This window comes from Neorhizobium descurainiae, assembly GCF_051400715.1.
Taxonomy (GTDB): Bacteria; Pseudomonadota; Alphaproteobacteria; order Rhizobiales; family Rhizobiaceae; genus Neorhizobium.
This window is the reverse complement of record NZ_JBLFFK010000002.1, coordinates 228452-286122: the sequence shown is the minus strand read 5'-3', so window position 1 is coordinate 286122 and position 57671 is coordinate 228452. Positions and strand designations below refer to the sequence as shown.

General features: G+C 62.8%; 50 protein-coding genes and 2 pseudogenes (2 of these 52 running past the window's edge). 39 read left to right on the top strand and 13 right to left on the bottom strand.

Translation table 11 applies throughout. The features are described 5' to 3' along the window. The 7 genes from ACMGE0_RS04925 to ACMGE0_RS04895 all read left to right on the top strand — a co-directional run. Positions 1–498: the final stretch of an ABC transporter substrate-binding protein gene (locus ACMGE0_RS04925; protein WP_436814750.1), read on the top strand. The gene continues 1452 nt to the left of window position 1, outside the view; the window shows 498 of its 1950 coding nt (coding positions 1453–1950); the start codon falls outside the window, past its left edge; the stop codon is at positions 496–498. A 119-nt stretch (positions 499–617) separates the two neighbouring features. Next, entirely contained in the window at positions 618–1604 is a 987-nt protein-coding gene (locus ACMGE0_RS04920) for an ABC transporter permease (protein ID WP_436814749.1), read from the top strand. A gap of 9 nt (positions 1605–1613) precedes the next feature. Further along, positions 1614–2735 carry an ABC transporter permease gene (locus tag ACMGE0_RS04915; protein ID WP_436814748.1) on the top strand — a complete coding sequence of 374 codons (1122 nt, stop codon included), beginning with the start codon at positions 1614–1616 and terminating at the stop codon, positions 2733–2735. Between the two features lie 7 nt (positions 2736–2742). Further along, positions 2743–4503 (top strand): ABC transporter ATP-binding protein, encoded by a 1761-nt coding sequence (locus ACMGE0_RS04910; RefSeq protein WP_436814747.1) that lies wholly within the window; start codon positions 2743–2745, stop codon positions 4501–4503. Beyond that, positions 4500–5717, top strand: a complete 1218-nt coding sequence (locus tag ACMGE0_RS04905) for a mandelate racemase/muconate lactonizing enzyme family protein (protein WP_436814746.1) — start codon at positions 4500–4502, stop codon at positions 5715–5717. The genes ACMGE0_RS04910 and ACMGE0_RS04905 overlap by 4 nt, the downstream gene beginning before the upstream one ends. A 14-nt stretch (positions 5718–5731) precedes the next feature. Beyond that, positions 5732–6919 (top strand): galactarate dehydratase, encoded by a 1188-nt coding sequence (locus ACMGE0_RS04900; RefSeq protein ID WP_436814745.1) that lies wholly within the window; start codon positions 5732–5734, stop codon positions 6917–6919. A 61-nt stretch (positions 6920–6980) separates the two neighbouring features. After that, positions 6981–7775, top strand: coding sequence for an aldose epimerase family protein (locus ACMGE0_RS04895; protein ID WP_436814744.1), 795 nt, complete (start codon positions 6981–6983; stop codon positions 7773–7775). On the opposite strand, the gene ACMGE0_RS04890 is transcribed toward ACMGE0_RS04895, so the two are convergent. From ACMGE0_RS04890 to ACMGE0_RS04880, 3 genes are all read right to left on the bottom strand, one after another. Further along, positions 7772–10150 carry a phosphoketolase family protein gene (locus ACMGE0_RS04890; protein WP_436814743.1) on the bottom strand — a complete coding sequence of 793 codons (2379 nt, stop codon included), beginning with the start codon at positions 10148–10150 and terminating at the stop codon, positions 7772–7774. The genes ACMGE0_RS04895 and ACMGE0_RS04890 overlap by 4 nt on opposite strands. Before the next feature lie 11 nt (positions 10151–10161). Next, entirely contained in the window at positions 10162–11349 is a 1188-nt protein-coding gene (locus ACMGE0_RS04885) for an acetate/propionate family kinase (protein ID WP_436814742.1), read from the bottom strand. Positions 11350–11458: 109 nt separating this feature from the next. Continuing rightward, positions 11459–11911: an MgtC/SapB family protein gene (locus ACMGE0_RS04880; RefSeq protein WP_436814741.1), complete on the bottom strand. Its 453-nt coding sequence runs from the start codon at positions 11909–11911 to the stop codon at positions 11459–11461. A gap of 147 nt (positions 11912–12058) precedes the next feature. Between ACMGE0_RS04880 and ACMGE0_RS04875 the strand changes: the two genes are divergently transcribed. The 5 genes and pseudogenes from ACMGE0_RS04875 to ACMGE0_RS04855 all read left to right on the top strand — a co-directional run bounded on the left by ACMGE0_RS04875 (position 12059) and on the right by ACMGE0_RS04855 (position 15111). Next, the gene (locus ACMGE0_RS04875; protein ID WP_436815060.1) at positions 12059–13120 is read left to right on the top strand and encodes an AI-2E family transporter; all 1062 of its coding nucleotides are present in this window, start codon (positions 12059–12061) and stop codon (positions 13118–13120) included. Between the two features lie 244 nt (positions 13121–13364). Beyond that, positions 13365–13848: pseudogene (locus ACMGE0_RS04870) on the top strand (YbhB/YbcL family Raf kinase inhibitor-like protein). 52 nt (positions 13849–13900) lie between these two features. Further along, complete coding sequence (locus ACMGE0_RS04865) at positions 13901–14326, top strand: CBS domain-containing protein (RefSeq protein ID WP_436814740.1); 426 nt, start codon at positions 13901–13903, stop codon at positions 14324–14326. A 226-nt stretch (positions 14327–14552) separates the two neighbouring features. Then, entirely contained in the window at positions 14553–14885 is a 333-nt protein-coding gene (locus ACMGE0_RS04860) for a hypothetical protein (RefSeq protein ID WP_436815080.1), read from the top strand. A gap of 31 nt (positions 14886–14916) precedes the next feature. Beyond that, entirely contained in the window at positions 14917–15111 is a 195-nt protein-coding gene (locus tag ACMGE0_RS04855) for a hypothetical protein (RefSeq protein ID WP_436814739.1), read from the top strand. A 152-nt stretch (positions 15112–15263) separates the two neighbouring features. Here ACMGE0_RS04855 and ACMGE0_RS04850 read toward each other — a convergent pair whose 3' ends face one another. Continuing rightward, a complete protein-coding gene (locus ACMGE0_RS04850) occupies positions 15264–17231 on the bottom strand; it encodes a protein-L-isoaspartate(D-aspartate) O-methyltransferase (RefSeq protein WP_436814738.1) in 1968 nt (655 codons plus the stop codon). Between the two features lie 277 nt (positions 17232–17508). Between ACMGE0_RS04850 and ACMGE0_RS04845 the strand changes: the two genes are divergently transcribed. Then, positions 17509–17883: a response regulator gene (locus ACMGE0_RS04845; RefSeq protein ID WP_436815059.1), complete on the top strand. Its 375-nt coding sequence runs from the start codon at positions 17509–17511 to the stop codon at positions 17881–17883. 8 nt (positions 17884–17891) lie between these two features. On the opposite strand, the gene ACMGE0_RS04840 is transcribed toward ACMGE0_RS04845, so the two are convergent. After that, on the bottom strand, positions 17892–18395 hold the full coding sequence (locus tag ACMGE0_RS04840) for a sigma-70 family RNA polymerase sigma factor (RefSeq protein ID WP_436814737.1): 504 nt from the start codon (positions 18393–18395) through the stop codon (positions 17892–17894). 182 nt (positions 18396–18577) lie between these two features. Between ACMGE0_RS04840 and ACMGE0_RS04835 the strand changes: the two genes are divergently transcribed. Continuing rightward, positions 18578–20491, top strand: a complete 1914-nt coding sequence (locus ACMGE0_RS04835; protein ID WP_436814736.1) for an APC family permease — start codon at positions 18578–18580, stop codon at positions 20489–20491. A 13-nt stretch (positions 20492–20504) separates the two neighbouring features. Here ACMGE0_RS04835 and ACMGE0_RS04830 read toward each other — a convergent pair whose 3' ends face one another. After that, a complete protein-coding gene (locus ACMGE0_RS04830; RefSeq protein ID WP_436814735.1) occupies positions 20505–21536 on the bottom strand; it encodes a Gfo/Idh/MocA family protein in 1032 nt (343 codons plus the stop codon). Further along, on the bottom strand, positions 21533–22522 hold the full coding sequence (locus ACMGE0_RS04825) for an MDR/zinc-dependent alcohol dehydrogenase-like family protein (RefSeq protein ID WP_436814734.1): 990 nt from the start codon (positions 22520–22522) through the stop codon (positions 21533–21535). The genes ACMGE0_RS04830 and ACMGE0_RS04825 overlap by 4 nt, the downstream gene beginning before the upstream one ends. Positions 22523–22836: 314 nt before the next feature. On the opposite strand from ACMGE0_RS04825, the gene ACMGE0_RS04820 reads away from it, so the two are divergent. The 9 genes and pseudogenes from ACMGE0_RS04820 to ACMGE0_RS04780 all read left to right on the top strand — a co-directional run bounded on the left by ACMGE0_RS04820 (position 22837) and on the right by ACMGE0_RS04780 (position 33684). Beyond that, positions 22837–23943, top strand: coding sequence for an NAD-dependent epimerase/dehydratase family protein (locus ACMGE0_RS04820; protein WP_436814733.1), 1107 nt, complete (start codon positions 22837–22839; stop codon positions 23941–23943). A gap of 11 nt (positions 23944–23954) precedes the next feature. Then, positions 23955–25046: pseudogene (locus ACMGE0_RS04815) on the top strand (SDR family NAD(P)-dependent oxidoreductase); the annotation flags it as partial. Continuing rightward, complete coding sequence (locus ACMGE0_RS04810; protein WP_436814732.1) at positions 25043–26155, top strand: glycosyltransferase family 4 protein; 1113 nt, start codon at positions 25043–25045, stop codon at positions 26153–26155. The pseudogene ACMGE0_RS04815 and the gene ACMGE0_RS04810, both read left to right, overlap by 4 nt. Before the next feature lie 2 nt (positions 26156–26157). Further along, positions 26158–27288 carry a CgeB family protein gene (locus tag ACMGE0_RS04805; RefSeq protein ID WP_436814731.1) on the top strand — a complete coding sequence of 377 codons (1131 nt, stop codon included), beginning with the start codon at positions 26158–26160 and terminating at the stop codon, positions 27286–27288. Further along, on the top strand, positions 27285–28376 hold the full coding sequence (locus tag ACMGE0_RS04800) for a CgeB family protein (RefSeq protein ID WP_436814730.1): 1092 nt from the start codon (positions 27285–27287) through the stop codon (positions 28374–28376). Before ACMGE0_RS04805 ends, ACMGE0_RS04800 begins: the two co-directional genes overlap by 4 nt. Next, positions 28373–29488 carry a CgeB family protein gene (locus tag ACMGE0_RS04795; RefSeq protein WP_436814729.1) on the top strand — a complete coding sequence of 372 codons (1116 nt, stop codon included), beginning with the start codon at positions 28373–28375 and terminating at the stop codon, positions 29486–29488. Before ACMGE0_RS04800 ends, ACMGE0_RS04795 begins: the two co-directional genes overlap by 4 nt. A gap of 10 nt (positions 29489–29498) precedes the next feature. After that, complete coding sequence (locus tag ACMGE0_RS04790; protein WP_436814728.1) at positions 29499–30539, top strand: UDP-glucuronic acid decarboxylase family protein; 1041 nt, start codon at positions 29499–29501, stop codon at positions 30537–30539. 4 nt (positions 30540–30543) lie between these two features. After that, positions 30544–31299: a TIGR04290 family methyltransferase gene (locus tag ACMGE0_RS04785; RefSeq protein WP_436814727.1), complete on the top strand. Its 756-nt coding sequence runs from the start codon at positions 30544–30546 to the stop codon at positions 31297–31299. A gap of 108 nt (positions 31300–31407) precedes the next feature. Next, complete coding sequence (locus tag ACMGE0_RS04780; protein ID WP_436814726.1) at positions 31408–33684, top strand: CDC48 family AAA ATPase; 2277 nt, start codon at positions 31408–31410, stop codon at positions 33682–33684. A 3-nt stretch (positions 33685–33687) separates the two neighbouring features. Here the strand turns inward: ACMGE0_RS04780 and ACMGE0_RS04775 are convergent, their stop codons facing one another. From ACMGE0_RS04775 to ACMGE0_RS04760, 4 genes are read right to left on the bottom strand one after another with little or no spacing between them, the layout of a single operon-like run. After that, a complete protein-coding gene (locus ACMGE0_RS04775) occupies positions 33688–35475 on the bottom strand; it encodes a thiamine pyrophosphate-requiring protein (protein ID WP_436814725.1) in 1788 nt (595 codons plus the stop codon). Between the two features lie 8 nt (positions 35476–35483). Beyond that, positions 35484–37763 carry a xanthine dehydrogenase family protein molybdopterin-binding subunit gene (locus tag ACMGE0_RS04770; RefSeq protein ID WP_436814724.1) on the bottom strand — a complete coding sequence of 760 codons (2280 nt, stop codon included), beginning with the start codon at positions 37761–37763 and terminating at the stop codon, positions 35484–35486. A 14-nt stretch (positions 37764–37777) separates the two neighbouring features. Then, positions 37778–38794, bottom strand: a complete 1017-nt coding sequence (locus tag ACMGE0_RS04765; RefSeq protein ID WP_436814723.1) for an FAD binding domain-containing protein — start codon at positions 38792–38794, stop codon at positions 37778–37780. Then, the gene (locus tag ACMGE0_RS04760; protein WP_436815058.1) at positions 38791–39273 is read right to left on the bottom strand and encodes a (2Fe-2S)-binding protein; all 483 of its coding nucleotides are present in this window, start codon (positions 39271–39273) and stop codon (positions 38791–38793) included. The genes ACMGE0_RS04765 and ACMGE0_RS04760 overlap by 4 nt, the downstream gene beginning before the upstream one ends. A 165-nt stretch (positions 39274–39438) precedes the next feature. Between ACMGE0_RS04760 and ACMGE0_RS04755 the strand changes: the two genes are divergently transcribed. After that, positions 39439–39888, top strand: coding sequence for a PPC domain-containing DNA-binding protein (locus tag ACMGE0_RS04755; RefSeq protein WP_436814722.1), 450 nt, complete (start codon positions 39439–39441; stop codon positions 39886–39888). A 16-nt stretch (positions 39889–39904) separates the two neighbouring features. Here the strand turns inward: ACMGE0_RS04755 and ACMGE0_RS04750 are convergent, their stop codons facing one another. Together ACMGE0_RS04750 and ACMGE0_RS04745 are read right to left on the bottom strand one after the other, a co-directional pair. Then, positions 39905–41515 carry a DHA2 family efflux MFS transporter permease subunit gene (locus ACMGE0_RS04750; protein WP_436814721.1) on the bottom strand — a complete coding sequence of 537 codons (1611 nt, stop codon included), beginning with the start codon at positions 41513–41515 and terminating at the stop codon, positions 39905–39907. Position 41516: 1 nt separating this feature from the next. Further along, positions 41517–42674: an HlyD family secretion protein gene (locus ACMGE0_RS04745; protein ID WP_436815057.1), complete on the bottom strand. Its 1158-nt coding sequence runs from the start codon at positions 42672–42674 to the stop codon at positions 41517–41519. A 160-nt stretch (positions 42675–42834) separates the two neighbouring features. Here ACMGE0_RS04745 and ACMGE0_RS04740 point away from each other — a divergent pair, with 160 nt between their 5' ends. The 15 genes from ACMGE0_RS04740 to ACMGE0_RS04670 all read left to right on the top strand — a co-directional run. Beyond that, positions 42835–43503, top strand: a complete 669-nt coding sequence (locus tag ACMGE0_RS04740) for a cytochrome c3 family protein (RefSeq protein ID WP_436814720.1) — start codon at positions 42835–42837, stop codon at positions 43501–43503. A 6-nt stretch (positions 43504–43509) separates the two neighbouring features. After that, positions 43510–46437: a TAT-variant-translocated molybdopterin oxidoreductase gene (locus tag ACMGE0_RS04735; RefSeq protein ID WP_436814719.1), complete on the top strand. Its 2928-nt coding sequence runs from the start codon at positions 43510–43512 to the stop codon at positions 46435–46437. After that, positions 46434–47765 carry an NrfD/PsrC family molybdoenzyme membrane anchor subunit gene (gene nrfD, locus ACMGE0_RS04730; protein ID WP_436814718.1) on the top strand — a complete coding sequence of 444 codons (1332 nt, stop codon included), beginning with the start codon at positions 46434–46436 and terminating at the stop codon, positions 47763–47765. The genes ACMGE0_RS04735 and nrfD overlap by 4 nt, the downstream gene beginning before the upstream one ends. Next, complete coding sequence (locus tag ACMGE0_RS04725; protein WP_436814717.1) at positions 47758–48318, top strand: DUF3341 domain-containing protein; 561 nt, start codon at positions 47758–47760, stop codon at positions 48316–48318. The genes nrfD and ACMGE0_RS04725 overlap by 8 nt, the downstream gene beginning before the upstream one ends. After that, positions 48315–48848: a c-type cytochrome gene (locus ACMGE0_RS04720; RefSeq protein WP_436814716.1), complete on the top strand. Its 534-nt coding sequence runs from the start codon at positions 48315–48317 to the stop codon at positions 48846–48848. Before ACMGE0_RS04725 ends, ACMGE0_RS04720 begins: the two co-directional genes overlap by 4 nt. Then, the gene (locus ACMGE0_RS04715) at positions 48845–49897 is read left to right on the top strand and encodes a hypothetical protein (protein ID WP_436814715.1); all 1053 of its coding nucleotides are present in this window, start codon (positions 48845–48847) and stop codon (positions 49895–49897) included. The genes ACMGE0_RS04720 and ACMGE0_RS04715 overlap by 4 nt, the downstream gene beginning before the upstream one ends. Continuing rightward, entirely contained in the window at positions 49894–50256 is a 363-nt protein-coding gene (locus ACMGE0_RS04710) for a hypothetical protein (protein ID WP_436814714.1), read from the top strand. The genes ACMGE0_RS04715 and ACMGE0_RS04710 overlap by 4 nt, the downstream gene beginning before the upstream one ends. Further along, entirely contained in the window at positions 50253–51038 is a 786-nt protein-coding gene (locus ACMGE0_RS04705) for an SCO family protein (protein WP_436814713.1), read from the top strand. Before ACMGE0_RS04710 ends, ACMGE0_RS04705 begins: the two co-directional genes overlap by 4 nt. Then, a complete protein-coding gene (gene coxB / locus ACMGE0_RS04700; protein WP_436814712.1) occupies positions 51035–51979 on the top strand; it encodes a cytochrome c oxidase subunit II in 945 nt (314 codons plus the stop codon). Before ACMGE0_RS04705 ends, coxB begins: the two co-directional genes overlap by 4 nt. After that, entirely contained in the window at positions 51976–53643 is a 1668-nt protein-coding gene (locus tag ACMGE0_RS04695) for a cytochrome c oxidase subunit I (protein ID WP_436814711.1), read from the top strand. Before coxB ends, ACMGE0_RS04695 begins: the two co-directional genes overlap by 4 nt. Beyond that, a complete protein-coding gene (locus tag ACMGE0_RS04690; protein WP_436814710.1) occupies positions 53636–54271 on the top strand; it encodes a cytochrome c oxidase subunit 3 in 636 nt (211 codons plus the stop codon). Before ACMGE0_RS04695 ends, ACMGE0_RS04690 begins: the two co-directional genes overlap by 8 nt. Positions 54272–54275: 4 nt before the next feature. Further along, on the top strand, positions 54276–54539 hold the full coding sequence (locus ACMGE0_RS04685; RefSeq protein WP_436814709.1) for a cytochrome C oxidase subunit IV family protein: 264 nt from the start codon (positions 54276–54278) through the stop codon (positions 54537–54539). Between the two features lie 179 nt (positions 54540–54718). Beyond that, positions 54719–56119: a CapA family protein gene (locus ACMGE0_RS04680; RefSeq protein ID WP_436814708.1), complete on the top strand. Its 1401-nt coding sequence runs from the start codon at positions 54719–54721 to the stop codon at positions 56117–56119. Between the two features lie 112 nt (positions 56120–56231). After that, positions 56232–57245 carry an ABC transporter ATP-binding protein gene (locus ACMGE0_RS04675; protein WP_436814707.1) on the top strand — a complete coding sequence of 338 codons (1014 nt, stop codon included), beginning with the start codon at positions 56232–56234 and terminating at the stop codon, positions 57243–57245. Continuing rightward, a protein-coding gene (locus tag ACMGE0_RS04670; RefSeq protein WP_436814706.1) for an ABC transporter ATP-binding protein crosses the window boundary here: on the top strand, positions 57242–57671 show its 5' end (the start). 518 nt of this gene lie beyond the right edge of the window; the window shows 430 of its 948 coding nt (coding positions 1–430); it begins with the start codon at positions 57242–57244; the stop codon falls past the right edge of the window. Before ACMGE0_RS04675 ends, ACMGE0_RS04670 begins: the two co-directional genes overlap by 4 nt.

Sequence of the window (57671 nt, the reverse complement as noted above, 5' to 3'; positions counted from 1 at the left end):
CTGGTGAAGGCTCATTGGGCGCAGATCGGCATCGACATGAAGGTCAACACGATCGAACGCGCGCTCTACTACACCCGCGGCGACGACAATGCGCATGACGCGCAGGTCTGGCCGGGACCGGGCGGGCTCGATCCCATGCTCGATCCGCGCGACTACTTCGCGTTCCATCCGCAGGGGTCGCGCTACGCCATCCCGTGGACGCTCTGGTACACCTCGAACGGGGAGAAGGGCGAGGAGCCGCCGGAAAGCCAGAAGCAGCGCTTCAAGCTCTACGACGAGGCCCGCTCGACCGCCGATCTCGACAAGCGCGGCGCGATCATGAAGCAGATCTTCGATCTTGCTGCGGAGGACTTCGAAGTCATGGGGATATGCCTCGCCGTCGGGGGCTTCGGGGTGATCCGCAACAACCTGCGCAACGTGCCGGAAAAGCAGCCTGACAGCTGGTCCTGGCCCAATCCCGGTCCCGCGTTGCCGCAGCAGTTCACCTTCACGAGCTGATTTGCCTCGCCGGTGCCGCCGCTTCACGGCGGCGGCACTTCTCCAGTCCCATTGCACGATCGACCAGGCGAGGCTTCCTTCGCATTGGAGCGCCGTGCGATCCGAATTGCGAGCGTTCCATGCTGAACTTCATCGTCAAGCGCCTCCTCTGGATGATCCCGTCGCTATTTGCCGTGAGCTTCCTCGCCTTCGTGCTGATCCAGCTCCCGCCGGGTGACTTCGTCACGACCTATATCGCCACGCTGGCATCCTCAAACGAGGTGATCGATCAGAATACCGCTGCCGCTCTGCGCGAGCGCTTCGGGCTCGATCAGCCGATGCTGGTGCAGTATCTCAAATGGATCTGGGGCATCGTCACCCGCGGTGATTTCGGCATTTCGTTCGAATGGCAGCAGCCGGTTTCGGGTCTCATCTGGGAGCGCATGGCCCTGACGCTCGTGCTGGCGCTCGCGAGCCTGATCGCCACCTGGGCCTTGGCGCTGCCGATCGGCGTCTATTCCGCCGTCAAGAAATATTCGATCGGCGACTACGCCTTTACGGCATTCACCTTCTTCGGCCTGTCCGTCCCCTCCTTCCTGCTGGCGCTGGTGCTGATGTATATCGCCGCCGTCGAGTTCGGCGCGGATGTCGGTGGCCTCTTCTCCTCGGAATACGAGACGGCGCCCTGGAGCATAGCCAAGATGTACGACCTTCTCACGCATCTGTGGCTGCCGGTCGCGATCCTTGCCGTCTCCTCGACGGCGAGCCTCATCCGCGTCATGCGCGCCAATATGCTGGACGAGTTGCCGAAGCCCTATGTGACGACGGCGCGTGCCAAGGGGCTCTCCGAATTCCGCCTGCTTGTCAAATATCCGCTGCGCATCGCGCTCAATCCGTTCATCTCGACGATCGCCTGGCTGTTGCCGAACCTCATATCCGGCTCCGTCGTGGTGGCGATCGTGCTCAACCTGCCGACCGCAGCGCCTCTGCTCCTCCAGTCGCTGATGGCGCAGGACATGTATCTCGCCGGCGCCTTCGTGCTGCTGATCTGCGCTCTGACGCTGATCGGTTCACTCATCAGTGACATCCTGCTTGCGCTGGTCGATCCGCGCATCCGGCTCGAATAGGAGGGCGACATGGTCGACATTGCCATCACCAATATCCGTCCGGATCGCGCCGCCGTCGCCTCTCAATGGCAGCTCATCTGGTGGGCCTTCAAGCGGCACAAGCTCGCCATGGCCGCGCTTTTCGTGACGATCGCCATGTATGTCGTCGCGATCGTGCCCGGTTTCTTCGCCATCAACGACCCGATCCAGCAGAATGCGCGCGCGACCTTCCACCCGCCGCAGCAGATCCATTTCTTCGATACGACGAACGGTTTCGAGTTCGGACCGCATTACTATCCGCTGAGGCTGACGCGCGACCCGAACACGCTGGCGGCGATCTATGTGGAAGACACGACGAGGAAGATCCCCATCACCTTCTTCGGGCGCGGCTACACCTATTCCGTGCTGGGTCTCTTTCAAACGGACATCCACCTTATTGCGAGCACCGACAAGACCCGTCCGCTTTTCCTGTTCGGCGCCGACCGGCTGGGGCGCGACGTCTACAGCCGTACGGTTCAGGGTGCGCAGGTGTCGCTTTCGATCGGCCTTGTCGGCGTCTTCCTCTCCCTGCTGCTCGGTATCATACTCGGCGGTATCTCCGGTTATTACGGTGGCCGCATCGATTTCGTCATGCAGCGGGTGATCGACTTCGTGCTGTCGCTGCCGACGATCCCGATCTGGCTCGCGCTGGCGGCCGCATTGCCGCAGGGCTGGCCGGCGACGCTGCAATACATGATGATCACCATCATCCTGTCGTTTACCGGATGGGCGCAGCTCGCCCGCGTCGTGCGCGGCCGGTTCCTGTCGCTCAGAACGGAGGAGTTCGTCGCCGCGGCGCGCCTCGACGGCGTGTCGGAGGGCCGCATCATCTTCCGGCACATGCTGCCGAGCTTTTCCAGCCACATCATCGCCTCGATGACGCTTGCCGTGCCGGCGATGATCCTTGCCGAAACGTCGCTCTCCTTCCTCGGCCTCGGGCTGCAGCCGCCGACGATCTCCTGGGGCGTGCTGCTGCGCGAGGCGCAGAACATCCGCTCCATCGCCACGGCACCCTGGCTCTTCATGCCGGGTCTCGCCGTCGTCGTCGCCGTCATGGCGCTCAACCTCTTCGGCGACGGCCTGCGCGATGCGGCCGATCCCTACAACAAGTGAGCCGCCGATGACCGATATTCTCTCCATCGCACCCCGCCCCTCGACCAGAACCGGCAAGCCGCTGCTCGATGTCCGCAACCTGGTGACCGAGTTTCCGCTTCGCACCGGCATCTTCCGGGCGGTCGACAGCCTGTCCTTCTCGATCGAACCGGGCAAGACGCTCTGCGTCGTCGGTGAGAGCGGCTCGGGCAAATCCGTCACGGCCCGCTCGATCCTGCAGATCATCGATACACCCGGCCGCATCGCCTCAGGGTCGATCCTGCTGAACCGGCCGGACGGCACGTCGCTCGACCTTGCGAAACTCGATCCGCGCAGCAAGGCGATCCGCTCCGTGCGCGGGCGCGACATCGCCATGATCTTCCAGGAGCCGATGTCGTCGCTTTCGCCGGTTCACACCGTCGGCGACCAGATCACCGAGGTGCTTCGGCTGCATCTCAGGATGAGCAAGGCGGAGGCCCGCAAAGAAGCGATCGAGCTGTTGCGCCAGGTGGAAATTCCGAACCCGGAAAAGGCGCTCGACCGCTACGCCTTCCAATATTCCGGCGGCATGCGACAGCGCGCCATGATCGCGATGGCGCTTGCCTGCAAGCCGCAGCTCCTGATCGCCGACGAGCCGACCACGGCGCTCGACGTCACCACCCAGGCCGAAATCCTCGACCTGATTGCACGGCTGCAAAAGGCGCATGGCATGGCCGTGCTGTTCATCACCCATGACATGGGCGTGGTCGCCCAGATCGCCGACGACGTGCTGGTCATGCACAACGGCGTGATGAAGGAATACGGCCCCGTCGAGCAGATTTTTCATGCGCCGAAGGATCCTTACACCCGCATGCTGATCGGCTCGGTGCTGAAGTTGGAGCAGAAGGCGGAAATCCGGCTTGCGCGGCCGCCTCTCGACACGACGGCGGCACCCATTCTCGACATCCGCAACCTCTCCATGCATTTCGGAGAGATGAAGGCGCTGGACGATGTGTCCATCTCGCTTCTGCCGGGCGAGACGCTCGGCATCGTCGGCGAAAGCGGGTCGGGCAAGACCACGATGGGCCGCTCGATCATGCGCCTCTATGATCCGACCGCCGGCGAGATGCGCTACCGGCAGGCGGACGGCTCCGTCGTCGACCTCGCCGAGATCGGCGGCGCTGCGTTGAAGGCGGCGCGGCGGGAATTGCGCATGGTCTTCCAGGACCCGTTTGGATCGCTCAATCCGCGCATGACCGTATCCCAGGTCATCGGGGAGCCGCTGCTCGTCAACGGCATCGCCAGGGGAAAGGAGATCGAGGAGCGCGTCTGCCATCTCATGGAGCAGGTGGGCCTCGACCCCAGCACCCGCGAACGCTATCCGCACGCCTTTTCCGGCGGCCAGCGCCAGCGCATCGGGATTGCCCGGGCGATCACGCTCAACCCGCGCATCATCGTTGCGGACGAGGCGACCTCGGCCCTCGACGTCTCGGTGCGTTTCCAGGTGCTTGACCTCCTGATGCGGCTGCAGGATGAGCTGGGCTTGGCCTATATCTTCATCAGCCACGATATCGGCGTCATCCGCTACATGTGCGACCGGGTCGGCGTCATGTATCGCGGCAAGCTGGTCGAGGTGGGCGAAGCCGACAAGGTCTGCAACAACCCCGATCATCCCTACACGCAGGCGCTCATCTCGGCCATTCCGCGACCGGATCCGCGCGATCGCGACCGCTCACGGCGGTTCCGTTACACCGAACCCAGCCCCCATACCGAACCCAGCAACGTCAAGAATGGAAGTTCTGTCCGATGAAGATCACGGGAATTCGCACTTTTCTCATGCATGCGGGCCAGCCCGACCGCGCGAAATGGGCGTCCGACGGCCATGCAAGCCATGTCACCCAGCACAAGCTCGAAGGCACGCGCAACTGGCTCTTCCTGAAGATCGAGACGGACGAAGGTATCACCGGCATCGGCGAGTGCTCCGGCTGGCCGCGGGTGATCGAGACGGCAATCAAGGACTTGGCGCCGCTGCTGATCGGAGAGGACCCGACGCATATCGAAAAGCTCTGGCAGAAGATGGCGATCGCCATGATGGGGCACGGCATGCTCGGCACGGTCGGCGGCGGCGCCATGACCGGCATCGACATGGCGCTCTGGGACATCAAGGGAAAGGCGCTCGGCGTGCCGGTCTGGAACCTGCTCGGCGGCAAGCTGCGCGACCGTATTCCGATCTATTCGCATGCCAACACGGTGGAGCAGGCGCTGGCCGTCAAGAACCGCGGCATCAAGGCGCTGAAATGCGGTGGCGTTTCCGATCCGGTCCGCAAGGTCGACATGCTGCGCGAGGCCGTCGGGGACGAGATGGATATCGCGATCGATCTGCACGGCCCGCCGTGGATGACGCCGGCCGACGCCTGCCGCCTGGTGCGCAAGCTGGAGCCCTATGAACTGCTCTGGGTGGAAGACCCGATCGCTCCGGACAATGTCGAGGGTTACCGCCGCATTCGTGACGCGGCGCATATTCCCCTCGCATCCGGCGAGCGCACCGCGACGATCTTCGGCGAGCGGCAGCTCATCGAGGAGGAACTGGTCGACGTGATCCAGCCGGACACCGGACGCGCCGGCGGCATCACCCAGATGAAGAAGATCGCCGCCATGGCTGAGGCGCATCACATCCAGTTGGCCCCGCATTCCGGCTCGCTCGGTCCTGTCGCGGAATATGCGGCACTGCATCTCCTCGCTTCGATCCCGAACGCGCTCATCCTGGAGCGCATCGACGACGACTGGGAAGGACGCCAGCATGTGATCGTGCCGCATCCGGTGCAGGAAGGCGGATCGATCGCGGTGCCGGATGCGCCAGGCCTCGGTTGCGATATCGACGAGGAATTCGTCGCCCGCTTCCCGAGCGAGGGCAACGTCTCGGTGCCGGTGCAGGAAAGCGGCAAATCTTACAATCCCGGCACCTATGGCGAGCGCCTTTACGTGCAAACGCGACTGTCGCGCCGTCATTATTTCAATACCTGAGAGGTGGGACAGAGATGAAAATCGATCGTATGCGGGTCTTCATGACCCGCGACAAGGACCGGCCTCGTGTCATCGTCGCGCTCGATACCGACGACGGCCTGACGGGCTGGGGCGAATGCTATAACCATGGCCCGGACAAGGCATTACCCCCGCTTCTGGACTATCTCTACGGCTTCATCGCGGGCCAAGATCCGACGCGGGTGGATTTTCTCGTCAACCTGATGATCCAGCAGAGCCGGTTTCCGCCCGGCGCGCTGGGGCTGGCGGCGATCTCCGGGCTCGACCATTGCCTTTGGGACCTCGCGGCCAAGGCTGCCGGCGTGCCGGTCTACAAACTGCTCGGGGGCGAGGTGCGCGACCGGATCAAGGTCTATGCGGGCGTCTATACGGCGCCCGATGCTCCGGCAGCCCGCGACGAGCTCGACCGCCTCAACGAAGGCTGGGGTTTCACGGCCTTCAAGCTCAGCCCGTGGCGGATCGACATGCATGCCAACCGGTGGGGCAATGTCGTGAAGGCGTCGGCCGACTACTTCCGCCAGCTCCGCGAAACGGTGCGGGACGATTACGAGATCGCCTTCGATGCGCATGCCAAGATCTACGAGCCGGCCGCCGCCCGCCAGCTCGGCAACGCGCTGGCGCCCTACGATCCGCTGTTCTTCGAGGAGCCGCTCCGGCCGGAAAACATCGAAGCCTGGGGCGACCTGAAACAGGGCCTCAACTGCACGCTGGCGACCGGCGAATCTCTCTACAGCCGTTACGAATTCCTGCGGTTGCTGCAGGTGAAGGGGGCCGACCTCATCCAGCCGGATATCTGCGTCGTCGGCGGCATTTCGGAAATGCGGCGGATCGCGACGCTCGCCGAAGCCTTCTATGTCGGCGTCGCGCCCCACAATCCGATGGGACCGCTCGCGACAGCGGTCAATGTCCATTTCTCGGCCGCACAACAGAACTTCAAGATTCTCGAATACCGGCTGCCGAAGGGCCAGGCCTATGTCTATGGCGGCACGGAAGTCGAGAAGCGCGAAGGGGAGACGCGTTATGTGGTCGATCCCTATCTGCCGAAGGACGGCTATCTGGAATTGAGGCCGGATCGTCCCGGCTGGGGCGTCGAGATGGACGAGAAGGTGATGCAGGAAGAAGGTTACATCCACTGGCAGCGGCGCGTGCCGAAACGGCCGGACGGGTCTTATGCCTTCGCCTGAATGGCCGAGCATACGGAGCGGGCCTTTGGAGGCCCGTTTCCTGCCGGGGAACGGCGGGCGGATGACGCATCTCGCTCACGACCTGCTCGGCGATATTCTCGTGCCGACCGCAGGACCGGAATTCGAGCCGCTGAACTGGCCGAAGGCCGGCGCCTATCCGCTGTTTCCCTATCATAACCGGCTGATCGGCGCGGCGTTCGAGCATGAGGGCAAGCGGCATGAAGTCCTGCCGCATCCGGCACTCGGCAAAGATGCCCAGCACGGCCCGGCTCACCGGCGGCCTTGGTACGTCGTGTCGCATGGCGCCGATCGGATCGAACTCGCGATCGACTATCGTGCGGATGCCGATTGGCCCTTCGATTTCCGTGCCGTGCAGCGATTCATGCTTGGCGACAACCGGCTCGACGTGGAGCTTTTCATGACCAATACCGGCGAAACCTCGATGCCGGGCGGTTTCGGTTGGCATCCTTATCTCGCAGCCGGCTTCGAAAATGCGGCATCCTGCGATGCCGGAAAAATCTGGCCGGTGGGCGAAGCCGGCATTCCGAGCGGCAGCCCGCCGGAAACCCGGGGGACCGAGAAGCCGTTCCCGGGCGAAAACTTCACGATCTTCCTGTCGGGATGGAAGAGCGCCGCCGCCACCTTGAACGGCGGCGCCAACGTCACGATCACAGCCGGTCTGGAACTGCCGCATCTCGTGGCGCATCGGACGCAGGCCTACGTCTGCCTCGAACCGGTATCGCATGTCGCCGGTGCTTTCGGCTTCCCACCGGATACACAAGCGGTTGCGGGACTTTTCGTATTGCAGCCGGGGGAAGGGCGGTCGGCCCGCCTTGCCCTGGAGATCGGCGATTAAGTTTTCCATCTCCAGTTCCGTACCTCCGGCATATCCTCGCCATGTTCGCGAACATAGCGATGATGCTCCTTGAGCCTGCCGCGCAGATTCTCGACGACATGCGCGGCCTTCTCCTTCAAACCCGGCACGCGCTCGATCGCCTCGATGGCGAGGTGGAAACGGTCGAGCTCGTTCAGCACCGTCATATCGAATGGAGTCGTCGTCGTGCCTTCCTCGATAAAGCCGCGGACATGGATGTTGCGGTGGTTGGTCCGCTTGTAGGTCAGCCGATGGATCAGATAAGGGTAGCCGTGATAGGCGAAGATCACCGGTCGATCCGTCGTGAACAGGCGGTCGAAGGCTTCGTCCGCCAGTCCATGCGGGTGATGTTCCTTCGACTGCAGCGCCATCAGGTCGACGACATTCACGACGCGGATCTTGAGGTCCGGGATTGCGTCGCGCAGCAGCGTGACGGCGGCGAGCGTTTCCATCGTGGGTACGTCGCCGGCGCAGGCCATGACGACATCCGGTTCCTTCGTTTTTTCTTCATTGCCGGCCCATTCCCAGATGCCGATGCCGGCCTCGCAATGCTTCACGGCCTCGTCCATCGTCAGCCATTGGGGCTCGGGCTGCTTGCCCGCAACGATGACGTTGATGCGGTCGTAGGTCCTCAGGCAATGGTCGCCGACCCAGAGCAGCGTGTTGGCATCCGGCGGCAGGTAGATACGGACGATATCGGCCTTCTTGTTCGCCACGAGATCGACGAAGCCGGGATCCTGATGGGAGAACCCGTTGTGATCCTGCCGCCAGACATGGGATGTCAGAAGATAGTTCAGCGACGATACGGGTTTGCGCCATTCCAGCTCGCGCGAGACCTTCAGCCATTTGGCGTGCTGGTTGAACATCGAGTCGACGATGTGGATGAAGGCCTCGTAGCAGGAGAAGAGGCCATGCCGGCCGGTCAGCAGATAGCCTTCGAGCCAGCCCTGGCAGAGGTGTTCGCTGAGGACTTCCATGACTCGGCCATCGCGGGACAGATGGACGTCGTAGGGTTCGATCTTTTCCATCCAGACGCGGTCGGTCGCTTCGAAGACGCTGCCGAGCCTATTGGACTCCGTCTCGTCAGGCCCGAAGATGCGGAAGTTCTTGTTCTGCGCATTCAGCTTCAGCACGTCCCGCAGATAGCGGCCGAATATCTCCGTCGACTGGACTTGATGGCCGCCGCGCTCGGCGATCTCGATCTCGTAGTCGCCGATCGAAGGAACAATCAGCTCCTTTCGCAGCCGGCCGCCGTTCGCGTTCGGATTGGCGCCCATCCGCCGTTCGCCCTCGGGCGCCAGCACCCTGAGTTCCGGCTTCAGGCGGCCGTTGGCGTCGAAGAGATCCCGCGGATCGTAGCTCCGCATCCATTCTTCGAGAATCTGCCGGTGGCTGTCGTCGTCGCGGCAATTGGAGACGGGAACCTGGTGCGAGCGCCAGAAGCCCTCGACCTTCTTTCCATCGACCTCCTTGGGGCCGGTCCAGCCCTTGGGGCTTCTGAGCACGATCATCGGCCATCGCGGCATACCGGTCGCCGGGACTCCGTTGCGCGCATCCTGCTGGATCGCCCGGATGAGGCCGAACGCCCGGTCGAAGGTCGCCGCCATCTTCCGGTGCATGTCCGCGGGTTCGTCGCCTTCGACGAACAAGGGTTCGTAGCCATAGCCCGTGAACAGGCTCCTGAGGTCGTCGTCGCTCGCACGTCCGAGGATGGTCGGGTTGGCGATCTTGTAGCCGTTGAGATGCAGGATCGGCAGGACCGCGCCGTCGCGGACGGGGTTCAGGAACTTGTTCGAATGCCAGCCGGCGGCGAGCGGACCGGTCTCCGCTTCGCCATCGCCGACGATGCAGGCGACGATCAGGTCAGGATTGTCGAAGGCCGCTCCGAAGGCATGCACCAGCGCATAACCGAGCTCGCCGCCTTCATGGATCGAACCCGGCGTTTCCGGTGCGGCATGACTCGGAATGCCGCCGGGAAAGGAGAACTGTTTGAAGAGCCTGCGCATGCCGTCCGCGGTTTCAGGCACGTCCGGATAGATCTCGCTGTAGGTGCCTTCGAGATAGGTGTTCGCCACCATGCCGGGTCCCCCATGACCCGGGCCGCAGATATAGATGACATCGAGGCCGTGGGCCCTGATCATCCGGTTGAGGTGCGCATAGATGAAATTCAGTCCCGGCGTCGTGCCCCAATGGCCGAGCAGGCGCGGCTTGATGTGCTCCGGCCTCAAGGGCTCCGACAGCAGCGGATTGTCGAGAAGATAAATCTGTCCGACGGATAGATAGTTCGCCGCGTGCCAATAACGGTCGATCAGTTGCAGTTCGGTATCGGCAAGAACGGTTTCTGCACTGTTATCCATCTCCGTCTCCTTCAACTGGGATTGCCGAGAAAGGGCAGGGCTTCGTTTGCAAGCACCTGTTCCTCGTCCGTGGGAATGATGAATGCCTTGATCCTGCTCAATGGAGTGCTGATCACCGTCTCGCCGGCCCCGTTGCGGGTCTCGTCCAGCTCCAGCCCCGTCCATTTGAGATGAGCGCAGACGCGCCGCCGCACCTCCGGCTGGTTTTCGCCGACGCCCGCCGTGAAGACCACGGCATCGAGGCCGCCGAGGGTCACCGCCATGCGGCCGATCTCGCCGGCGATGCGGAAGCAGAAGAGATCGATCGCCTCGGCAGCTTCAGGGGCCGCGCTTTGCAGAAGCTCGCGCGTATCGCCGCTGATGCCGGAAACGCCGAGAAGGCCGCATCGATGGTAGAGGAAGTTCTCGATGTCGCCGACCTCCGACCTCCGCTCGCGCAGAAGATAGAGGATGGCGCCGGGATCGAGCCAGCCGGGACGCGTCGCCATGGGAATGCCGTCGAGAGCCGAAAAACCCATGCTGCAATCGCGGCTGGCGCCGCCTTCCAGGGCGCAGAGGCTGGCGCCGCTTCCGAGATGTGCAGCAACCACTTTTGCCGCTGCGGTGTTCGGATAGATTTCCTGAAGCTTTCCGGCAATGAATTTGTAGGAGAGGCCGTGGAAGCCGTATCGGCGCAGGCCGGCATCGTGCAATTCCCGCGGGATGGCGAGACGGCGGACGATCTCCTGTTGCGTGGCGTGAAACGCCGTATCGAAGGAGGCCGTCTGCGGGAGATCGGGCCGAAGCTCTCTCAGGGCATGGATCACCTTCAGGGCCTGCGGCTGATGCAGCGGAGCCAGGGGCACCATGCCCTCGATTTGACGGATGACGCCGGCGTCCAGGCGCGCTGCCTCCCGGAAGCGCAGCCCGCCATGGACGACGCGATGGGCGGCGATTTCCAGCGTTTTGCCCGCAAGGTGGGGGAGCAGGCTGTCGAGCGTTTCTTCCACGACTTCGCCGAAGCCCGCTTCGTGATCGCCGGACAATTTGCGGTCGAATGTCTCGTTGCCGATCGCATAGCGAAACACGACGCCGGCTTTCCCGAAATCGATCTTGCCCTTGCCGATCGGCTCTGCCCGGTCGCCTCTAATATCGAAAATACCGATCTTGAGGGTTGACGATCCGGCGTTGAAGGTCAGGCAGACTTGGTCGGCAGGCATGTTCGCTCCACGATGCGTATCCGCGCTGGCGCCGATCTTCCGGCCTCTCGCCATTTAGGGCTGTTCGTTTCCGCGTAAACCCGGTTCGGCGGTGTCCGTGCTGGATACGTCATTCGTTGTCGGACTTCGTGCTTCCTGGGATGAAGTGTGCGACAAGGCGAACGACCGTCACGATAATTGCACCGAACGCGACCCCCACGATCAACAAGAAGGTCTGGCCGGCGCCCGCCGCAATCCCTATCGCTGCCGCGAGCCAGATATTCGCGGCGGATGTCAGGTTGTGAACGTTGCCCTTGGAAAAGAAGATCGCGCCAGCGGCTATGAAGCCGACCGCCTGCGCCAGGCCTTGAACAACCCGCAGCGGATCGACATTCGTCGCTCCCCGCAGGCTGAGGTCGTCATAGATCATCATCGCGGAGACGGTGATGACCGCCGCGCTGAGCGCCACGAGAGCATGGGTCCTTATACCCGCGGCGATCCCCCGCATTTCGCGGTCCAGCCCGAGCAGCGTTCCGGCAAGACTGGCAATACCCAGTCGAAAAACGATGTCCTCAGGTGACATTTCTCTCCCCTTTTCCAGTTATAGCGGTCATAGAGTCTGCCGTCATGCTTCCCTGATGCCAGGGGCCGCCGCCACTTTTGGCAATCACCATCGAACCTTGATCTGCTATTTTGGTTTCAGGAAATAGGATCCAGTTCGGTGGCCCGCATGATTATCCAGCGTATCAGCTTCTATGTGCTTCTGATTCTGGTGACCATCGCGTTCATCGCCGTCGTCCTGCCCTTCTATTCGGCGATATTCTGGGCCGTCGTTTTCGCGATCATCTTCTTTCCCCTTCATGCAAGGCTGGAAACGGGCCTGCACGGGCGCCGGAATACCGCCGCGGCGCTCTCCGTCCTGATCTGCCTTTGCCTCGTCATCATTCCGGGGCTGATCATCCTCAGCTCGCTCGTCCAACAGGGCAATCATCTCTATCAACGCATCGACAATGGTGAGATCGATGTCCGGCGGCTTCTCCAGCAGTTGCAGGCCGCCTTGCCGCTGTTCCTGCAAGAAAGGCTTCAGGCGCTGGAGACGAACGGCTTTCAGGAACTGCGGGACCGCATCTCGTCGTCGCTCGTGCAAGGCGGAGGCTTCTTCGCCGGACGCGCTCTGAGCTTCGGCCAGAACACGCTGCAGTTCTTCGTCACCTTCGGCGTCATGCTCTACCTGTTGTTTTTCCTGTTCCGGGACGGGCGCTTCCTGGCTCGGATCGTCCGCAACGCCCTGCCGCTGAGCGACGCCCACACGCTCCAATTCACGTCTAAATTCACCTCCGTCGTTCGGGCGACCGTCAGGGGCAATATCATCATCGCGATCCTGCAGGGATCGATCGGCGGCGTTGCCTTCTGGGCTCTCGGGGTGGAGCCCGCTCTGCTCTGGGGCGTTCTCATGAGCTTTCTCTCATTGCTGCCGGCGGTAGGGGCCGCGCTGATCTGGGTGCCCACCGCAATCTACCTCGCGCTCACCGGGTTCTGGATCAAGGCGCTCATTCTCGTGATGATCGGTGTTCTGGTCATCGGTCTTGTTGACAACCTGCTCAGGCCGCCCCTGGTGGGGAAGGAAACCAGATTGCCCGACTACGTCGTTCTCATCTCGACGATAGGCGGGATTTCGCTCATCGGAATCAACGGCTTCGTCATAGGGCCATTGATCGCGGCCCTTTTCATGGCGGCCTGGGGCATCTTTGTCGAAGAGCAGGGCGGCGGCGGGCCGACGGATGCCGGCTGAAATACCTCCGGCAACCGTGGAACCAAGATCCGACTGCTCAGTTCGAGAGGGACACGAACATGATCATGGAGGTGAAGCCATGAGTGCTTCGGGTCTTGCCGTCTTCGATAAGACGCTGGGTGCGGAAGGTCCGGGAGAGCCTGCCGAAGGAGATCCAGGAGCTTTGGCCGGATCCCAGCAAGCCGCATTGAGACCTGACCGGCGGCTTTCGGTTGCAGGCAGCCGAAAACAGAGGACCTGGACAATGGGCATGACGTTGATAAGTCCGGCATTTGCCGAAGGCGAGCCGATGCCGGAGAAATACACCCGCCTTGGAGAAAACCTGATGCCGCCGCTGAAATGGAGCGGCATTCCTCAGGAAGCGAAGAGCCTGGCATTGATCGTCGAGGATCCCGATGCTCCGAGCGGCACCTTCCGCCATTGCGGAGTGTTCAACATTCCCGCGGGCTGGAGCGAGCTTTCCGAGAGCGCCGACACGGCGCCGGGCGGCCCGCGTTTCTCCCGCAATGACTTCGGCAACGCCCGGCAATGACTTCGGCAACGCCCGGTATGACGGACCGCAACCCCCGAGGGGCCATGGAACCCATCACTACCATTTTCGGCTTGCAGCGCTCGACGTTCCGAAACTGACCGTGCCGGATTCGGCCGGCATCGAAACCATGTGGCAGGAGGCGCGCAAGCACGCGCTTTCGGAAACATCGCTGACCGGAACCTTCGAAGTGCATTGAAACATCCGGGAAACATCCGGGAAACATCCGGCACAGCAAAGGAGGATGAACCATGAAAGTATCGGAGATCATGTCGCGCGACGTGCAGATCGCCAACCCTCAGCAGACTATCGCTGAGATCGCCAGGAAAATGGCCGATCAGCAGATCGGTTTCATGCCGGTCGGCGACGGCGATCGCCTGGTCGGAGCCATCACCGATAGGGATATGGTGGTGCGGGGGCTGGCCGATGGCCTGGCAGGCGACGCCAAGGTTCGCGAGGTGATGACGCGCGACGTCAAATATTGCTTCGAGGACGACGATGTCGATGATGTCGCCCGCAATATGGGACAGGTCCAGGTTCGCCGGCTTCCCGTGGTCAATCGCGACAAGCGTCTGACGGGCGTGATATCGCTCGGTGATGCGGCGCTTACCGAAACCGCCGCGGCCGGCGCGGGGCTGAAGAAAATCGCACGCCCCGGCGGCGCTCACGCGCAATAAAAGCGAACACGGAAGCAGGAATGGAGCCGGCGGCCGCCGCCGGCTCCATTCTTCACGGGCATTCGGGCATCCTCTTTCGACTATCCGCACCTTTCCAACATCCCGACCGAACCGAACGGGCGATGGGCTTCGGCAGGTGCGACCTTTTGGACCGGGGCAGACCGGAAAGATATCGGAACTATCGCGCGGCTCCTCAGTTGACGTTTTGAAAGTGAGAAAAAAAGCAATGCAACAACCGCCTACCGAACCTGTTCCGAACCCGCAGCCGCCCGTGCCTCCGCCGGCAACCCCGATCCCGCCGATCGAGGAGCCGGAGCCGGACCGGCTGCCCGACGAGGAACCCAATCCCAATCCCGACGAAACCGACGAACCGGCCAAGTATACGTGCCATGAGCTCGCAGCGACCTACGGCATCAGCGAACAGGAAGCAGCGCGGCTGATCGAAAGGTTCGGCGCCTCCGCCGCCGAACTGGACCTTATCCTGGCGGCAAAGGGGCGAACGAAAAACCACCGCCGTCAGGATATTGCCCGTACGGCAGAGGAGATCGCGTTCGGGTAAGCCAGGTGCAATCGACATGACGAAGACATGCGTGAAGCCGGCTGGTGCATTGTTTGCGATGGCATCGCTGATGGCTGCATTCCTTCCTGTGAAGGATGTGGCGGTACAGACCCCTTTGCCGGAGAAATGCGCCGTCCCCACCGAACCGGAAAACCGTCAGCAGGAAGCACCCGAAACCGGCGAGCGGAACCTTTCCAAAAGCTCGACGATTGCAACGGCGTGCTGAAGCGCCGGGCGTCGGCGACAGCGAGATGGTCGAACCCGCTCCGGACACCGGCAAGTTGCGGGTGATCCGGCCGGACATGCTTCCGCCCGATGCCAATCCGCCAAACCAATCCGGCAACTGACCGAGATCTCGGTTTCGGGTGAAAGGTTCGGCTACAATCCGAAAGGATAGGTTTCCGGCGCGCCCTCCTGCACATGTTCCGGCAGCAGCGGCGCAACCGGGTTTGTCCTGTCGAACCAGACGAAGGCATCGAACTGGCGCGGCAGGGAAGCATACATGTAATGGCTGAGGCGCTCCGTCTCCGGGCGGTATATCACACCGATGAAGCGTTCAAGCCGCGGCTCCAATAGGCGCTGTTCCACCAGCGGATGTCTCGGCATGTCGAGGAGGAAACGTTCCGGCCCCGCCTCATGCATGAGCTGCTCGTAACTACCGTCCAATGCCGGGCGCACGGTCTTCACCTGCATCTCCCCATCCCAATCGTCTGCGGCGGCGACCTCTCCCTCATGGGTGCCGAAACCGATCAATGCAGCCTCGTTGCCGAAGCGCTGGCGGCAGAGCTGGCCGATGTTGATCTCGTCGCGTGCGGTGCCCATGTCCGTCTGACGGGCGTCGCCGATGTGGGAATTATGGGCCCAGACGACCGCCTTGGAACCCCGGCCGCGAGCCTTCAGAAGTTGCTCCAGCGTTTCGAACATATGGGTATCGCGGAGATTCCAGGATTGAGAACCTCCGTAATACATGATGCGATAGTAGCGCTCGGCCGATGCGATCAGCCGTGCATTCTGGGCGGCATCGAACAGCTCCTCGCCGTCCCGAAGCGAACGGTCAAGCTGGCGCGCCAGCAGATCCCGGCATTGGGCGACGACTGCCTTTTCGCATTCTCCGTGGCCCTCCGTCAGCACGGCGCGTCCATAGGTGGAAGGTTCGTTCTGCCAGGGCGTCAGGCAGCCGTACCGTTGCCGCGCGACCTCCGCGGCCTGCGGATCGGCCTCGTCGAGATAGGCGAGTACCGCGGCGATCGAGCCGCTCATGTTGTAGATATCGAGCCCATAAAAGCCGGCCCTTTTTCCGGCGTCGAAAATGTTCTGGTTGTGCTCCCGCAGCCAGCCGATGAAGTCGGAAACCTCCTTGTTGCGCCACATCCAGGTCGGAAATCGCCGGAAGGGGGCTTCGAGCAACTTTCCCGGCCGGTCGCGGACATAACGGTCGACGGCGGCTGCATCGGGCCAGTCGGCCTCCACTGCGACGATGTTGAAACCGTGCCGCTCGATAAGGCGCCGGGTGATCGCCGCGCGGGCCTGGTAGAATTCCGACGTGCCGTGGCTTGCTTCGCCGAGCAGCACGGCCCGTCGGCTTGCGAACCGGTCGAAGAGCCGTCCGAAGTCCAGATCGTCGAGGGCGGGAAGCGGTTCCGCCGCTTCGGCGATCAGTTCGGGCAAGCTTCGCTCTCGCGGTCTCGCCACGTGACCCGGCTCATGCCAGCCTTGCTCGCCGATCAACGGCACGAAGCGAACGCCGCCGAGGTCTTCTTCCTCGAATGTCGTGGCGCTCGTGCGCGTGACGCGGATGAGCCGCTGCTCGCCTTCCGATCCGACCGGAATGATGAGGTGCCCTCCGAGATCGAGCTGTTCCTTGAGCGCCCGCGGAACGGAAGGCCCTCCGGCCGCAACGAGGATCGCATCGAACGGAGCGGCCTCGGGCCAGCCTTTCGTGCCATCGCCGATCCGGACGGCGATGTTGTCGAAACCCAGCCGCTTGAAACGGTGCCGGGCCTGCTCGCCGAGGCTGCGATACCGTTCGACCGTATAGACATGTTCGGCAAGCCGGCTCATCACGGCGGCCGCATATCCGGAACCGGTGCCTATTTCCAGGACGGCATCGCCAGGTTCGATTTCCGCCTTGTCGATCATCAGGGCGACGATATAGGGCTGAGAAATGGTCTGCCCTTCGCCGATCGTCAGCGGCGAATCCTCGTAGGCAAACTCTTCAAAGCCCGGTTCCACGAAAGCCTCCCGCGGCACTTCGCGCAGTGCCTGGAGAAGCTCTGGATCCCTGATCCCTCGGCGAGCCACATGGGCTTCAATCATCCGGTCGCGTGCATAAGCGAAATCGTGCATGGCGGTCGCTCCGGAAGCGCGTTCGATGATCAGCCCAACTCGGCCCCGGCTGAAAAGTTTCATCGGGAAATAGATGGATATTGCTGTCCAAACCGCGTTTTCGAGCGGTCGCGCGCCGCATGATGAAACTTTAAAGGCTTCCCAAGGTTACCGTCATCCGATCAACGGCAGGTGGTGGAAGCACACCGAGGCCGGCCGCGGATTTCTCGCTTTGGCCAGGGATAGGGCTGTTATGGCAGCGGACAGATCAGGACATTCCTCAAACCGGACTTCCCACATGCATATGTTTGCGGGTAAGCGCATCCTGATTGTGGAAGACGAGTACTTTCTCGCCGACGAGACGCGTCGCAGACTGGATCAATTCGGGGCGACCGTCATCGGCCCGGCAGCCCATGTGGAGGAGGCCCTCGCGCTCATCAAACAGGTGGAAATCGACGCCGCGATACTCGATGTGCATCTTGGCGACCAATTCGTCTTTCCGGTCGCCGAGGAACTGGACAGGCTCGATATCCCCTTCGTTTTCGCCACCGGATACGACCCCGCATTCATTCCGAAGAAGTTCACCGGTTTCGCATTTTGCGAAAAGCCGGCCGAGCTGGAGAACATAGCGCTGGCGCTTTTCGGGAAAGATGCCCCCAAGAAGTTGCAATAGGGAAAATCTCAACTCACGTCTTCGCCGAGTTCACGCGCGAGATGGAGGCGCGCCCGGTTGACCCTGCTTTTCATCGTGCCGAGCGGGCAGTGGCACCGTTCGGCTGCATTCTCGTAGCTCACGCCCTGAATGAACACCAGTTCGATGGCGCTGCGGTAATGATCCGGCAAGCGGACAAGCGCCTCTTCCAGTTCCCGGCCGCGTAGCGACCATTCCTGCAGGGGCTGAACGGACGGGCGATTGGCGAGGCTATCTTCTATTCCGACATGTTCCCGTTTCGAAAGGCTGAACCTTGTGCAAAAGGAATTGCGCATGATGGTGAAGAGCCAGGACTTCAGATGCGTTCCCTCCTGGAACTTGTCGAGATTTGCGATCGCCTTCAAAAGCGTTTCCTGGACGAGATCGTCGGCGTCGCTCGGTGCGCGGTAAAAACGGGCGGCAAATCGTCGAAGTGCGGGGATCAACTCCACCAACTCGATTTCCAGCCGGCGGCGTGAGCGGGCTTCTGACATGCGATTCCTCCGCGCAGTTAAGAAGGAGTTTTGACGAGCTTCTTCATGGGCCGAACAAGCGGTTGCGCGTTTCGTTCCCGGAGGCGACGGCGGCAGCGGTGGCTGTTCTTCTCTTGTGACGGAACCCTGCGTACCCTCCGCAGTTCGATGCTGGCGAATGTTCCGTGCGCAAGGAGCTCCCCTTGAACCTCAGCACCTTTCTGTTCGGCCGCCGTCTTTCCAACCGGGAGCAGGAGGACAAGAAGATAGGCTGGGTAGAGGCCGTTCCCGCCATGGGGCTGGACGGGCTCGGTTCTTCTTCCTATGGACCGGAAGCGGCGCTCACCGTGCTTATCCCCTTGGGCGCGGCGGGGCTTTTTTTCATAGGCCCGGTGATCGCCTGCATCGTCCTGTTGCTGGCGATCCTCTATTTTTCCTACCGCCAGACGCTGGCGGCCTATCCCACCAGCGGCGGTGCCTATGTCGTCGCAAGAGAAAATCTCGGCGAATATCCGAGTCTTCTGGCCGCTGCCGCCCTGATGATCGACTACGTGCTGAATGTCGCCGTAGGGGTTTCGGCAGGCGTCGGTGCGCTCGTCTCCGCGCTTCCGGTTCTCCATCCCTACATATTGCCGCTCTGCATCGGGATCGTCGCAATCGTTACGCTCGCCAATCTACGAGGGACGGGGGAGGCGGGCTGGCTCTTCGCCTTGCCGACCTATCTTTTCATCTGCTGCTTTCTCGGCGTGATAGGCTACGGCGTGATCCGGATCGTGCTGGAGGGCGATCCCGCCCCGGTGGTCGCTCCACCGCCGCTGCTCCCGGTTTCAGGAGAGGCGACCGTCTGGCTGCTGATGCATGCCTTTGCGAGCGGCTGCACAGCGATGACAGGGGTCGAGGCGGTCTCCAACGGCGTTGGGTCCTTCCGCGAGCCGGTCCTTCGCAATGCCTATGTCACGCTGACAGTTATCGTCGCCGTTCTGGGAATGCTTCTCGCCGGCATCGCGACCATTGCGAGCGTCTTCGAGATCGGCGCAATGCATCAGACCGAAGCGGGTTACCAGAGCGTTCTTTCCCAGCTGATCGGCGCGGTATCCGGTTACAACGCCTTCTACTATGTTGCGATGGCGAGCCTGCTTTCCATCCTCTGCCTTTCCGCCAATACGAGTTTCGTGGGATTTCCCCGTCTTTGCCGGATGGTCGCGGGAGACGGGTATCTTCCAAAGGTTTTCGCCCAACCGGGGCGACGGCTGGTCTTCACGGCGGGCATCCTGTTCCTTTGCGGCTTTGCTGCCCTCCTGCTTGTCTCGTTCGGCGGCATCACGGAAAGGCTGATACCGTTGTTTGCGATAGGCGCTTTCCTGACCTTCACAATTTCGCAGGCCGGCATGGTCATGCACTGGCGCAGGCAGCCAGAACGCCATCCCGGAAAGTTCGCTATGAATGCGGTGGGCGCTTGTTCAACCGGTGCCGCGCTGCTCGTCATTCTTGTCGCGAAGTTCACCGAAGGCGCCTGGATCACGCTGATCGCGGTGCCGCTGACCATCCTGCTTCTCAAAGCGATCAAGGATTACTACGTTTCGCTCGAGGCGGAGTTGCGGAAGCCGGGTCAGATCGTGATCGAAGATACCGAGCCGCCGACCGTCCTTGTCGTGATCGAGGGGTGGAACCGCCTGAGCGAACGGGCGATCAAGTTCGCCCTGACGATCTCGCCCGATGTCGTCGCCGTGCATGTCGTGCGCCTGGGAGGACCGGACTCCGACGAGAACGAGAAGGTACTGCATGACCAGTGGAAAGCCGAAGTCGAGGAGCCGGTCGCCGCACGCGGGCTGAACCCTCCGCGCTTGATCCTCGTTCCGTCGCCCTACCGGCAACTTCATGAATCACTGCTGCGCTTGATCGAGAAATTGGATGCCGACGCGCCCGAGCGGGCAGTCACCGTGCTCATTCCGGAAACCGTCAAGGAGAGATGGTGGCAGAGGCTGCTCCACATGAACAGGGCCGAGCGGCTTCGGTCACGGCTTCTGAGGTCCGGCAATCCGCGGCTGACCGTCGCCACCGTGCCTTGGCGGCTGTCAGGGAATGGGCGGAACGGCGAAGGACGAAAGGCCGGGTGAACAGGCCCTCCACCTAATCCTGCCTGCCATAGATCCGGTCGATGACGTCAGCGGTGTCGATAAGCCTCTCGCAGGCCGGGTCATAGGCCGCGCTGCGCGCAAGCTGTGCTGCCCAGGCGGTGGCGGCGCGGCCGCCCCATGCGTCCGGCGGCTCGGCCAGGAGCTCGCGCGAGGTGCCCCGGAAACGCTCTGCGGTGAAATCATAGAAGGACCCGCTCACGTTGCGCATCGATGCGCTGCCACCGGTGCCGAAGAAGTTCGCTTCGATCACCGCATCGCAGCCGGCCTGCAGCCGCCAGGAGCAGGCGAGGCGGATCACCGCACCGTTGTCGAGGGTCAAGGTCGCGACGCCGTAATCTTCAACCTGGTCGGTTCCGGCGGCAACCGTGCTGCCGCCACTCATGAGATGGCTTGTGACCTCGACGACTTTCGGGAAATCGAGAGTCCACAGCGCAAGATCGATAAGGTGCACGCCAAGGTCCATCACGCATCCGCCGCCGGAGAGTGCCTTGTCGTAGAACCAGGGCTTGTCGGGACCGTAGGCATTGTGGAAGGTGAGGTCGGCGGCAAATACCTTTCCCAGCTCTCCCGAGCGGATGATCTGTCTGATCCGCTGCATGGCCTCAGTTTGACGATAGGAAAGATCGACGCCGAGCAATCGGTTCGCGGCCCTCGCCGCTTCCACCACCGCCGTGACTTCTTCGGCAGTGCGACCCAGCGGCTTCTGGCAGAATACCGCGACACCGGCCTTCAAAGCCTTCATCGATTGTTCGGCATGTTGAGCGCTCGGCGTTGCGATCACCATGCCGTCTGGGTTCTCGGCGAGCAGTTCGTCCAGGTTCTCCATCAGTCGGGCTTCGGGGGCAAGCTTGCTGGCTTCCTCCGCCATGGCCGGTGAGGGATCGGCGATCGCCGACGCCTGCGCCAGTCCGCTGTCCAGGATCGCGTTCATGCGATGGCGTCCGATCCAGCCGACGCCCAGAAATCCAAGTTTTACGGGTCTGGCAGCCGTGCGAAGCTTCTGTTCGGAAATTACTTCGCTCATGGATACGTCACCAGGGCCTTGAGGAAGTTTCCGGGGCGATCGCGCGTATCGTTCAGCGCCTTGTCGAGCCGATCGAGCGGATAGCTGTGCGTATATAGTGGCGACGGATCGAGGCGGCCGTTGGCAACCGCTTCGATCGCCTCGCGAATGCCCCGGATATAGATGGCCGGGTCCCGTTCATGGGCGTTGATGACATCGAGCCCGCGCCAGTTCCACAATTGCATGTTAACCTGCCGCGGACCGTCCTGATGATACCCGGCGATGACGAGCCGGCCGCGCTCCCTTGTGAGCTCACCAGCCAGATCGAGCGGCCACTGCTTGCCGACGGCCTCGATCACCCGGTCGCAGAGGCGGCCTTCGGTCAGTTTTCCGACCTCTTCGATGATGCGCCAGTGATCGTCGAGGGGAATGGTTTCGGCAGCGCCCATCCCTCTTGCGATTTCGAGCGAAACGGGCCGCCGCGAGATCGCGATGACCCTGGCTCCGGATCGGGCGGCAAGCTGCGTCAGCAGCGCGCCCAGGAAACCGATGCCGATGATCGCCACGGTCTGGCCGGCGCTGACATCGGCACGTTTGAAGATGTTCATGGCGCAACCTAGCGGTTCGCCCGGAAACGGTTGACCGTCCAGGGCTTCCGGCAAGCGGACCACCATGCCGGAATCCGCGAGGTCGTGTGTCGCATAGGCATGGTAGCTCAGAGCGGCGACACGATCGCCGATCGCGACGTTATCGACGTCGGGGCCGACTGCATCGATACGGCCCCAGCCTTCATGGCCAAGTCCACCCGGTTCGGTCGGGAATTTCATCCATTCCGGCCCGGCCCAGGGCACGAGATTGGAGGCGCAGACGCCGCAGCCTTCCAATCGGATCCGTACCTGACCGGGGCCCGGTTCGGGCAGGGGCAAGGATTCCAGCCTGAGCCGACCGGGGCCGGTAATGACAGCAGCCTTCATCAAGCCCGTCCGGGCCTTTGCCATGATATTCATGCTCCGCCTCTCTGCTGGGTGTCGGCTTGCACGACCGACGCGGATTGGAACTACAAACCACGCCGAGAGTTCCGGAAGACGATGATGATGCCGGAATTCGACCGGCCCTTTGCCTCTCTATCTCTTCCCGGCCAGTCCGATGGGCGATCTTCCGCAGAGCGAAACAGGAGCCAGCATCGGAGAGTCCATCCCGCGGAGGAGGGGGTCATTGATGAAGTCATAGAAGACAAAGATGTCATTGATGCAGGAACTTTTGTTCCCGAGCCCTGTTCGGCGGCCATGGTCACCTTCATTCCTCTAGTCCGAGGCAGTCAATGGCAACAATTCTTGTTACTGGTGGTTGCGGCTTTATCGGCCGTCACGTGGTGGAAGAACTTCTCGAACAAGGCAACAGCGTACGCATTCTCGACGCTCTTATCGACCAGGTTCATGGCGATGCGGACGCCATGGTCCCGGAAGCGGCGGAGGTCGTCCGCGGCGACGTGCGGGACAAGGCGGCCGTCGAAGAGGCGTTGGACGGCATCGACGGGGTCATTCATCTCGCTGCCGAAGTCGGCGTCGGCCAGTCGATGTACGAGATCGCCCGCTACGTGGGCGGCAACGATCTCGGAACGGCCGTCCTTCTCGAAACCATGATCGGCCGGCCCGTCAAGCGGATCGTCGTCGCCTCGTCAATGAGCGTCTACGGTGAGGGGCGCTACCTGACGTCCGAAGGGGAGCAGCTCGGTTTCGTCCGCCGCAGGAGCGAGCGCCTCAAGGCAGGCCAATGGGACCCGCTGGGGCCGGACGGCGAAGCTCTCACCCCGGTTGCGACGGACGAGGAAAAACCGGTCGACCTCGCTTCGATCTATGCTCTGACGAAGTATGCTCAGGAAAAGCAGGTGCTGATCTTCGGCGAAGCCTATGGCGTCGAAGCAGTGGCGCTGCGGCTCTTCAACGTGTTCGGCGCCGGCCAGGCGCTCTCCAATCCCTATACCGGCGTGCTTGCCAATTTCGCTTCCCGGCTCGCGAACGGCCAGCCGCCGATGATCTTCGAGGACGGCAAGCAGCGGCGCGACTTCGTGCATGTCCGGGACGTCGCCCGCGCCTTCCGTCTGGCGCTCGAAAAGCCGGATGCGGCCGGACACGTGATCAATATCGGCAGCGGGCAGGCCTATACGATCGCCGAGGTGGCGACCCTGCTCGCCGAGGCAATGGGTGTCCCGCATATCTCGCCGGACATCCTGAACAAGACCCGTTCGGGCGATATCCGCAATTGCTTCGCCGATATTTCCAAAGCGCGCGAGCTTCTCGGCTTCGAGCCGAGATACCGGCTCGAGAATGCGCTGGAGCCTTTTGCCGAATGGGTAAGAAGCACCGGCGCCATCGATCGGGGCGCGGAAATGAAGCGGCAGCTTGAAGAACGGGGGCTGGTGTCATGAGTGCGGCGACAAAGCTGGCGGCGCCGAATGTCGCGAAGGACGCCTCGCCCGTGGTGGTGACAGGCGGCAGCGGCTTCATCGGCTCCAATCTCGCGGACAGCTTTCTGCGGGAGGGGGAGGATGTCGTCATCCTCGACAATCTCGCCCGGCCGGGGGTGGACCAGAACCTTGCATGGCTCATGGAGCGACATGGTGCACGCGTGCATCCGGTTCTCGCGGACGTCCGGGATTGGCGCGGGATCGAAGCTGTCTTTGCCGATGCCAAGGCGGTCTTCCATCTCGCCGCGCAAACGGCGGTGACGACCAGTCTCATTCATCCGATCGACGATTTCGAGGCGAATGCGCGCGGCACCATCAACGTGCTCGAAGCCGTTCGCAAGACCGGGAAAAAGGCGCCGGTGATCTTCGCCAGCACCAACAAGGTCTATGGCGCTCTCGAAGACATCGGGATGCTCGAACTCGACGACCGCTATATGCCCGCCGACGAAAACATGCGGGCAAACGGTATCGGCGAGGATCGGCCCCTGGATTTCTGCACGCCCTACGGCTGCTCCAAGGGCGTCGCCGATCAATATGTCCTCGACTATGCGAAGTCCTACGGCATTCCTACCGCCGTCCTGCGCATGAGCTGCATCTATGGACCGCGCCAGTTCGGGACCGAGGATCAGGGATGGGTGGCGCATTTCCTGATCCGCGCGCTCGGCGGAGAGCCGATCTCCATCTATGGCGACGGAAAACAGGTGCGCGACATCCTTCACGTCGACGATGCCGTTTCCGCCTATCGAGCGGTGCTCGCCAATGTCGCCGCCATCAATGGCAGGGCGTTCAACCTCGGGGGAGGGCCGCGCAATGCGGTCAGCATCCTGGCGGTGCTGGGCGAGATCGAAGCGCTTGTCGGTCACCCAGTGGAGACATCATTCGGGGAATGGCGAGCCGGCGACCAGTATTTCTTCGTCGCCGACACCCGAAGGCTGGAAGAGGAACTCGGCTGGCAGGCGCGCGTGCGCTGGCGCAGCGGCCTCAGGCACCTGGCGGAGTGGCTGGTGCACAACCGCTTCGGAGGAGGTCCGCTGCTGCAGGAAAAGCGGAAGGTACGGGCATGATACGGCAGGCACAGACGCGATCCCCGCGAGTGCTGATGACCGTCGATGCGGTCGGCGGCGTCTGGCGCTATGCGATGGATCTGGCCGGGGGGCTGAAGCATCACGGTGTGCGGACCTGCTTTGCCGGTTTTGGTCCAAAGCCGTCGCGGGAGCAGATAAGCGAAGCCGAGGCTCTCGGCGAACTCGTCTGGTTTGATGCGCCGCTCGACTGGATGGTCGATGGCGAAGCCGCGCTGAAAGAAGTGCCGTACCTTCTGTCCAGCCTTGCGCGGCAGAGGAAGGTCGATCTCCTGCATCTCAATCTGCCGTCGCAGGCGGCAGGGCTCGACGTGCCGATGCCGGTCGTGGTCGTCTCCCATTCCTGCGTCGTCACGTGGTTTGCCGGCGCAAAAGGCTCCGCGGTTCCGGAGGGCTGGCGCTGGCAGCAGCGCCTGAACCGCGAGGGTTTCGAACGGGCGGACGTGGTGCTTGCCCCGAGCCACAGCCATGCCGCCATGATGGAGGCGGCTTACGGGCCTATCTCGAACCTGAAAGTCATCTACAACGCCAGCCGTCTCGAAAACGTGGCCGGACCCAAACAGGAATTCGTCTTCGCCGCCGCCCGCTGGTGGGACGACGGCAAGAATGGCGCGATGCTCGATGCGGCCGCGGCAAGGGCTCGATGGCCGGTTGTCATGGCCGGCGCGAACCGGGGTCCGAACGGACAATATCTGGCGCTTCGAAGCGCGGACTATCGCGGGGAGCTTTCCCATCGCCGCGCAATGGTGCTGATGCGGCAGGCGGCCGTCGTCGCGTCTCCTTCCGTCTACGAGCCTTTCGGGCTTGCGCCGCTGGAAGCCGCCAGAGCCGGCGCGGCCTTGGCATTGTCCGATATCCCGACCTATCGGGAGCTCTGGGAGGGCGCGGCTCTCTTTGCCGATCCTCATGATCCGGAGGCTTTTGCGGACGCTCTCAATCTTCTCGCGGACGATGACGGCCAACGGGCCGTGCTGGCCGTCAAAGCCTACGAGCGATCGAAGATGTTTGGCGTCGAGGTCCAGGCCGCGGCGGTCAATCATATCTATTCCGGCCTTCTTCATCAGGGTCACACCCTGACAGCAGCGGAGTGATTATGAGATTTGTCTTCTATACGCATTCATTGATTTCCGACTGGAACCACGGCAACGCGCATTTCCTGCGCGGCGTCATGCGCGACCTGATCCGCCGTGGCCATGAGGCGCTGGCGCTGGAGCCGGAGGGTTCCTGGAGCCGCGCAAACCTTTTGAAGGATCAGGGAGCGGTCGCCATCCAGAAGTTCCGCGAGACGTTTCCGGAACTGCGATCGCATATCTACGGCAAAGGGTTCGATCACGAGGCCGCCGTTGCCGACGCCGATGTCGTGGTGGTGCATGAATGGACCGAGCCGAAGCTTGTGGAACGGATCGGCCGGGCGCGGGCCGCCGGCGGCAGGTTCACGCTGCTCTTTCACGACACGCATCACCGGGCCGCATCGGCGGAAAGCGATATCGCAGGGTTGAAACTGGACGACTATGACGGCGTTCTCGCCTTCGGCGAAACGCTGCGCGAACGCTATCTTCGCGCCGGCTGGGGCAGGGCCGTCTTTACCTGGCATGAGGCGGCCGACGATCGGCTTTTCCGGCTGAGGCCTCAGATAGCAAAGACCGGCGATATCATCTGGATCGGCAATTGGGGCGACGACGAGCGCTCCAGCGAAATCATGGAATTTCTGGTGCGGCCGGTGAGGAAGCTCGGCCTCGATGCGACGGTTCGCGGGGTGCGCTATCCCGACCATGCGCTGGAGGCCCTTCGGGGGGCCGGCATCGCCTACGGTGGTTGGATCGCCAACGCGGAGGCGCCGCTTGCCTTCGCCCGTCACAAGGTGACGGTGCACATACCGAGGCGGCCTTATGTCGAAAACCTTCCTGGCATTCCGACCATCCGCGTTTTCGAGGCACTGGCCTGCGGCATACCGCTGATCTCCGCTCCCTGGGACGACAGCGAAAATCTCTTCAGGGCGGGGGAGGATTATCTCGTTGCCCGCAACGGCGAGGAGATGGAGCGCCTGCTGCGGCAGGTTCTTTCCGACGAAGGCCTGGCTGCGCATCTTATCGAATCCGGCTTCGAAACCATCCGCACCCGGCATACGTGCCGCCATCGGGGCGATGAACTGCTTTCCATTCTCGCGGCCTGCGGCACAGCCCGCGTCACCGGAAAACTCGCCGTCAGGGAGGCCGCCGAATGAAGATCGCGTTTTATGGCTCAAGCCTCGTGTCCGCCTATTGGAACGGCGCTGCTACCTACTATCGCGGTCTCCTGCGCGCTTTGGCGGCCAAGGGATATGACATCACCTTCTACGAACCGGATGTCTATGACCGCCAGAAGAACCGCGACATCGATCCGCCGGACTGGTGCAAGGTGGTCGTCTACGAGGGCACGATCGAGGCCTTGAAGGCTGTGACCGCTGATGCCGGGCAGGCGGACATCATCGTGAAGGCAAGCGGAGTGGGCTTCGAGGACGATCTTCTCCTTGAAGAGGTTCTGCGCGCGGCAAAGCCGAACGCACTCAAGATATTCTGGGATGTGGATGCTCCAGCAACGCTTGCCGAACTGCGCGCCGCGCCCGATCATCCGCTGCGCAAGGCCCTTGCGGATATCGATATGGTGCTGACATACGGCGGCGGCGATCCTGTCGTGAACGCCTACCGGTCCATCGGCGCGGCCGATTGCATCCCGATCTACAACGCCCTCGACCCCGAGACCCATCATCCGGTCGCCAAGGATCTTCGCTTTGCCGCCGACCTCGGTTTCCTCGGCAACCGGCTGCCGGACCGGGAGGCACGCGTCGAACACTTCTTCCTGGAACCGGCCTCGCGGCTGCGGGAGCAGACATTCCTGCTTGGCGGTTCCGGCTGGCAGGACAAACCCATGTCGCCGAACGTGAACTATATCGGCCATGTCTCCACCCGCGACCACAACGCCTTCAACGTGACGCCGAAAGCGGTGCTCAATATCTCCCGGGCCAGCATGGCGGAGAACGGTTTCTCGCCCGCGACCCGCGTCTTCGAGGCAGTGGGCGCAGGCGCCTGCCTGATCACCGACTACTGGGAGGGCATAGAGCTTTTCCTGCAGCCGGACGAGGAGGTTCTGGTCGCGCGCGATGGGCAGGACGTTGTCGACCTCCTCGCCGAGCTGACGCCCCAGAACGCGAAGACGATAGGCGAGAAGGCGCTTGCCCGCGTCCTTGCGGAGCACACCTACGCGCATCGCGCCGAAAAGGTCGATGCGATCTTTCGGGCGCATTTGGGCTCCCGGATGGAGGCTGCCGAATGAAAAAGCGCCTCGATATCGCCATCCTCGGTCTTTCGCTTTCCTCCTCCTGGGGAAATGGCCATGCGACGACCTTCCGCGCTCTCTTCCGGGGGCTGAAGGCGGACGGGCACAACGTCTTGTTCCTGGAACGGGACGTTCCCTGGTATGCAAGCAAGCGCGATCTTCCCGATCCGGACTTCTGCGAACTCGACTACTATTCCGATCTCGAAGAACTAATCAGGACCTATGCAGATCGTCTTCTAAAGGCCGATGCCGTGATCGTCGGCTCCTATGTGCCCGAGGGCGCGGCAGTGATCGACAAGGTCGCAGCTCTTCATCCCAAACGGCTCTGCTTTTACGATATCGATACGCCGGTGACGCTCGCGAAGCTTGACCGGGGAGACGAGGAATATCTGACGCGCAGCCAAGTCCCGCTCTTCGATGCCTATTTCTCCTTCTCCGGGGGAGAGGTGCTGGAGAGGCTCGAGAAGCGTTATGGCGCGCGCAAGGCCCTGGCGCTGTATTGCTCGGTCGATGCGGATCGCTACCGCAGTACCGGAGAGGCCCTCCGCTGGGACCTCGGTTATCTCGGAACCTACAGCCCCGACCGTCAGCCGACGCTCGAAAGGCTTCTTTTTGAGCCGGCTCGCCGGCTGCCGGACCTGCGTTTCGTGGTGGCGGGTCCTCAATATCCGCCGGAGATCGATTGGCCCGCCAATGTGGAGCGGATCGAGCATCTGCCGCCTTCGGAACACCCGAGCTTCTACAGCCGCCAGCGCTTCACGCTGAACGTCACCCGGGCCGACATGATCGCAGCCGGCTGGTCTCCAAGCGTGCGCCTGTTCGAGGCGGCTGCCTGCGGAGCGCCGATCATCAGCGATTTCTGGCGTGGGCTCGACGAGCTGCTGCCCGAAGGCGAAGCGCTGATCATAGCGCGGCAAACCGGGGATGTGATCACGGCTCTCACGGAGGTGACCGAGAAGGATCGCAGGTCGATTGCGCTGGCCGCGAGGGAGAGGGTGCTGCGAGGCCATACGGGTCTTGCGCGTGCCCGCGAACTGACGGCCGCCCTGGAAGAACTGCCGGTGCGCGAGCAACGGAAGACATCAACGCTTGTGTGTGTTTCAGCCTAAGGAGATCGTAATGCTGCAAAGGACCCGAAACGGAAAAGGCAAGACTATCCTCGTCGCTGGCGGTGCCGGTTTCGTCGGCTCGCATCTCTGTGACGCGCTTCTTGCCCGAGGCGATCGGGTGATCTGCGTCGACAGCTATATCACCGGATCGAAAGACAACATCCGGCCTCTGAAGAACCATCCGCGCTTTCGCCTGATCGAAGAGGATATCTGCGACCTGAGGGACATCGATGAAACCCTGGACCAGATCTACAATCTCGCATGCGCCGCTTCACCACCGCAGTATCAGGCCGATCCGGTTCACACGATGATGACCTGCGTCGCCGGCACGGGAAACCTGCTTTCGCTCGCCGAGCGGCACGGAGCCTCATTCCTGCAAGCCTCGACGAGCGAGGTCTATGGCGACCCGGTCGAACATCCCCAGCGCGAGGATTATCGCGGCAACGTCAACTGCATAGGGCCGCGCGCCTGCTACGACGAAGGCAAACGTGCGGCCGAGACACTCTGCTTCGACATGCTTCGCAGGGACAAGGTCGATGCCCGCGTCGCCCGCATTTTCAACACCTACGGTCCCCGCATGCAGCCGAACGACGGACGCATCATTTCCAACCTCCTGGTGCAGGCGATCGGAGGCAAGCCGCTCACCATCTACGGAACGGGCGAGCAGACCCGTTCGTTCTGCTTCGTGAGCGATCTCGTCGCCGGCCTGATCGCGCTGATGGATGTGGATCCCAATCCGGAAGCGCCCGTCAATCTCGGCAATCCGGGGGAGTTCACGATCAATGAGCTTGCCGAAATGGTTCTCGCCATGGTCCCGACCGCATCGAAGGCCGTCCATAAGCCTTTGCCGCAGGATGATCCGCAGCGCCGGCGGCCGGATATATCGCGTGCCAAGACGCTCCTGAAATGGGAACCGAAAGTGCCTCTTTCGGAGGGATTGCGCCATACGGCGGACTGGTTCACGGCGGCCCTCGGCGATGGCAGGATGCCCCGGCGGCGGTCCCGCGTCCGCCGCCCGATTAGTTCTCCTGAAATATCCGTCGGAGCCTGATGGCATGGATGCACGAAGGAACAGCACGAAAGAGGACTTGAAAGAGAGGATCGCCGAGCTGGGTCCATGGTTCCAGAACATGGACATCGAGGGGATCAAGACCGCTCCTGATCATTTCTTAGGCGACTATCCGACCTTCAAGTGGAAAGGTTTCCGCCATGTCGTGCCGGAAGATCTCGAAGGCCGCAGCGTTCTCGATGTGGGCTGCAATGCCGGCTTCTATTCTTTCGAGATGAAGCGCCGCAATGCCGGGCGGGTGCTCGGCATCGATTCCGATCCGCACTATCTCCGCCAGGCCCGCTTTGTGGCGGAACAGTGCAGGCTGGACGTCGAATTCCAGGAAATGTCGGTCTACGAGGTCGGCCGGTTGAAGGAGAAGTTCGACCTCGTGATCTTCATGGGTGTGCTCTACCATTTGCGCCATCCGCTGCTGGCGCTCGATCTTCTCCGTGATCATGTGGTGGGCGAGCGGATGCTCTTTCAGTGTCTCCAGAGGGGAGAAGAGCGCATTCGCGAGCTGAAGGATGATTATGATTTTTCCGAATGGGATATCTTCGAACGTCCGGGCTATCCCAGGCTCTACTTCGTCGAAGAGCGGTATGCTTCCGATCCGACCAACTGGTTCATCCCCAACAAGGCGGCGGTGGAAGCGATGCTGCGAAGCTCGGGTTTCGTGATCGAGGCCAATCCGGAAAGAGAAGTCTATCTCTGCCGGTGCGGCGAACGGCACTATGCCGCCGAGCCGCCTCCGCATCCCTGAACGGCTCCCGGTCCAGCTGCTTCGCCAAAGCCTGGTTTCATGGTACCGTGGAACCAACGATCGATCTGCCAGTTCACCGGACACCCATCTTGAACGCAGGAGGATCCCATGCCCGAAGGCGAGGAACAGGGCGTCAAGCTCCAGGTTGCCAATACCAGACCTCAGGATGCGGGGCATGGCGTGGCGCGCTTCAGTTCACAGGCTTTGACCGCCCTCAACATCCAGGAAGGGCAGATTATCGAAATCCTGGGCAAGCGGCACACGGCGGCGGTCGCCGTACGCGCCTATCCGGAAGACGAAGGGCTGAACCTCGTGCGGCTCGATGGCCTGCAGCGTGTCAATGCGGGTGTGACGAGCGGCGATTTCGTCGAGATCCGCAAGGCCGATGCGCGGCCGGCCACCCGGATCGTCCTGGCGCCGGCGCAGAAGAATCTGCGCCTTGAGGGTTCCGGAGATGCGCTTCGCCGCACCTTCCTCCATCGGCCGATGGCGGCCGGCGACGTGATTTCCACATCCGTGCATCAGCGCGTTCGTTCCAGCCCCCGGGAAGAGATGCTGCGCGGCGTGCTGGACCTCCCGGCCTACGGCCTGCAGGAGATCAGGCTCGTCGTCGTCTCCACCCAGCCGCGCGGCATCGTGCAGGTCGGAGAAGGAACGGCGATCGAACTGCGCCCGCAATTCGAAGAGCCGAAGGAGGCCCGGCGGGCGGATGTCACCTACGACGATATCGGCGGCCTCGGCTCCTCGGTGGATCAGGTCCGGGAAATGGTGGAACTGCCGCTGCGTCATCCCGAACTCTTCCAGCGGCTGGGGATTGAACCGCCGAAGGGCGTTCTGCTGCACGGCCCGCCCGGCACCGGCAAGACGCTGCTGGCGCGAGCCGTCGCGAACGAGACGGAGGCGAATTTCTTCCATATCGCCGGGCCGGAAATCATGGGCAGCCGTTACGGCGAGTCCGAAGAGCGGCTGAGGCAGGTGTTCCAGGAGGCGTCGCAGAGCGCGCCCGCGATCATCTTCATCGACGAGATCGATTCCATCGCACCGAAGCGGGAGCAGGTCACCGGCGAGGTCGAGCGGAGGATCGTCGCCCAGCTCCTGACGCTCATGGACGGTCTGGAGCCGCGCCAGAACATCGTCGTCATCGGCGCGACCAATAGGCGGGATGCGATCGACGAGGCGTTGCGGCGGCCGGGACGCTTCGACCGGGAAATCATCATCGGCGTGCCGGACCAGGAGGGGCGCCGCGAGATCCTGGCAATCCATACCCGGGGCATGCCGCTTGCCGAGGACGTCAATCTCGACGAGATCGCCCGCACCACCTACGGCTTCGTGGGGGCCGACCTCGGAGCCCTGTCGCGCGAGGCCGCGATGGACTCTCTGCGGCGGCTCCTGCCCGGTCTCAACCTGCGCGAAGGCATTCCGGCGGAAGTCCTTGAGAATCTGAGCGTGAAGCAGGACGATTTCCTGAGCGCGATGAAGCGCATTCAGCCGAGCGCCCTGCGCGAGATCATGATCCAGGTTCCGGATGTCGGCTGGGACGATATCGGCGGATTGGACGAGGCCCAGATGCGCCTTCGCGAAGGGGTGGAGCTTCCGCTCAAGTCGCCGCAGTCGTTCCGCCGGATCGGCATCCGGCCGGCGAAAGGTTTTCTTCTCTTCGGACCGCCGGGCACCGGCAAAACCTTGCTTGCCAAGGCGGTCGCCCGGGAGGCGGAGGCGAATTTCGTCGCCACTAAGTCCTCCGACCTGCTCTCCAAATGGTATGGCGAATCCGAACAGCAGGTTTCCCGGCTGTTCGAACGCGCCCGGCAGGTGGCGCCCACCGTCATATTCATCGACGAGATCGATTCCCTCGCTCCGGCCCGGGGCGGCGGGTTGGGAGAGCCGGCGGTGACGGAGCGCGTCGTCAATACGATCCTTGCGGAAATGGACGGACTGGAGGAGCTTCAGGGCGTGGTGGTGATGGCCGCGACGAACCGGCCGAACCTCCTCGATCCCGCCTTGCTTCGGCCGGGCCGTTTCGACGAACTCGTCTACGTCCCCGTGCCGGATGCAAAGGGGCGGCGGAAGATACTGGCGATCCACACGAAGAACATGCCGCTCGCCGAGGATGTCAATCTCGATCAGCTCGCCGAGCGGACGGAGCGATATACCGGCGCGGACCTGGAGGACCTGACCCGCCGGGCCGGGCTTCTGGCGCTCCGCGAGGCGCTGAACGCCGACACGATAAATTCGGGACATTTCGAGCGTGCCCTGGCCGAGACGAGGCCGTCCGTCACGCCTGAAATGGAGCGTGAATACGAGGAAATGCTTCGCACCCTCAAGCAGCAGGGGCCGAGCCACCAGGCGATCGGTTTCGTGCCGCTCCGGCAGGCCGCGGAGTGACGTTCAATCCTTACCGTTCGGCAGGACCGCGCTGAGGACCTGCCGAACGGTGCCGCGGATGACACCGGCTTCATTGGGGTCGCCCTTGGCCAGCGATGCCGTCATGTTCTTGATCTGCTTGAACGTGAAATGGGGCGGCAGCGGAGGCACTTCCGGGTCTGTCTTCACCTCCAGCACGACAGGACGGTCGGCGGCCAGGGCCTCATCCCATGCGGCGCCGAGATCCTCGGGTTTGTCTACGAACAGCCCCTTGAGACCGACGAGCTCTGCAAAGCGATGATAAGGCACGTCGGGGATGCGCTGGGATGCCTCGAATTTCGGATCACCTTCCATCACCCGCTGTTCCCAGGTCACCTGGTTGAGATCCCCGTTGTTGAAGACGCAGACGACGAAGCGGTTATCGGTCCAATTCTTCCAGTATTTCGCAACCGTGATGAGCTCGGCCATGTTGTTCATCTGCATCGCGCCATCTCCGACAAGACCGATGACCGGCCGGTCCGGGTGCGCGAACTTTGCGGCGATCGCATAAGGAACGGCCGCGCCCATGGATGCAAGCCCTCCCGAGAGCGAAGCCATCATGCCGCGTTGAATCCTGATGTCGCGAGCGTACCAATTGGCGCAGGAGCCGGAATCGCTGGTGAGGATCGCATTGCCGGGCAATCTCGGCGAAAGCTCCCAGGCCACGAGCTGCGGATTGACGGGATCGGCTTTGGCATGCGCTCTCTTCTCCAGCAGCCGCCACCAGTCCGCGACGCTCTTCTCGATATATTTGCGCCACTTATCGCCCTTCTGGTCGAGGAGCGGCAGAAGCGCCTTCAGCGTCTCGGCTGCGTCGCCGACGAGATTGACATCCATCGGATACCGGAGCGAGAGCATGCCGGGCTTGAGATCGATCTGCACGCCCTTGGCCCCTCCTTCCTTCGGCAGGAATTCCGAGTAGGGGAAGCCCGATCCGACCATCAGAAGCGTGTCGCAGTCGCGCATCAAATCCCAGGACGGCTCCGTTCCGAGAAGGCCGATCGAGCCGGTGACCCAGGGCAACTCATCCGGCAGCGCCGCCTTGCCGAGTAGCGCCTTGGCTGCGCCCGCACCAAGCCGGTCGGCGACCGCTATGACTTCGTCCGTCGCCTGGAGCGCCCCGGCTCCGACGAGAATGGCCACACGCTTGCCGGCGTTCAGAATGTCCGCCGCGGCCTGAAGGTCGTCGTGATGCGGTACGACCTTCGGTGCGCGATAGCCGATGCCGGAATGAACCGTGCCATGGACGGGCGGCGGTTCCTCATAGGGCATTTCCTGAAGATCGTTCGGCAGGATAAGCGCGGTGACCGTCCGGTTGGCCAGCGCGATGCGAACCGCGCGGTCGACGAGGTGGCGAACCTGGGCCGGTGTCGCCGCCTGATGGACGAAATCGCCGGCGACATCCTTGAAGAGCGAGGCGAGATCGACTTCCTGCTGGTAGTGTCCGCCGATCGCGGCGCGGGCCTGCTGTCCGACGATCGCGAGCACCGGCTGATGATCCAGGCGGGCGTCGTAAAGCCCGGTGACGAGGTGGGTCGCACCGGGGCCGGAGGTAGCGATGCAGACCCCGAGTTCCCCGGAGAATTTCGCGTAGGCCGAAGCCATGAAGGCCGCCATTTCCTCATGCCGGGCCTGGATGAATTCGATCTGGCCGTCCGCCCGGTTGAGGGCGCCGAAGACGCCGTTGATGCCGTCGCCGGGATAGCCGAACATTCTGCGTACGCCCCAGGCATGCAGGCGGGATATGATGAAATCGCCGACGGTCTTGGACATGCGCGCTCCTAGTGCCAATTTCGCTGAGACGTCCCGAGGCCTGCTGTCTCGAACTGGAGAATCTTGTCGATGGTGATCGGGAAGCTGCGGATGCGCTTGTCGGTCGCGTGGAAGATCGCGTTTGCAACTGCGGCGGCGACCCCGACGATGCCGATTTCGCCAAGCCCCTTGACGCCGATCGGGCTCACCTTTTCGTCTTCTTCTTCCACGAAAATGACATCGATGCTGTCGATGTCGGCATGGGTCGGCACATGGTATTCTGCGAGATTGTGGTTCATGATCCGGCCCGTGCGGTGGTCGATCATGCCTTCCTCGTGCAATGCCATGCCGATCCCCATGACGACACCGCCGAGAATCTGGCTGCGGGCGGTCTTGGGATTGAGGATGCGGCCGGCGCCGACGGCGCTGACGACACGGGTGACGCGCGGAATGGCGAGCTCCTCGTCGACCTTCACCTCCACGAAGACGGCCGAATGGGTGTAGCTGACGAATTTCTTCGCTTGCGCCTCATCGGGCGCGACCTGCGCATGCTCCTCGATCGAGGTGATCTGCCGCGAGCTCATGATGTCGCCGATCGCGATGCCGATCTGGTGGTTCGTCTCGAGCACCAGCCGGCCGTCGGCGATGGAAACCTGATCGGGAGCCGCTTCGGCAAGCGGCGAGTTCGGCATGGTCTGGGCGTATTTCAATAGCGTTTTCCTGACCGCTATCGCGCCGGCGTGAACGGCGGAGCCGGACGATGCAGCGGTCCATGAGCCGCCCTCCACGCCGGTCTTCGGCAGCGTGGAGTCGCCGATCCTCACGGCGACCTTCTCGATAGGAATATCGAAGGCGTCTGCGGCGATCTGGCCGAGGATCGTGTAAGTGCCGGTGCCGATATCGGAGGCGGCCGCAGAGACGATCACTTTCCCGTCCGCAAAGAGGCAGACCTTCGCCTCCGCCGGCATGATCGATGCCTCCCAGACGCCGGTCGCCATGCCCCAACCGATGAGCTCTTTGCCGTCGCGCATGGAACGTGGCTCGAACGAGCGCTTCGGCCAGCCGAAGCGGGCCGCACCTTCGCGATAGCAGACATGCAGCGCCTTGGAGGTGATTTCCTTGTCCCGGTTCTGGTCGCGATGGGCAAAATTGCGAAGCCTGAGTTCGAGCGGATCGATGCCAATCTCATAGGCGAGCTCATCCATTGCCGCTTCGAGAGCCGTCACGCCGGTCGCCGCACCCGGTGCCCGCATGTCGCCGGGAGTCGAAGCATCAAGCTTTGCGAGTTCATAGGAGAGTTTGGCGTTGTCGCACTTGTAGGCGAGGCCGGACCAGTTGACGACGTTCTCCTGGTAGTCCTCATAGCGCGACGTGGCCTGCACGGCACGGTGCATGACCGAAAGAAGCTTGCCGTCCCGATCGGCGGCAAGCGACACCGTCTGTACGGTTGCCGGCCGCCAGGTGAGATAGAACATCTCGCGCCGGCTCATCTCGACCTTCACCGAGCGCTTCAGATCAAGCGCCGCCATGACGGCAAGGAAAAGCTGGTGTTTCGGCCGAAGCCCCGCGCCGAAGGCGCCGCCGACAAAACTGTTCTTCACCGCGACTTTCTGCGGATCGAGGCCGAAGACGTTGCAGACGTAATCGCGCGAGTTCTGCGAGCCTTGCGTCTTGTCGTGGATAGTGAGTTCGCCGTCCTTCCCCCACAGCACCGTAGAGCCGAAGAGCTCCATCGGATTGTGGTGCTCGCCCTCCAGGACATAGTCTGCGGAAATCTTGAAAGGGGCATCCGCAAAGGCCTTTTCCGCGTTTCCTCGCGGCTCCGGCGGCGCGAGCTCCGCTCTGCGCGGTTCCGGCGGCACGTAGCTGTTGATCTCCTCGCGACGCAAGTCCGTATGCGGCTCAACCGCGACGTAGTCGACGCGGATCAGTGCTGCCGCATCGCGGGCGGCCTCGAACGTTTCGGCGACGACGAGAGCGATCGGCTGGCCGTCGAACAGAATGTTGTCGTTTTCCAGTGGGCGGAAGGGATGGCCGGGCACGGCGACCGAATCCTTCCATTTCTTGTCGCTTCCGGCGGACTTCGGGCGGTTCTTGTGGGTATAAACCTTGATCACGCCGGGAAAGCGTTCGGCTTCCGCAGTCCGGATTCCGGCGATGCGACCCGCGGCGACGGTGGCGACCGCCACGAAGCCGTAAAGCATGCCCTGCTCATGATGCTCGGCTGCGTATTTCGCCTGCCCGGTCACCTTCAGTGGCCCGTCGATGCGGGGCAGGGGAATTCCGACGATCTTAGATGCGTTCAACATGTCCTCGGTCCTCCTCACTGCACGGCCTTGACGGTCTGATCCTGCGGGTTGCCGGAAGCGGCCTGCTTCAGCGCCCGGACGATCGTCTTCTCGGCAAGCGGTATCTTGAAGTCGTTGCCGCCCTGGCCTTCAGCGCCTGAGAGCAGGCGTTTGGCGACACGTGCGAACGTGGTTTCGTCTGCGGCTTCGCCGGCGAATTCCGCTTCCGCCAACGTGTCGCGCCAGGGTTTATGGGCAACGCCGCCGAGCGCGACACGCAAATCGATGATCTTGCCATCGGCGATGTCGAGCGCTGCCGCGACGGAGACCAGGGCAAAGGCAAAGGAAAGCCGATCGCGGATCTTCAGGTACGTATAGTGATGCGCGAAATGATTTCCTTCGAGGCGGATGCCGGTCACCATCTCGCCCCGCGCCAGAGCATTGTCCCGCTCGGGATGGTCGCCGGGCAGGCGGTGGAAGTCCGTGAAAGGTATCTCGCGCGTACCCTCCGCGCCCTGGACCTCTACGGTCGCACCAAGAGCCGCCAGCGCCACGCACATGTCCGACGGATGCACGGCGATGCATGTGTCGCTGGCACCGAGGACGGCATGAATGCGGTTGACGCCTCCGATCGCCGAGCATCCGGAGCCCGGATCGCGTTTATTGCAGGGCGTGGAAGGGTCATAGAAATAATAGCAGCGGGTGCGTTGCAGAAGATTGCCGCCAGTCGTGGCGGCGTTCCGGAGCTGCGGCGAGGCGCCGGCCAGAATGGCGCTGGAAAGAAGAGGATAGCGCTCCCTGATCCGCGGATCATAGGCGACCGCCGAATTGCTGACGAGGGCACCAATTCTGAAGCCACCATCATCGAGCTCCTCGATCTCCCTCAAGGGCAGCCGGTTGATGTCGACGATGGCTCCCGGGCGGGCGACGTCGTATTTCATCAGATCGACGAGATTGGTGCCGCCGGCGAGAAGCTGGGCTTCGGGATTTGCCGCGAGCGCGGCCACAGCGTCATGGACGGTTTCGGCTCGGGTATAGGAGAACTGTTTCATTCGGCAGCCTCCCTGAACCCGCGTGCCGCTTCGGCACCCAGGACCTCTTCGATCGCATCGGCGATATTGGTGTAAGCGCCGCAGCGACAGAGATTGCCGCTCATCAACTCGCGGATTTCGGCACGGCTATGGGCATGGCCTTCTCTGACGAGGCCGACGGCGGAACATATCTGGCCGGGCGTGCAGTAGCCGCACTGATAGGCGTCGTGTTCGACGAATGCCTTCTGCATCGGGTGCATGTGGGCCGGCGTGCCGAGCCCCTCGATCGTGGTGATGTCGCAACCGTCGAGCGATACGGCAAGCTTCAGACAGGAATTCACCCGCTCTCCATCAATCAGCACCGTGCAGGCGCCGCATTGGCCATGATCACAACCCTTCTTGGTGCCGGTGAGCTCCATGGAGGTGCGCAACAGGTCGAGGAGAGTGATCCACGGATGGATTTCGAGCGAATGGGTCTCGCCATTGATCGTCAGCGAAATCGCACATGATGGGGGAAGGAGCGAGAGGGTGCCGTGTCCATGGGAGCAGTCTTTCTGAAGTTGGATGCCGGCCTAACGACAGCCCGTCCCGATTGTTCCTCCTCTCATGGAACTCCGGTGCGGGCTTAGCGCTTTCGACTTCATCGGAAACAGAAAGGTGAAGCGGTGAGACACAAACTTCTGGCGAGCGACGCGGGCGAGCGGACCTTCATCCTGGTTCTGGACGAGGGAGACGAGGCCTTTTCAGGCATTTCGACTTTCGCGGAAAAGAACGGCATCACCGCAGCGTCGGTGACGGCGATCGGCGCCTTCAGCCGCGCCACGATCGCCTTCTTCGAGTTCGAGAAGAAGAGCTACAAGAAGCTTCCGGTGCCGGAGCAATCGGAAGTCTTGAGTGCGATCGGCGATATCGCGGTAGACGACGAGGGCAAGGCGAGCCTGCATCTCCACGCGGTGCTCGGCCTTTCCGACGGCAGCACCAAGGGTGGTCATTTCATGGAAGGTCATGTGCGGCCGACGCTTGAGGTCATCGTGCGCGAGACGCCTGCGCATCTCAGGCGCAGGAAGCAGCCGGGCCTCGGAATTGCGTTGATCGACCTGGGAAGCCCGAATTGATGGGTGGCCGGCCATCTTAGTGCATCCCACCTCCGCCTCCGGATTTCAGATCGATATTGCGCAGGATGAGCGCCAGCGGGATTGCGCATGCGGAGATGATCGCAAGGACATGGAAAACGTCGATATAGGCGAGATAGCTTGCCTGCATGCGCACCTGTTCGCCGATGAAGCCTATCGCCTGGTTCTGCGCCTCCGCCATCGTCGAGCCGCGTTCCGCAAAGAAATGCTGCAGGTTTCGTATCGTCTCCACATAAGTGGGATCGGAGGGCACTATATGCTCGACAAGACGGCTCTGGTGCCATTGTTCGCGATCGGCCAGGACATTGGAGGCGATCGAGACGCCGATCGAGCCGCCAGTATTGCGCGCCGCGTTGATGAGCGCGGAAGCCTGGTCTATCTGGTCGGGGCGAAGGCCGTCATAGGAGGCGGCGATGATCGGGATGAAGATCAGCGGCAGACCGAGGCCGAGATAGAGCCGCGACCAGACGAAGAAGCCGAAGTTCAGGTCGGGGTTCACGCGGGTCATGTCGTACATGGAGAAGGCGATGATCCCGGCGCCGATGGCGATCAGGTATTTAGGCTGAATCCTCGACGTGAGCCGGCCTGCGACGAACATCATCACCATGGTCACGAGCCCTCCGGGCGAGAGCGCCAGTCCCGCCCAGGTGGCGGTGTAGCCATAGTTCTCCTGCAGCACCTGCGGCACGAATTGCGTCGTGGCGATCAGGATCGCGCCGATCGCCAGCATGACGACGAAGCAGGAGCCGAATTGGCGGGTCGCGAGCAGCCGTATGTCGACGGCGGGGTTCCTGGCTCTCAGCAGCCAGGGGATCGAGGCGAGCATCGCGACGACGCAGATCGTGGTCGTCACGATGATGAATGTGGAGTCGAACCAGTCTTCCACCTGGCCGCGATCGAGCACCAGTTCCAAGGCGCCGAGGAAGGTCGCGACGAGAAGAAATCCGGTCACGTCGAAGCGGATGCCTTTCCGCCGCATCTCCTCGCGCTTCCTGCGGAGCGTTTCCGGTTCCTGCACCAGGAAATAGACGAGCGCGAAGGCGAAGACGCCGACCGGCCCGTTGATCAGGAAACACCAGTGCCAGGAGAAATTGTCGGAGATGTAGCCGCCGAGCGTCGGGCCGACCACCGGAGCGACGACCACGGCGATGCCGAAGACCGCAAAAGCCTGGCCGCGTTTTTCCGGTGGAAAGGAATCGGTCAGGATCGATTGGGAGACGGGCACCATGCCACCGCCGGCAAAGCCCTGGATCATCCGGAAGATCAGGAGCGAGGGCAGGTTCCAGGCGAGACCGCACAGAACGGACGCGATGGTGAAGAGCGCCAGGCAGACGAGATAGAAGCGCTTGCGGCCATAGCGCTGGGCGATGAAGCTCGAGGCGATCAGCGCCACGGCATTGGAAACGAGGTAGGTCGTGACGACCCAGGAGGCTTCGTCGGAACTGATCGCGAGGCCGCCGGAAATATAGCGCAGCGCCACATTGGCGATCGTGGTGTCCAGCACTTCCATGAAGACAGCCAGCGCCACGACCACCGCCACCAGCCACGGATTGGTGCTCCGGCCGCTGTCGACCGGCTCGGCGCCGCTTGTCGCTCCTGCGGTTGCCACGTCAGCTCCTCGGTCTCACCGTAACCGTCGGCACGACCGACATGCCGGGGCCGATCGCCACGTCCGCCGGCCATTGGTCGACCACGATCTTCACCGGCACGCGCTGGGTCACCTTCACGTAGTTGCCGGTCGCGTTTTCCGCCGGCAGCAGCGAAAACGCAGTGCCCGAACCCGGCTGAACCGAATCGACCCTGCCGTGCAGGACATGGTCCGGATAAGCGTCGATCGTCAGGTCGACCGGCTGGCCGGGCCGCATGTCGGCGAGTTGCGTCTCCTTGAAATTTGCAATCACCCAAACCTCGTCCGGAACGAACATGGCGATCGCCTGGCCGGCTTCGACGAACTGGCCCTTCGAGCCGCTCAGCCTCACGACCCGGCCGGGCTGGGCCGCGGCCAGCGTCGTGTAGCTCAGGTTCTGTTCGGCGCTTTCCCGTTGGGCTTCCGCCAGCTTGAGGCTTGCCGCCGCGCTGTTGCGCTGGGCTTCGGCAGCCGTCTTGTTCTTCATCGCCGACGTGACGCTCGCCTGCGCCTGGTTATAGGCGGCCTGGGCCTGCCTGAGGTTCGATTCCGCCTGCTGCGAAGTCTGCAGGCTGCCGGCCCCGCCCCGGAGGAGTTGCCGTTGGCGGGCCGCCTCGTCTTTGGCGAACTGCAGCGCTGCGAGAGTGGAGGCTTCCTGCGCGCGGGCCTCGTCCACGGCGGCGGTTGCGACCTCGATCTGGGCGGCTGCATTGGCGATCGCCGCGTTTGCCGATTCAACCTGGGCCTCGGCCTGGCTGACGGCGATCTCGTAGTCGCGCGGGGCGATCTTCGCGATCACCGCGCCCGCTGCGACATGCTGGTTGTCGGTGACGGCAACCTCGTCGATATAACCAGAAACCTTGGCTGCCAGAGAGAAGCTGCGGGCGTCGACGAAGGCGTCGTCGGTCGTCTCATAAGGGTGGAAATAGATCGACCAGACGAAATAGGCCGCAACCGCCAGGGCGATCAGGACGATGGCGACAAGGGCGGTCCAGACGGGATGTCGCCGGACCAGTGACCGCTTCTCTTCGTCTTCCTTCTGATCGGATGCCTGAGGTTCCTTTATCCGGTCCTTGTCTTCGGGATCGGCCGGGCGGTTCGCCTCGTCATCGGGAACGGTGCGTTGAACTTGAGCCACGATATGCCTCTGAGGATTGGCTGTGGAAGCATTCGAAACGCCGGAAGCCGGCTTAGGTTCCTGAAGGGAACAGCAACGTTACTGCGGCGCAGCAAGCTTCTGTTCCGCTGGAACCTTCGGCTGCGAACCGTGTTCTGTACCTTCGTGTGGAGGGGTTCGTACGTTGGCACAGATCTTCACGGCGTCCGCTGATACGCGTCTTCGTGCGATCCTGCTGGGGATCCTCATCCTTCTCGTCTGTCTTGCGGCCTTCATCGGCGGTTATGCGGAGTCGAGCTACGGCACGCTGGTCGGCTGGGTGCAGGACCAGCCGGTGCCCTTCAGCCACGAGCATCACGTGGCGGGTCTCGGCATGGACTGCCGCTACTGTCATACGTCCGTGGAGACGAGTGCAAAGGCCGGCCTGCCGGCCACCCATATCTGCATGAGCTGCCATTCGCAGATATGGACAGGCGCCGCAATGCTTGCCCCGGTGCGGCAGAGCCTCGCCGAGAACAAGCCGCTCGAATGGAACCGGGTCGCCCGGCTGCCGGACTATGTCTATTTCAACCATTCCGTCCACGTGACCAAGGGAATTCCCTGCGCGAGCTGTCATGGCCGCGTTGACCAGATGCCGCTGATGTCGCGCGCAAAACCCTTCCAGATGCAGTTCTGCCTCGATTGCCACCGCGATCCGGCCCCGAATCTCAGGCCGCCGGACGAGATGACCCGGATGGACTGGACAGGCTGGGACCGCGATCCCGGCGCGCATAAGGAATATGGCGCGCTGATGGTGAAGACCTACGGCATCGAGCCCGCCAAGCTCACCCAATGCAACATATGTCACCGGTGAGGGATCATGTCGGCCGTTTCCTCCAATGCCATCGAGACGATGCAAGCGAAGCTCAAGGGCAGGAGCGGCCGGCAATTCTGGCGCAGCCTGGAGGAGCTTACGGGGACAGCCGAGTTCCGGAATTTCATGGAAGAGCGCTTCCCGGCCCTGACCGCAAGGGAGATCGACCGGCGCGCGCTCCTGAAGATCATGGGCGCCTCGCTTGCCTTGGCGGGACTTTCCGCATGCAAGGGAGAGGCCGATGAAAAGGCCTATCCCTACGTCAAGATGCCGGAAGGCATGACGCTGGGTGAGGCGCGTTGGTACGCCACCGCGGTCGCTTTCGCGGGTTACGCCCAGCCCGTGCTCGGCAAGACTTTTGAGGGGCGGCCGGTGAAGCTCGAAGGCAATCCGGACCATCCGGCCTGCCGCGGCGCGACGGATGCCTTCACGCAGGCGGCGCTTCTCGGGCTCTATGATCCCGGCCGATCGCAGGCGCCGCGTCATTTCGGCAAGCCCACGAACTGGAATGCCTTCGACGCGGCCATGGCGCAGCAGGCCGGAAGTCTCGACGCGGTGCAGGGCGATGGATTTCGGCTGCTGACCGGCCCCACGAGTTCTCCGACCCTTTTGCGCCAGATCGCCCTGCTGATGGAGCGATGGCCGAAAGCGCGCTGGCATATCTGCGATCCGGTTTCGACCGACGGCAGGAAGGCGGCAACGGAGAAGATATTCGGCCGGCCGATGGAAATGCATGCCGCATTCGACAGGGCCGAGGTGATCGTCAGCTTCGACGACGATTTTCTGGGACCGCGTCCGGCTCAGGCGAGGAATGCCGGGCTTTTTGCCGATCGGCGGCGGATGCGTCAGCAGGGGCAGGGACCATCTCAGTTGATGGTGGCGGAGCCGGTCTTGTCGATTACCGGCTCAAGCGCCGACCAGCGCTTGGCTGCTTCGGTCGATGAGATTTCGGCGTTGATTCAGGCGCTCGGAGCGGAGTTCGGCATCGGCAATCCACCGGAAAGCCTTTCGGTTCGGCATCGGAACTGGTTGAGCCAGGTCATAACCGCGTTGCGCGGCGCCGGTGGACGATCGCTGGTGCTGGCCGGCTCCTACTATTCTCCGGAGCTGCAGGCGCTGGCTCTGCTGATCAACGAGAGGCTCGGCAACCTCGGCAGCACGTTACTCTTTTCCGATCCGATCCTGGCCTCGGCGCCGGACGGGGCGCGATCGCTGCAAGTGCTCGCCGAAGACATGCGGGCGGGCCGTGTGACGGTGCTTGCGGTGCTCGGCACCAATCCGGTCCATGCCGCGCCGGGCGATCTCGATTTTGCGAAGGCGATGGAGAGAGTGGGGCTGCGCATTCATGCCGGTCTTTACGACGACGAGACCGCAGCGCTCTGCCACTGGCATGTGCCGCTGCAGCACGATCTGGAAAGCTGGAGCGACGCCCGTGCCGCGGACGGATCGGTCGTGCTGAGCCAGCCGCTGGTGCGGCCGTTCTTCGACGTGCGCTCGCCGCATGCGGTGCTGGAAAACCTGCTTGGCCGGCAGGCGATCGATCGCGAACTCGTCCAAGCGACGTGGCGGCAAGCATGGGGTGCCGATTTCGACGGTCGCTGGCGCGCCAGCCTCGACAAGGGGTTTGTCGAAGGCAGTGCCTTGCCGCTCTTCGTGCCGCCGATCGTCACTCGCGACTCCGTCCTGCCGAACACGCTTTCGAACGGAATGGTGCTCCACATCCGTCCCGATGCCGGTGTGTGGGACGGGTCCTTGGCCGACAATGCCTGGGTGCAGGAGACGCCGCGGCCGATCAGCAAGATCACATGGGGTAATGTCGTCGGCGTGAATCCGGAATTTGCCAGGAACCGCGGGCTCGTCAATGGCGACGAGGTGAAGGTGTCGGTCGCAGGCCAATCGATTATCGGCGCCGTCTGGACCATGCCGGGACAGGCGTCGGAGACCGTCTCCCTGACGCTCGGCTATGGCCGGTCGCATCGGGATTCGATCGCGGCGGGGCTCGGCTACAATGCCAATATCCTCCGGGGCACACGCGCTCTCTGGCACATCGCCGGCGCCGAAATCGAAAAGACCGGTGAAAGGCAGCTCGTCGCGACGACGCAGGCGCATCAGGCCATGGACGGCTTCGATTTCGTGCGGACGGTGGAAGCCGGCGATATGCAGGTTGTCTCCGCCGAAGAGCCGCCATCCTTCTATCCCGCGCGACCGAGGGATGATCCCTCGTGGGGCATGTCGATCGACCTAGATCTCTGCATCGGCTGCAATGCCTGCGTCACCGCCTGTCAGGCGGAGAATAACATCCCCGTCGTCGGAAAAGAGCTCGTCGCCCAGGGCCGCGAAATGCACTGGCTGCGCATCGACCACTATTTCGAGGGCGAGGCCGACGCGCCGAAATCCTATCACCAGCCGGTGACCTGCATGCATTGCGAACAGGCGCCCTGCGAGATGGGCTGCCCCGTCAACGCCGCGGTTCATTCGATCGATGGGCTGAACCTGCAGGTCTACAACCGCTGCATCGGCACACGCACCTGTTCTTCCTACTGCCCCTACAAGGTGCGGCGTTTCAACTGGTTCGATTTCACCGGCGACGATCCGCCTTCCATTCAGGCGATGCGCAATCCGGATGTCACAGTGCGCAGCCGCGGCGTCATGGAGAAATGCACCTACTGCGTCCAGCGGATCGCTCAAGCCAAAATCGCGGCCGACAAGGAGAGCCGGCCGATCCGCGATGGTGAAATCGTCACGGCCTGCCAGCAGGTTTGCCCAGCCCAGGCGATCACCTTCGGCAATGTCGCCGATCCCAATTCCGCCGTCAGCCGCCGCAAGGCCGAGGCGCGGGATTATGCCCTGCTGGAGGAGGTCAATACCCGCCCGCGCACGACCTATCTGGCGCGGATAGAGGCGGGCGGGACATCCGGGGAGGATGCCGGATGAGCGACATCGTGGCCGACGCGCGCATCACCGACGAGATTACCCGCATTCCGCTGCGCTATCCCCATCCGCGCATCTGGTGGGCTTTCTTCGCCGTTTCGCTTCTTCTGCTGCTCTGCTTTGCAGTCTCCGCCGCGGTGCTCCTCATCTACGGTGTCGGCATGTGGGGCAACAACATCCCCGTCAACTGGGGGCTGGCGATCTCCAACTATATCTGGTTCCTCGGGATCGGCCATGCGGGCACGCTGATCTCGGCCCTGCTCCTGCTGCTCGGCGCCCATTGGCGCGATTCGCTCAACCGTTTCGCCGAGGCGATGACGCTCTTTGCCGTGGTCTGCGCCGGTCTCTATCCGATCCTGCATCTCGGCAGGCCCTGGTATTTCTACTGGATGGCGCCGTATCCGAACACGATGACGATCTCGCCGCAGTTCAAGAGCCCGCTTTCCTGGGATTTCTTCGCGGTGCTGACCTATCTCACGGTTTCGGTGCTGTTCTGGTATATCGGCATCATTCCCGACCTGGCCTCGGTGCGCGACCGGGCGAAGAAGCGCGGCCAGCAGGTCTTCTACGGATTGCTGTCGCTCGGCTGGCGCGGCTCCGCGCGGCATTGGGCCCGCTGGAACCAGGCCTACCGGATGACGGCTGCGATCGCCGTGCCCCTCGTCGTCTCCGTGCATTCCGAGATTTCACTGCTTTTTGCCGCCGGGCCGATCCCCGGCTGGAACTCGACGGTCTTTCCGCCCTATTTCGTGCTGGGTGCCGCCTTTTCGGGCTTTGCAGTCGTGCTGATGATCGCCGTGACACTGCGGCATGCTCTTGGGCTTGCCGACCTCGTGACCGAGCGGCATCTCGATCTTCTCGGCCGCTTCCTGCTCGCGACCGGGCTGATGACCGCCTACGGCTACTGGGCCGAGATCTATGATGCGCTCTATAGCGGTGAGCAGCAGGATTTGGCGACGCTGACGGACCGGCTCGCGGGCACCTATGCCTACAGCTATTGGAGCGCGGTGATCCTCAACTTCCTGCCGCTGCAACTGCTGTGGTTCGCAAGCGTCCGTAAGAAGCCGGTCGCGCTCTTTCTGATCGGGCTCTCGGTGACGGTCGGCATGTGGTACGAACGCTACATGCTGCTGACGACGTCGCTCTATCGCGACTATCTCGTCTCATCCTGGGGCGAATACCATCCGAGCCTATGGGAATGGGGCCTCTATCTCGGCATGCTCGGCGTCTTCTTCACGCCCTTCCTGCTCTTTATCCGCTTCCTGCCGGTCATCTCCGCCTTCGAGGTGAAGGAAGCGCTGCGCGAAACCGGAGACCTCGAACATGCGTGAGCCGGCGCCCGAAACGGAAGTCTTCGGCGTGCTTGCCGAGTTCGAACGGCCGGAGCAACTGGTCGAAGCGGTGAAAGTGACGCGCCGTTCGGGTATCCGGGCCTTCGACGCCTATTCGCCCTATCCGATCGAGGAGATGGCGGAGGCAATCGGCTTTGACGAGAACAAGCTTCCCTGGCTGACCTTTATCGGCGGATGTCTCGGAGCGGTGACAGCTTTCGGCCTGCAGGCCTGGACCAACCATGCCTATCCGATCGAGATCGGCGGCCGGCCCATCATCGCCTGGCAGCCGTTCATGCTGATCACCTTCGAGCTCACAGTGCTGTTCGCAGTGCTCGCGGCCGTATTCGGCATGCTGGTCCTCAACCGGCTGCCGCGGCTTCATCATCCTGTTTTCGACGTGGACGAGTTCCATCTCGCCAGTTCCGACAAGTTCTTCCTGGTCGTCTTCAGCAATGACGAGCGCTTCGACAAGGCCAGGACGCAGCGGTTCCTTGAAGGCCTCTCGCCGGTGCGGGTTGCCGTCGTCGAGCACACGGAGGAGCCGGCATGAGGTTCCCGCTTGCGCTTGTTCCTTTGATCTTGGTGCTGTGCTCCTGCGACGACATGAGCCATCAGCCGCGTTACGACTCCTACGAGAAGAGCCCGCTATTTGCCGACGGCAAGGCGCTGCAGGCCCCGCCGGAGGGAACCGTGGCGCGGGGCGATGCGGCACGCGAGCGGGAGCTTGCCGAAAGGCCGGAGATGAACATGGCTCTCATGGAACGCGGCCGCGAACGGTTCGGCATCTATTGCACGCCCTGCCACGACGAGGCCGGCACGGGGCGGGGGCGTATCCCGGCGCGCGGTTTCCCGGCTCCGCCGAGTTTCCATATCGAACGGCTCCGCAGCGCTCCGAGCCGCTATTTCACCGATGTCATTACTCGGGGACATGGCGTCATGTATTCCTATGCGGATCGGGTCGAACCCCGAGACCGCTGGGCGATCGCCGCTTATGTCCGGGCGTTGCAGTTGTCGCAGAATGCGCCTGTTTCGGCACTTTCCGAAGACGAAAGGCGGAAACTCGAAGGGGGCGGATCATGACCGTCGAGGACCGCAGGATAGCCTCTCTTTCCGGCGTGGTCGGGACTTTGCTCTGCCTCATCGCGCTTGCGATGGCGAGCATGGATGTCCACGCCGCTCTCACCGGCTGGCTCGCGGCTTTCGCGTTCGTCAGTGCGCTGCCGCTCGGAACCCTCTGCCTGGCGCTGACGCTCCGGATCATTCCCGGTCAATGGCGGGAGATGCTCCAGCCCCAGACGGATCGGGTGATGCTCGGTTTGCCGGTGCTGATCGTGCTCGTTCTGCCGATCCTGTCCGGCTTGCCGCATATCTATCCCTGGGCCGGTGGAGGCGCCGAGCTTTCGGGTTTCAAGGCCGCCTATCTGACACCGGCATTTTTTGCCGTAAGAACCGTCGCCATCCTCTGCGGCGCCTCTCTGCTCGTCATCGCGCTGCGGAGGCAGCCGTCCGGCCGGGCGGCGCTTCCGGTCTTCGGCCTCATCGCCTTCGTGCTCCTGCACGGAGTGCTTTCCGTCGATTGGCTGATGTCGCTCGATCCGGAATTCCATTCGTCCGGCTTCGGCCTCTATATCCTCGCCGGCCAGGTGCTGACGGCGTTTTCGGCGCAGGTTGTTTTCCGATTGCTCGGCAAACGGCAGGAGGGACAAGTCAGGGTGCTCGGTCCCTTGCTGCTGACCCTGCTTCTGCTCTGGGCTTACGTCGCCTTCATGCAATATTTCATACTGTGGTCCGGCAATCTGCCGCCGGGGGTTGCGTGGTATCGCCAACGCGGCGAGGGTGGCTGGGCGTTCGTCGAATATCTGATTGCGGCCTCGCGTCTGCTGCCGGCTTTCCTGCTGCTCTTTCCGCCTATCCGAGGAAGCCGGCGCTTCCTAATCGCGCTTTCCTCAATCGTGCTTGTCGGCAGCCTGCTGGAATGCGCCTGGCTGGTCTTGCCGCCTGCGGGGACCGGAATGGGCCTTGCGACAACCTCTTTCGGCTTGGCGCTGATCGGGATGCTGCTGCTCTATCCCTCAGCCATTCTCCTGGGCACGGCAGTGGTCGAGGTAAAAGCAAGGAGGAGCGCATGAGCGAGGCTTCCGATTTCGAGCGGAGAGATGTCTCGGCCCGGCTTGTGGTGCTGGCGCTTGTCGGCCTTTTCCTGCTCGTCAGCGTGTTCTTCGGGATCGTCGCGCTCATCGTTTTCGGCATTGCACCGGAAGAAGCACCGCCACGGTTCGGGGCCGAGAACCTTCGCGCCGGACCACGGCTGGAGGTGAGCCCCGTCGACGACCAGCGAAGGGCCGAAGCGGCAATCCAGGCCAGACTGCAGGGATATGCATGGGTCGATCGCAATGCCGGTCGCGCGAAAATTCCGATCGAGCGGGCGATGGAGATCATCGCAACGCAAGGCTGGCCGGATGAGGAGCGGAAGGAGGGAGGGCCATGAGATATCTTGCGTTGCTATGGTTTCTGCTGCTCCCTTCGGCATCACTCGCCCTAAACCCGTTCGAGGCGACCGGGATCGATCAGAGACCTGGCGTCCAGGTGCCATTCGATCTGCCGTTCACGGACGAGGACGGCCATGCCACGACGTTGGGGCAGCTTTCAAAGGGCAAGCCGATCCTGCTCGCGCCCGTGCTGCACAATTGCCCGAATATCTGCGGCGTGACGCTCTCCGGTCTCATGGAGGCGGTGCGGGTCCAAAGCTTCCGGCCGGGCCGGGATTTCACGATCATTGCCTTCGGCATCGATCCGAAGGAGAGGCGACGGGACGCGGCGAATTCGCTGACGGAACTCCGCAAACGTTTTTCGCAGACCGCCGCTTCCGGCGTCCACGCGCTCACGGGCACGGAAAAGAACATCCGGGCCGTTACCGATGCGCTCGGCTACCGCTATGCCTGGGATCACACGATCCAGCAATATGCCCATCTCGCGGCGGTTGCGGTCCTCACGCCGGAGGGCAGACTGAGCCGCTGGCTCTACGGCCTGGCGCCCGCGGCCAACGATCTCAAGCTGGCGCTGACCGAGGCGGGGCAGGGCCGGACCGGAAGCTGGGGGAACCGGCTTCTGCTGCTCTGCTATCATTATGACCCGGCGACGGGGCGATATTCCTTGATCGTCTGGACGGCGCTGCGGATTGGCGGAAGCGGCACGGCGCTTATCGGAGCCGCTGCCATTGCGGTCGCCCTGCTGCGCGAGCGGCGTCGCGCAAGGGAGGGGCGGACATGAGCGGCCCGCTATCCCTCTGGCCCGATCAGGCCTCCGGCTATAGCGGCGAGATCGACCTGTTCGTCATCGCCTTCACGGTGCTGATCGTGGCGCTTTCGGCGCCGGTCTTCATCGTGATCATCCTCTTCGCTGCGAAGTATCGCCGTGGCAGACCGGCCGACCGGGGACATCCGCAGGACCGCAATGTCTGGCTTGAGGTTTCCTGGTCGATCATTCCGTTCCTCGCGCTGATCGGTTTTTTCGTCTGGTCCACCGACCTCTTCGCCAGGCTCTACCATCCGCCGAGGGATGCGCTCGAGATCGATGTCGTCGCCAGGCAATGGATGTGGAAGTTCCAGCATCCGGATGGTCAGGGCGAGATCAACGAATTGCATGTGCCGGCGGGAGAGCCGGTGAAACTCGTCATGGCCTCGCAGGACGTCATCCACAGCCTCTACATCCCGGCGCTGAGGCTGAAGCAGGACGTGGTGCCTGGCCGCTATGCCACGCTCTGGTTCAATGCCGACAAGCCCGGCACCTACCGGCTTGCCTGCGCGGAATTCTGCGGTACCGACCATTCCGTCATGGTCGGCAGCTTTGTCGTCCAGGCACCGGCCGAATATGCCCGCTGGCTGCAACGGTCGACGGTCGACCGATCCCTGGCGGCTCAGGGCGCCGCACTCTTCCGCGGCCGTGGCTGCAGCGGCTGCCACGGGCCGGCCTCGACCGTGAAGGCGCCGCCGCTCGAAGGGCTGTTCGGCAAGCCCGTGGCTCTCGACGGCGGGACGACGGTCATCGCCGATGAACAATATATCCGCGACAGCATTCTCCTGCCACAGAAGCAGATCGCTTCCGGTTACCCGGCGATCATGCCGACCTTCGAGAATGTGCTATCCGAAGAAGACGTGCTGAAGATCGTCGCTTATATCAAATCGCTGGGACCCGGAGACCTGACGCAATGACGGCGCTGGAAGAGCGGCCGGATCCGGCCGATCGGCAGGATAGGGGACTATCGGAGACCCGAACCGAGCGGCAGAGCTATCTGCGCGCGGGGCACAGTCTCGGGTCCTGGCTCTTCACGCGCGACCACAAGCGGATCGCTATCCTCTATCTCTTCGCCATCACCGCATTCTTCATGATCGGCGGTGCGGCCGCGGCGCTGATGCGTCTCGATCTGCTGACGCCCGCGGGCGATCTCCTGACCAACGAGGGCTATAACCGCGCCTTCACCATCCATGGCGTGATCATGGTCTGGTTCTTCCTCATCCCGTCGATCCCCAACACGTTCGGCAATTTCCTGATCCCGCTGATGATCGGCGCGCGCGATCTCGCCTTTCCGAGGCTCAACCTCCTGAGCTGGTACGTTTTCGTGCTTGCCGGCGCCTTCACGCTCTTCGTGCTGATCGCCGGCGGGGTCGATACGGGCTGGACCTTTTATACGCCCCTCTCGTCGATGTTCTCTCACGGCAATGTCGTGCTGGCTGCCGTCGCGGTCTTCATCGCCGGATTCTCATCCATCCTCACCGGCCTCAATTTCATCGTCACGGTTCACAAGCTGCGCTGCCCGGGCATGACGTGGGGCCGGCTGCCGCTCTTCGTCTGGGCCATTTACGCAACGTCGCTGATCCTCGTGCTGGCGACGCCGGTGCTCTCCATTACGCTTGTGCTGATCGCGGCGGAACGGCTGTTCGGTCTCGGTATCTTCGATCCGAAGCTCGGCGGCGACCCGCTGCTCTACCAGCATCTCTTCTGGTTCTACAGCCACCCGGCGGTCTACATCATGGTCCTGCCGGCGCTTGGCGTCGTGAGCGAGCTCGTTGCCGCGGCAGCCCGCAAACCGGTCTTCGGCTATAAGTTCGTCGCCGGCTCCTCGATCGCCATCGCCGTGATCGGCTTCTTCGTCTGGGGCCATCACATGTTCGTGGCCGGCCAATCCATGTATGCGAGCGCCGTCTTTTCCTTTCTGAGCCTCGCGGTCGCGGTGCCCTCCGGCATCAAGGTCTATAACTGGGCGGCGACGCTCTATAAGGGGCATATCTCGCTCGATCCGCCATTCCTCTACGGCATGACCTTCATCGGCCTTTTCGTCGTGGGCGGTCTGACGGGACTGATGCTTGCGATGCTGGCCGTCGACGTGCATGTCCACGACACCTATTTCGTGGTGGCGCATTTCCATTACATCATGGTCGGGGGCACGGTTTCGGCCTTCTTCGGGGCGCTGCATTACTGGTGGCCGAAGATCGTCGGCCGCGTCTATCCGCTCGTCTGGGGAAGGCTGGCGGCGATCTTCATCTTCCTCGGCTTCAATCTCACCTTCTTCCCGCAGTTTCTGCTCGGCTATCTCGGCATGCCGCGGCGCTACCATGTCTATGCGCCGGAATTCCAGGTGCTGCATGTGCTGTCGTCCGCCGGTGCCAGTCTCCTCGGTCTCGCCTATCTCATGCCGCTCGTCTATCTCACCTGGTCGATGCGCTACGGCGCACCGGCCGGCGACAATCCCTGGGGTGCGACGGGGCTCGAATGGACGACACCCTCGCCGCCGCCAAAGCATAACTTCGATGAAATTCCGCAGGTCGACGGGCCGCCTTACGATTACCCGATCGAGATGGAGGGCGAGGATGGCTGAGACGAGGCCCGTCGCCGAGCCCTACCGGGATGCCCGCCAGCAACGCGATGCGGCTATATTGGGCATGTACATCTTTCTCGCCAGCGAGGTCATGCTGTTCGGCGGTCTCTTTGCCGTCGCAGCGGTGATGCGGCTCCTGCATCCTGCGGAGGTGATGGAAGCTTCGAAGGCGTTGCATGTCTGGATCGGTGCGATCAGCACGGCGGTATTGCTGACCTCGAGCCTTTTCGTGGCGCTCGCGGTGGAGGGCGCGAAGCGCGGCCGCCGGCGCGGCGTTTCTGCGTGGTTTTTCGCCGCGGCCTTGCTCGGTTCCGCCTTCCTCGGGGTCAAGGCCTACGAATACTCTCTGGAATATGCCGAGGGCCTGTTGCCGGGTCTCGGCGCTCCGCTGAAGGTCTCGACGCCGGTCCAGCAGGCTTTCATGGACCTCTATTTCGTCGCGACCGGTCTGCATGCCCTCCATCTCCTGATCGGCATCATATTACTTCTGGTGATCGCGATCCGCGCAGCTTCCGGCGGGCTGCCGCTGCCTGAGCGTGCGATCGTTGTGATAACGGCGGGGCTCTATTGGCATCTGGTCGATGTGATCTGGGTCTTCCTCTATCCCGTCCTTTATCTGGCGCGGTGACGGCATGCAGAAAACCGCTTCATTCGTCTTCGTCTGGTTCGCGCTCGTGCTGCTGTTGGCCGCGACGGTGACGGCGAGCTTCATATGGAGAGGGGCTGCCGGCCTTGCCGTCAGCCTCGGCATCGCCTTCGCCAAGGCCGGCCTGATCTACTGGCACTACATGCATTTGAGCGAAGAAGAAGGATTGCAGCGGATCGCCGCGCTCGGCGCCGGCGCCTGGCTGCTCATCCTCTTCGCCTTTGTCTGCGCCGATTATCTTACCCGCTGAGCGCACGTACCGAGCGCCTTATGCCGCTTTGCTATATCTGAAAGCAAATCAGAGAAACTAGTAATATCTCCCCCCGGTGATACCGTGAAGATGCGACGGGCGAGATAGCCATTGTCGCATTGGGAGAGCTTCAGGCCCAGGAAATCGTAGGCGGATGCGGCGGGGCGCGGCGTCGGTGCATGAGCGCCGATCGCCATGCTCGGCGCGTGGAGGATTTGATGACATCATCGCGGAGTTGGAGAGTAAGTTTGGCGGGCGAATGCATGGTGTGCCGTCCGTTCAACATGCATGAGGAGCCCGAGTTCCTGCGGGTCTGGGAGTTGCTGAAGGACGCCGACGTCACCTACGGCCATCTGGAAATGAACTTTGCCGAATATGACGAGCTCAAGTGGCCCGCGCGGGGACAGGGTATCGGCAGCTTCATGATGGCCGATCCGGAGATCGCCAAGGATCTCAAATGGGCCGGCTTCGACATCATGTCGACGGCTCACAACCACAGCTTCGACTTCGGCCCCGAGGGGCTTTTCGCTACCAAGAAGCACATGAAGGCGGCCGGCATCGTCACCGCCGGCACGGGCGCCGACCTGGAACTTGCGAGCGAGCCCGGCTATGTCGACAAGAGGAACGGCCGCGTCGCGCTCGTCTCGACGAGTTCCGGCAATCAGCATTTCATGTGGGCGGGTCAGCCTAAAGGTGCATTGCGCGGCCGTCCCGGCGTCAATCCCCAGCGGCTCACCTTCGAATTCATGGTCGACGAGCAGACGGCCAGGAACCTCAAGGATTTCGGGCAGAAGCTCAATGTGCTGAAAAAGCCGAAGCACGGGCGCGAGGGTTCGTTCGGTATCCAGTTGCCGGGCGCGCAGCAATGGGGCGATCCGGACTCCTTCTTCGTCGGCGATCATTTCGAAATCATCAGCCGCTGCCACAAGCGCGATCTGGAGCGCAATCTTCGCTCTGTCGAAGAGGCGCACGCCATGGCCGACCTGGTGATCGTGGCGCATCATTTCAGCGTCTCGGACGGGCCGCGGGGCGACACGCCCCCGGGGTTCGTGAAGGAATTCGCCCATGCGGTCATCGACGGCGGCGCCGACATCTATGTCGGGCATGGATGGCACCGCACGCTCGGCATCGAAATCTACAAGGGCAAGCCGATCATCTACGGTATCGGCAATTTCTTCGCCCAGTCGGAATTCATCCAGCGCGTACCCTACGACAGCTACGACGCCTGGGGTCACGACGTGGATCGCCTGCAGATGTTGACGCCCGCAGCTCATCCGCTTCATCCGGGTCTCGACACACCGTCGGATACCTGGTGGAGCTCGGCGGTCGTCCAGCTCGAGATGGAGGATCGCAAGCTGAAGCGCATCCGCCTGCATCCCATCGAAATGGGCCGCGAATCCACGCCTGCGGCCGGCCAGACCCGCCGGACGGGCAATGGCGAGCATCCTTTCACCGAGGGGCGTCCTATGCTGGCAAAGGGGGAAGACGCCTTCCGCATCCTCGATCGCTACCGCCGCCTGTCCGAGCCGTTCGGAACCAGGGTGGTCATCGAGAACGGTGTCGGGATCGTCGACCTCTAGTAAGAGGGCGTGAACGGGTGGCGGAGGAGGATGCCGCCACCGGTTCAGCGCAGATAACGATGGCCGGAGCTTTTATCGAAATCCGGCCATCGAGCGAAAAGGGAGGTAACGCATGCAACAGGCCAGCCAGCGCGTTGACGGCGGGCAGCCGGTCGCCTTGTCCGCGAACGGTTTGCCATTGCTGGATGTCCGCGATCTGACTGTGAGCTTTCCTGCCGGAGCGGGCAGCACGCAAATCGTCCGGGGATTGAGCTATTCGATCGCCCGGGGTGAAACCCTGGGCATCGTCGGCGAGAGCGGCTGCGGCAAGACGATGACCTCGCTGGCCCTGCTGGGCCTCATTCCCGCCAACGGCACGATCGGCGGCGAGATCAATTTCGGCGGCCGAAATCTTGCCTCGATGACCCAGGGACAGCGGCGGCATATCCGTGGCCGGGAGATCGCGATGATCTTCCAGGAGCCGATGACCGCGATGAACCCGGTGATGACCGTCGGGCGTCAGATCGCCGAGGTGCTGGTCAGGCATGAGGGGCTTTCGAAGAAGGTGGCGGGCAAGCGCGCCGTCGATCTCCTGGCACAGGTCGGCATCCCGTCCCCGGCGCGGCGGGCGGAGGACTATCCGCATCAGCTTTCCGGCGGCATGCGCCAGCGCGCCATGATCGCCATGGCGCTCGCCTGCCGGCCGCAGCTTCTGATCGCGGACGAGCCGACCACGGCACTCGACGTCACGATCCAGGCCCAAATCCTCGATCTGATGCTGACGCTTCAGGACGAGGCGCATATGTCGATCCAGTTCATCAGCCACAATCTCGCGGTCGTCTCCGAGGTCGCCCATTCGATCATGGTCATGTATGCGGGCAAGGCGGTGGAATATGCGCCGGCGCAGGAACTGTTCTCCAATCCGCTGCATCCCTATACGCAAGGCCTGATCAAGACCCTGCCCGATCCCGACAGGCAGGTGAAGCGGCTCTATGTAATCCCGGGCCGGGTGGTTTCCGATATCAGCGTCGGATGCCGTTTTGCCCGCCGCTGTCCGCTCGCCGATGACGGATGCCGGAAGGTCGAACCGGAACTCGTGGAGGTCGCTCCGGGTCATCAGGTCGCTTGCCTCAAGGTGGCGTCATGACCGAGCTTCTGAGACTGGACAATATCAGCGTGAACATTCCGCTCGGCGGAGGTTTTCTGAAGCCCAAGGTCTGGCTTCAGGCGGTCAACGACGTCTCGCTGACGGTTTCCCGGGGCGAAACGCTGGCGCTCGTGGGCGAAAGCGGCAGCGGCAAGAGCACGCTGGGTTATGTGGTGGCCGGCCTGCGCAGGCAAAGCGAGGGTACCGTCAGCTTCCACGGTGCTCCCGTCGAAGGCGAGGACGGCAAGCGTCCGGTGCAGGTGATCTTCCAGGATCCGTTCTCGGCGCTCGACCCGCGCATGGTGGTCGGCGAGATCGTCGCCGAGCCGCTGAGGCTCAAGGGCGTGCCGTCGGAGCAGCGGCTGGCACGGGCGACGGAGGTCCTGGGGCAGGTGGGGCTGCCGCCGGAAGCGGCGAGCCGCTACC

Bases quoted from the DNA above. Each gene is read 5' to 3' on its own strand.
- ACMGE0_RS04735 (WP_436814719.1), top strand. From the start codon at position 43,510: ATGTCGGCCGTTTCCTCCAATGCCATCGAGACGATGCAAGCGAAGCTC.
- ACMGE0_RS04895 (WP_436814744.1), top strand. From the start codon at position 6,981: ATGACGCATCTCGCTCACGACCTGCTCGGCGATATTCTCGTGCCGACC.
- ACMGE0_RS04725 (WP_436814717.1), top strand. From the start codon at position 47,758: ATGCGTGAGCCGGCGCCCGAAACGGAAGTCTTCGGCGTGCTTGCCGAG.
- ACMGE0_RS04840 (WP_436814737.1), bottom strand. From the start codon at position 18,395: ATGTCAGAAGCCCGCTCACGCCGCCGGCTGGAAATCGAGTTGGTGGAG.
- ACMGE0_RS04720 (WP_436814716.1), top strand. From the start codon at position 48,315: ATGAGGTTCCCGCTTGCGCTTGTTCCTTTGATCTTGGTGCTGTGCTCC.
- ACMGE0_RS04865 (WP_436814740.1), top strand. From the start codon at position 13,901: ATGAAAGTATCGGAGATCATGTCGCGCGACGTGCAGATCGCCAACCCT.
- ACMGE0_RS04890 (WP_436814743.1), bottom strand. From the start codon at position 10,150: ATGGATAACAGTGCAGAAACCGTTCTTGCCGATACCGAACTGCAACTG.
- ACMGE0_RS04880 (WP_436814741.1), bottom strand. From the start codon at position 11,911: ATGTCACCTGAGGACATCGTTTTTCGACTGGGTATTGCCAGTCTTGCC.
- ACMGE0_RS04860 (WP_436815080.1), top strand. From the start codon at position 14,553: ATGCAACAACCGCCTACCGAACCTGTTCCGAACCCGCAGCCGCCCGTG.
- ACMGE0_RS04765 (WP_436814723.1), bottom strand. From the start codon at position 38,794: ATGAAACAGTTCTCCTATACCCGAGCCGAAACCGTCCATGACGCTGTG.
- ACMGE0_RS04710 (WP_436814714.1), top strand. From the start codon at position 49,894: ATGAGCGAGGCTTCCGATTTCGAGCGGAGAGATGTCTCGGCCCGGCTT.
- ACMGE0_RS04905 (WP_436814746.1), top strand. From the start codon at position 4,500: ATGAAGATCACGGGAATTCGCACTTTTCTCATGCATGCGGGCCAGCCC.
- ACMGE0_RS04790 (WP_436814728.1), top strand. From the start codon at position 29,499: ATGCTGCAAAGGACCCGAAACGGAAAAGGCAAGACTATCCTCGTCGCT.
- ACMGE0_RS04920 (WP_436814749.1), top strand. From the start codon at position 618: ATGCTGAACTTCATCGTCAAGCGCCTCCTCTGGATGATCCCGTCGCTA.
- ACMGE0_RS04915 (WP_436814748.1), top strand. From the start codon at position 1,614: ATGGTCGACATTGCCATCACCAATATCCGTCCGGATCGCGCCGCCGTC.
- ACMGE0_RS04900 (WP_436814745.1), top strand. From the start codon at position 5,732: ATGAAAATCGATCGTATGCGGGTCTTCATGACCCGCGACAAGGACCGG.
- ACMGE0_RS04830 (WP_436814735.1), bottom strand. From the start codon at position 21,536: ATGAGCGAAGTAATTTCCGAACAGAAGCTTCGCACGGCTGCCAGACCC.
- ACMGE0_RS04805 (WP_436814731.1), top strand. From the start codon at position 26,158: ATGAGATTTGTCTTCTATACGCATTCATTGATTTCCGACTGGAACCAC.
- ACMGE0_RS04770 (WP_436814724.1), bottom strand. From the start codon at position 37,763: ATGTTGAACGCATCTAAGATCGTCGGAATTCCCCTGCCCCGCATCGAC.
- coxB (WP_436814712.1), top strand. From the start codon at position 51,035: ATGAGCGGCCCGCTATCCCTCTGGCCCGATCAGGCCTCCGGCTATAGC.
- ACMGE0_RS04705 (WP_436814713.1), top strand. From the start codon at position 50,253: ATGAGATATCTTGCGTTGCTATGGTTTCTGCTGCTCCCTTCGGCATCA.
- ACMGE0_RS04675 (WP_436814707.1), top strand. From the start codon at position 56,232: ATGCAACAGGCCAGCCAGCGCGTTGACGGCGGGCAGCCGGTCGCCTTG.
- ACMGE0_RS04695 (WP_436814711.1), top strand. From the start codon at position 51,976: ATGACGGCGCTGGAAGAGCGGCCGGATCCGGCCGATCGGCAGGATAGG.
- ACMGE0_RS04785 (WP_436814727.1), top strand. From the start codon at position 30,544: ATGGATGCACGAAGGAACAGCACGAAAGAGGACTTGAAAGAGAGGATC.
- ACMGE0_RS04690 (WP_436814710.1), top strand. From the start codon at position 53,636: ATGGCTGAGACGAGGCCCGTCGCCGAGCCCTACCGGGATGCCCGCCAG.
- ACMGE0_RS04850 (WP_436814738.1), bottom strand. From the start codon at position 17,231: ATGCACGATTTCGCTTATGCACGCGACCGGATGATTGAAGCCCATGTG.
- ACMGE0_RS04775 (WP_436814725.1), bottom strand. From the start codon at position 35,475: ATGTCCAAGACCGTCGGCGATTTCATCATATCCCGCCTGCATGCCTGG.
- ACMGE0_RS04910 (WP_436814747.1), top strand. From the start codon at position 2,743: ATGACCGATATTCTCTCCATCGCACCCCGCCCCTCGACCAGAACCGGC.
- ACMGE0_RS04800 (WP_436814730.1), top strand. From the start codon at position 27,285: ATGAAGATCGCGTTTTATGGCTCAAGCCTCGTGTCCGCCTATTGGAAC.
- nrfD (WP_436814718.1), top strand. From the start codon at position 46,434: ATGAGCGACATCGTGGCCGACGCGCGCATCACCGACGAGATTACCCGC.
- ACMGE0_RS04875 (WP_436815060.1), top strand. From the start codon at position 12,059: ATGATTATCCAGCGTATCAGCTTCTATGTGCTTCTGATTCTGGTGACC.
- ACMGE0_RS04885 (WP_436814742.1), bottom strand. From the start codon at position 11,349: ATGCCTGCCGACCAAGTCTGCCTGACCTTCAACGCCGGATCGTCAACC.
- ACMGE0_RS04845 (WP_436815059.1), top strand. From the start codon at position 17,509: ATGCATATGTTTGCGGGTAAGCGCATCCTGATTGTGGAAGACGAGTAC.
- ACMGE0_RS04820 (WP_436814733.1), top strand. From the start codon at position 22,837: ATGGCAACAATTCTTGTTACTGGTGGTTGCGGCTTTATCGGCCGTCAC.
- ACMGE0_RS04810 (WP_436814732.1), top strand. From the start codon at position 25,043: ATGATACGGCAGGCACAGACGCGATCCCCGCGAGTGCTGATGACCGTC.
- ACMGE0_RS04715 (WP_436814715.1), top strand. From the start codon at position 48,845: ATGACCGTCGAGGACCGCAGGATAGCCTCTCTTTCCGGCGTGGTCGGG.
- ACMGE0_RS04780 (WP_436814726.1), top strand. From the start codon at position 31,408: ATGCCCGAAGGCGAGGAACAGGGCGTCAAGCTCCAGGTTGCCAATACC.
- ACMGE0_RS04680 (WP_436814708.1), top strand. From the start codon at position 54,719: ATGAGCGCCGATCGCCATGCTCGGCGCGTGGAGGATTTGATGACATCA.
- ACMGE0_RS04795 (WP_436814729.1), top strand. From the start codon at position 28,373: ATGAAAAAGCGCCTCGATATCGCCATCCTCGGTCTTTCGCTTTCCTCC.
- ACMGE0_RS04685 (WP_436814709.1), top strand. From the start codon at position 54,276: ATGCAGAAAACCGCTTCATTCGTCTTCGTCTGGTTCGCGCTCGTGCTG.
- ACMGE0_RS04825 (WP_436814734.1), bottom strand. From the start codon at position 22,522: ATGAATATCATGGCAAAGGCCCGGACGGGCTTGATGAAGGCTGCTGTC.